The sequence below is a fragment of the Enterococcus sp. DIV1444a genome, from assembly GCF_051712125.1.
Taxonomy (GTDB): Bacteria; Bacillota; Bacilli; order Lactobacillales; family Enterococcaceae; genus Enterococcus; species Enterococcus faecalis.
The window spans coordinates 1,477,817-1,535,487 of sequence record NZ_JBIOOG010000001.1 but is presented as its reverse complement, the minus strand read 5'-3'; the positions used below and the strand labels follow the sequence as shown (position 1 = coordinate 1,535,487).

Sequence of the window (57,671 nt, the reverse complement as noted above, 5' to 3'; positions counted from 1 at the left end):
CGTGCAATGTGTATTGGGATCCCCAATGTTGGTAAGTCAACCTTAATGAATCGTTTAGTCGGAAAAAAAATTGCGCAAACTGGGAACAAACCAGGCGTGACGAAAGGACAACAATGGTTACGCTCTGGTTCCCAATTGGAATTACTGGATACACCAGGAATTCTTTGGCCAAAATTTGAAGATGAAGAAATTGGAAAAAAATTAGCTTTAACTGGCGCTATAAAAGATCAATTATTGCATTTAGATGATTTGGCGATTTATGGACTAGAATTTTTTGCACATTTTTATCCGCAACGTTTAACGGAACGATATGGTTTAACAGAGGAAGAGCTATTTTTACCTGCTCCAGAACAGTTGATGTTAATTAGCCAAAAACGTGGTTTTAGAGATGATTATAATCGAGCCAGCGAAATGATTATTTTAGAAATTCGCAGTGGAAAATTAGGTACGTATACTTTGGACCGCTGGGAAGAACTAGGAGACGAATAACATGGCAAAAGAGTCGATTCAGGCAATCAAAGAAGCGTTGTTAACGGTCACTGATGCAACCGATGAACGTTTGGCAAGCTGGCGAGAAGATGAACGTTCAGGAGTGCAACAAGCTATCAAACAATGGGAACGTCGCCAGTTAGCCAAAGAAAAAGAGTGGCAACTTTTTAAAGAAATGAGTCAATTTGAGGAAGCGGCCTATAAAAAAGGCCATCGTTTAATTGCGGGAATTGATGAAGTAGGCCGCGGACCATTAGCTGGTCCCGTTGTGACAGCTGCAGTTATTTTACCGAAGGATTGTCAATTATTAGGCTTAAATGATTCAAAAAAGTTATCTGCTAAAAAACGGGAAACGTTATATAACCAGATTCAAGAACAGGCTGTCGCTATCGGGTTAGGTATCGCTGATCAAGGAGTCATTGATCAAATTAATATTTATCAAGCAACTAAACAAGCGATGAAAATGGCAATTGATGATTTAGCTTTTACACCAGATTATTTATTAATTGATGCAATGCAGTTAGATGTTCCCCAACCACAAGAAAGTTTGATTAAAGGGGATGCACGCTCCATTTCGATTGCAGCAGCCAGTATTATTGCAAAAGTAACAAGAGATCGATTAATGGAAGAATATGATGAATTATATCCTGGATATGGATTTAAAAACAATGCAGGCTATGGAACAAAAGAACATCTTCTCGGGTTAGAAAAATACGGTGTAACACCCATTCATCGACGTACTTTTGCGCCAATAAAAGATATGATTTAAAAATAAAACACTTTTTTTACGTATTCTTATTTTAAGAAGATGTGAAAGAGGTGTTTTTTGTTGGAAATTTTACAACGACAATTATTATTTAAATTAGCGGTATGCCAAGGAATTGGCAATTTAGGTATCTTAAAAGTGTTACAAGAAGCTATCGCACAAAAGCGTGTTGATTTTTCCAGTACAGAAATTATTAGAATCGCTGAAATCAAGAAATATCGTGAATTATTTGAACAATCTTGGTTACACCATACGATTCATAGTGAAGCGTTATATATACGACAATGCCAACACCAATTTATGACAATTTTAGATGCCGTCTATCCTAAATTATTACGAGAAATTTATAATCCACCAGCAATTCTTTTTTATAGAGGAAATTTACAATTGTTAAACAGAAGGAAAATTGGCATCGTCGGCGCTCGCTATGCCACTTCATATGGGTTAAGAGTGACTGAAGCTCTGGTTCCTAAAATAGTCAAAGAAGGGTTCACAATCGTCAGCGGTCTTGCCAAAGGTATCGATAGTCGTAGCCATGAGATGGCCATCCAGAACGGGGGCCAGACAATTGGAATTTTAGGCACTGGTTTAGACGTATATTATCCGTACGAAAAGAAAGAATTACAGCAAACTATGAAGCAGAATCAGCTTGTTTTAACAGAATATGTGAATGGGAGTGGGCCGAAAAAATATCATTTTCCTGCACGTAATCGCATTATTGCTGGATTATCTTTAGGGGTCTGCGTGATGGAAGCTCGTAAGAATAGTGGCTCTTTAATTACTGCACAATCGGCGATGGATTACGGACGCGAGGTATTTGCCGTACCGGGAAGTATTTTCCAGTCTTTTTCAACGGGCTGCCATGAATTAATTCAGGACGGTGCTAAATGTGTTCAGACAATTGATGATATTTGTGAAGAATTGTGACTTTTACTAATTGTGAATTGACAACCTACGTTCACTTCGGTACTATTTAATCAGATTTTAATCTTTTGGTTGTTAGTTAGGAGTGTCTAAATGGAAACGGTTGTTAGAAAAAGATGGTTGTTTGGTATGCAGCTACTGGGCTTTTTGATTTTGGATCAAATTCCTTTGATGTTGGTCTTGATTGTTCAATATTCTACAGAAAAATTTTGGTTTCGCATTGTTAGTGGATTAGTGGCTGTTGGACTTGGTGCCTATTTCGTCTATCTATTTGTTGCTTTTTTGAAAAAGAAAAAGCTCATAACTTGGACTTTTTTAGGAATCAAAGAAACCTTGCCAGTGGTCTTGTTAGGTTTGGTGATAATCTTTTGTGTGGGAATACTTGGTGATTTCTTATTACGTCTGGAAGGACTAGAGACGACCTCTAACCAACAAAGTGTTGAAGAAATTGTTCAAGCCATTCCTAAAGGGCTTATACTTATTTTTGCAGGTGTGCTTGGGCCAATTTTTGAAGAGGGAATTTTTCGTGTCGGGATTCAAGCGTTTTTCAAGCCAGCTTCAAAAATAGGCATACTCGTTTCTTCTATTTTATTCGCACTTGTGCACACGCCCACGGATATAGGTAGTTTTGTTATTTATTGGGGCATGGGATTAGCTTTAAGTTGGGTCTATCTACGCACGGGTCGCTTTGAAGCTGCTGTCTTGACTCATTTTAGTTGGAATGTTTTGGGTATTTTAATGCTTTAGGATAAAATCTATAAATCATAGGCATTTTTTATTTATAAATTCGGACAGTCAAACAGAAATGACAGAAATGTTAGAAAGCCTAGTCTTGACAAACCTATTCTATATAGCATATGATGTATTACGATTTGTGCGTTTTTTACATATATTATATAGTAGGAAAGCGAACGCGAAAGGAGCTAATTGAATGGCCTATAAGTATCTCGTGATTGTAGAATCACCTGCCAAAGCCAAAACAATTGAAAAATATCTAGGAAGAAACTACAAGGTGGTTGCCAGTGTTGGTCACATTCGCGATTTACCAAAAAGTAAAATGGGGATTGATATTGAAAATAATTATGAACCTCATTATATTTCGATTCGTGGAAAAGGCGATGTCATCAAAAGTTTAAAAGCGGCTGCAAAAAAAGCTGAAAAAGTCTATCTCGCAGCCGATCCGGACCGAGAAGGTGAAGCCATCGCTTGGCATTTAGCTTATCTTCTTGGCCTTGATTTAAAAGATAAAAACCGCGTGGTATTCAACGAGATAACTAAAGAAGCGGTAAAAGCAGCATTTAAAGAGCCTAGAACCATTAACGTTGATTTAGTTGATGCACAACAAGCACGGCGCATTTTAGACCGTTTAGTCGGATACTCGATTAGTCCTATTTTATGGCGTAAAGTCAAAAAAGGCTTGAGTGCTGGTCGTGTGCAATCTGTTGCTTTAAAAATGATTATTGATCGGGAAAATGAAATTCGAGAATTTAAACCTGAAGAATATTGGAGCATTGATGGGAATTTCCAAAAAGGTCGCAAGAAATTCAAAGCAAATTTCTGGGGCGTAGATGGTAAAAAGAAAAAATTACCAAATGCAGAAGCGGTGAAAGAAATCACTTCTCGGATTGACGGTAAAGATTACGATGTTACAAAAGTTGAGAAAAAAGAACGGAAACGTAATCCTGCATTACCTTTTACAACCAGTAGTTTACAACAAGAAGCGGCACGTAAATTAAATTTCCGAACCCGTAAAACCATGATGGTTGCGCAACAATTGTATGAGGGAATTGCTTTAGGAAGACAAGGCACTGTGGGGCTGATTACCTACATGCGTACAGACTCAACCAGAATTGCTGATTCCGCCAAAGCAGAAGCTGCTGAATTCATTGAAAAGACCTACGGAGATGAGTTCTCAGCACATGGCGGCCGCAAAGCAAAAAATACGCAAGGTGCACAAGATGCCCATGAAGCGGTTCGTCCGTCAAGCGTTTTAAGAACACCCGATGAAATGAAGAAGTATTTAGATAAAGATCAATTAAAATTATATACTCTTATTTGGTCGCGCTTTGTAGCTAGTCAAATGACACCAGCGATTTTAGATACCATGAAGGTCACGCTTCAACAAAACGGCGTAACGTTTATTGCCAATGGCTCCAAAGTGAAATTTAAAGGGTTTATGCAAGTATATGTTGAAGGACGCGATGATGGTAAAGAAGACAAGGAAAATATTTTACCTGAATTAGTGGAAGGTGACGTTGTTAAATCTGTCGATATCGAACCGAAACAACACTTTACTCAACCACCGGCTCGTTTTAGTGAAGCCACGTTAATCCGGACTTTAGAGGAAAATGGCGTGGGACGACCATCTACGTATGCGCCCACACTAGAAACCATTCAACGGCGTTATTACGTGAAGCTAACGAATAAACGGTTTGAACCAACGGAATTAGGTGAAATTGTGAATTCATTAGTTTCAGAGTTTTTCCCACAAATTGTCGATACACATTTTACAGCGACAATGGAAACGGACTTAGATAAAGTCGGTGAAGGGCAAGAAAAATGGGTCGAAGTCGTGGATCGCTTCTACAAACCATTTGAAAAAGAATTAACCAACGCCGAAGAAAAAATAGAAAAAATCCAAATTAAAGATGAGCCAGCAGGCTTTGACTGCGAACTATGTGGGCATCCAATGGTGATTAAACTGGGTCGCTACGGAAAATTTTATGCATGTAGTAATTTCCCAGATTGCCGAAATACAAAAGCGATTGTCAAAGAAATTGGTGTGACGTGTCCTGTGTGTCACGAAGGACAAGTTATTGAACGGAAATCAAAGAAAAATCGGATTTTCTATGGCTGTAGTCGGTACCCAGAGTGTGACTTCACTTCTTGGGACAAACCAGTAGGCCGACCATGTCCAAAATGTGGGCAATATCTAGTAGAGAAAAAAGTTAAAGGCGGCAAACAAGTCGTTTGTATCAATGGCGATTATGAAGAAAACGTCCAAAAATAAGAAAAATTGAGACCGAAGAATTTACTTCGGTCTTCTCTTTTAGTAAAATGAATTGAGTTTGTAAGAGATAGCTCTTAACTTCTTGACATAGAAAGGAATTTTTATACATGACAAAAAAAGTCACAATTATTGGTGCCGGTTTAGCCGGAAGTGAAGCGGCATGGCAAGTAGCCAATGCTGGCGTACCAGTTGATTTATATGAAATGCGCCCTGTCAAAAAGACACCAGCGCATCAAACAGAAAATTTTGCAGAGTTAGTTTGTTCTAATTCATTACGTGGAAATAGTTTAACCAATGCGGTAGGTGTTTTGAAAGAAGAAATGCGCCGTTTAAATTCAATCATTATTGGTAGTGCGGATCAAACCGCTGTACCAGCTGGCGGCGCCTTAGCAGTTGACCGTGATTCTTTTTCTGAAACAATCACTGAAAAAATTAAAAGTCATCCATTAATTACAATCAAAAATGAAGAGATCACTGATATTCCGGAAGGGATTGTAATTATTGCAACGGGTCCCTTAACCTCTGAAAGCTTATCTCAAAAAATTCAAGAATTTAATGGTTCTGAAGGTTTTTATTTTTACGATGCAGCAGCACCAATTATTGATAAATCAACAATTGACATGGATAAAGTTTATTTAAAATCTCGTTATAACAAGGGTGAAGCGGCTTACTTAAACTGTCCGATGACTGAAGAAGAATTTAATGCATTTCATGAAGCGTTAGTCAATGCAGAAGTGGTTCCTTTACGCACGTTTGAAAAAGAAAAGTTTTTCGAAGGCTGTATGCCCATCGAAGTAATGGCGCAACGTGGCATTAAAACCATGTTGTTTGGTCCAATGAAACCGGTCGGACTGGAAGATCCTAAAACAGGCAAACGGCCTTATGCTGTAATTCAATTACGTCAAGATAATGCCGCAGCTTCTTTATACAATATTGTTGGTTTCCAAACGCATTTAAAATGGGGCGAACAAAAACGAGTATTCCGCATGATTCCGGGATTAGAAAATGCTGAATTTGTGCGCTATGGCGTCATGCACCGTAATAGTTTTATGAATTCTCCAGAATTGCTGAAGCCAACCTATCAATCAAAAAAACGTGACGACCTGTTTTTTGCTGGACAAATGACTGGTGTTGAAGGGTATGTTGAAAGTGCGGCAAGTGGTTTACTCGCAGGTATTAATGCAGCTCGTCTTGCCAAAGGGGAAGAGCCAATTGAATTTCCTCGCGAAACGACTTTAGGAAGCATGGCTTATTATATTACGCATGCAGAAGGTAAACATTTCCAACCAATGAATGCAAACTTTGGGCTTTTCCCAGAGTTACCTGAACGAATTCGTGACAAAAAAGAACGCTACGAAGCGATTGCTAATCGGGCCTTAGATGTTCAAGCTCAAGTTATCCAATCTTTAGACTAAATTAGAAGAAATATGAGAAAAGACCGAGTTTCATTGCTAAGAAATGCGATGATACTCAGTCTTTTAATTTTTAGAAAAAAATAACAAAAGCTAAAGAATAGTTAAAATTGTGAACATATTTAGAAATATTGATTAAATTCTGACAACTTAATTGTCTTTTGAAAAAGGTTATGCTAAAGTTACTTTGTAATCGAATGAGGAGGGCTATCACATGGAAGAAAAGAATTGGCCTGAGTTATTTGCTCGTTATCTTATTGTCGAAAGAGGCTATTCAGAAAAAACAAAAAAAGCATATCAAGAAGATATACAACATTTTTTTTCGTTTTTAAAAACTTCAGGTAACGACAATTATTTGACTGTAGAGCATTTGGATGTTCGGGCTTATTTGAGCGAATTATACGATCAGGAATATAGCCGCAATTCGATTAGTCGAAAAATTGCCAGTTTGCGTTCTTTTTATCAATTCTTATTAAAAAATGAAGCAATCCAAGAAAATCCTTTTTCCTATGTTCATATGAAAAAGAAACAGTTGCGATTGCCCCGTTTTTTTTATGAAAAAGAAATGGATGCTTTATTTGAGAGCGCTCAAGGCGAGCAACCGCTTGATTTGAGAAATCAAGCATTACTAGAAGTTCTGTATGGGACTGGTATTCGGGTCAGTGAATGTGCGAACTTAACGGTGGACGCAGTTGACTTTCAAGCTTCTGTTTTATTGGTTCACGGAAAAGGAAATAAAGACCGTTATGTGCCTTTTGGTTCATTTGCACAAGACGCCTTAAAGGATTACTTAGAGAATGGCCGCGCGCTATTAATGACAAAATATCAAAAAAAACATCCGTATGTCTTTGTTAATCATCATGGTGAACAAATCACGCCAACAGGGATTGAATATGTCTTAAACCAACTAATTAAAAAAAGTTCATTAAATGCGGAAATTCATCCCCACATGTTACGCCATACATTTGCGACACACTTATTAAATAATGGCGCCGATATGCGGACAGTTCAAGAATTATTAGGACATGCTAATTTATCAACAACTCAGATATATGCGCATGTGACAAAAGAAAGTTTACAAAAAAATTATCGAACGTTTCATCCTCGTGCATAATGGAGGGAAACGTCTAGGAGGAACAATAATGGTTGAATCACAATTTCACTCTACAACAATTTGTGCAGTCGAAAAAGATGGAAAATTTGCAATGGCTGGTGACGGTCAAGTAACAATGGGCGAATCTGTCGTTATGAAAGGTACGGCCAAAAAAGTGCGCCGTATTTACAATGATGAAGTCGTTGTCGGTTTTGCAGGAAGTGTGGCAGATGCCTTTACATTAGAAGAAAAGTTTGAAGGAAAATTAAATGAATACAACGGAAACTTAACCAGAGCTGCGGTTGAGTTAGCCCAAGAGTGGCGGACACAACAGTCCATGCAAAAGTTAGAAGCCATGCTGATTGTGATGAATAAGGAAGAAATGCTCTTAGTTTCAGGGACTGGGGAAGTCATTACACCAGACGATGGCATTTTAGCAATTGGTTCTGGCGGTAATTTTGCTTTGTCTGCTGCAAGAGCCATGAAAAACTTTGGCGATAAAGAAATGCCAGCGAAAGAGATTGCTAAAAATGCCTTAAATATTGCTGCAGATATCTGTGTATTTACGAATCATAATATCATTGTAGAAGAATTATAAGCGAGGGAAAATCCATGAATGAATTAAACAAAACACCAAAAGAAATAGTCAAAGAACTAGATCAATATATTGTTGGTCAGCAAGCTGCCAAAAAATCAGTGGCGGTAGCTTTACGTAACCGTTATCGTCGCTTGCAATTAGAAGAAAATATGCAACAAGATATTACGCCTAAAAACTTACTAATGATTGGACCAACAGGTGTTGGTAAAACTGAGATTGCTCGTCGTCTCGCAAAAATTGTCAATGCGCCTTTTGTAAAAGTTGAAGCAACCAAATTCACAGAAGTCGGCTATGTTGGTCGGGATGTCGAATCAATGGTGCGGGATTTAGTAGAAAATGCGATCCAAATTGTTGAAAAACAACAATACAGCCGCGTGTATGCGCAAGCGCTGAAAAAGGCCAATCAACGTTTAGTCAAAGTATTAGTGCCTGGAATTAAAAAAGAACAAAAACAGACTGGCGGTAATCAATTTGAACAAATGATGAACATGTTTAACATGGCTCAGCAACAGCAAGAAGCACAAGAAGAAGTAACGGAAGATATTCGAACGAATCGCCGAACAATCTTGGAACAGCTAGAAAAAGGTCTATTAAATAATCGTGAAGTAACAATTGAAATTGAAGAACCGAAGAAAACGATGCCAGCTATGAACAATGGCCTAGAACAAATGGGCATCGATTTAAATGAAACGTTAGGCGCTCTGTCACCAAAGAAAAAAATTGAACGTACTGTGACGGTGAAAGAAGCACAAGAATTATTAGTGAAAGAAGAATCAGCAAAAATTGTTAATGATGCTGACATTCATAGCGAAGCGATTCGTTTAGCAGAATCAAGCGGAATTATTTTTATCGATGAGATTGATAAAATCACCTCCAAAAGCCAACAAAATTCGGGCGAAGTCTCTCGTGAAGGAGTACAAAGAGACATTTTGCCGATTGTTGAAGGCTCCCAAGTTAACACGAAGTATGGTCCTTTACAAACGGATCACATTTTATTTATCGCTTCAGGCGCTTTCCACTTGTCAAAACCAAGTGACTTGATTCCAGAATTACAAGGCCGCTTCCCAATTCGAGTTGAATTAGATGATTTAACGGCTGATGATTTCGTAAGTATCTTAACTGAGCCAAACAATGCTTTAATTAAACAATATGTAGCATTAATCGGTACAGAAAATGTTTCAGTTATCTTTACAAAAGAAGCAATTGAACGGTTAGCACACATCGCTTATGATGTAAACCGTGATACAGATAATATTGGGGCGCGTCGTTTACACACAATTTTAGAACGTTTATTAGAAGATTTATTATATGAAGCACCAGATATGCAAATGGGTGAAATTACGATTACCGAAGCATATGTCAATGAAAAATTGAATGACATTGTTCAAAATGAAGATTTAAGTCGTTACATCTTATAAAAAAGGCTGGAGGAGAAAAGATGGCTACATTATTAGAAAAAACACGTCAAGTGAACGAGCTTTTGCAAAAAAACAATCTGTTTGACGTACAAGCAGAACTTCCGTACAACAAAATGGCGATGATTTTAGGGGATATTTTAGAAAGTAATGCGTATATTATTAGCAGTTCAGGGGATTTGTTGGGGTATACTGAAAAATTAGATGTTAATAATGCCCGTATCAAAAATATGTTTAAAGAGAAAAAATTTCCTCAAGGATACACCGAGGCCGTGGATATGCTCAAAGTAACCGAAGCTAATATTCCGATAGATAGTGATTTAACTGCATTTCCTTTTGAATCACGAGAGCTGTATCCGTTTGGTTTAACCACTATTGTGCCTTTGTACGGTGCTGGCAAACGCTTGGGTACGATTATTTTAGCGCGTGTTGAAAAATCCTTTAACGAGGATGATTTAGTGTTAGCTGAATATAGTGCGACCGTTGTCGGCATGCAAATTTTGTATCATCAATCCAGAACAATTGAAGCAGAAGTTCGCAGTGCGACTGCCGTGCAAATGGCCATCAACACTCTTTCCTATAGTGAATTAAAAGCCGTCCATGCTATTTTTGAAGCCTTAGATGGCGAAGAAGGTCGTTTAACTGCTTCAAGTATTGCAGATGAAATAGGCATTACTCGTTCCGTAATTGTGAATGCCTTAAGAAAATTAGAATCAGCTGGCATTATTGAATCACGTTCTCTTGGTATGAAAGGGACTTATTTAAAAGTGTTAAATCAACAATTTATTAAAGAGTTGGAAAAATAAGCAATTGCTCGTATCAACTAGGAGGACAACGCAATGACTGTACAAATTGAAAATGAATTTCTAATCGCAACATTTGCTGAAGAAGGAGCAGAATTAGTAAGTTTACAATCAAAAGAAACCGGCATTGAATATATTTGGCAAGGAAATCCTGAATTTTGGGCCCGCCATGCGCCCGTACTTTTTCCGATTGTCGGTCGTCTAAAAGAAGATACGTATATGTACCAAAATCAAGCGTATCATTTAACTCAACATGGTTTTGTTCGTGATCAAGTATTTGATGTGATTGAAAAAGGTGGAGAAGAAGTTTCTTTTTCACTAAAATCAACAAAAGAAACCAAGAAGAAGTATCCTTTTGATTTTGAACTAGTGATTACTTATACATTAGAACATCAAGAATTGACTGTAAACTACCAAGTAGAAAATACAGGGAAAGAAGAGATGTATTTTGGGATTGGTGGTCATCCAGCCTTTAATGTACCTTTAGAATCTTCACTAACGTTTGAAGATTATTATCTAAGTTTTTCACCTAAAAAATCACGGACACAAATTCCCTTAGCAGGCCCGTTTATTGATTTAGCGAATAAAACGCTAGCCCAAACGAATACCAGCTTTGACTTAACGCATCAATTATTTGAAAATGATGCAATGATTTTTGAAACAAAAGGTCAAACAGCGATTACGATTGCCACAGACGAAAGTGACCATCAAGTCACTTTGAGTTATCCAGAAATGCCTTTTGTGGGAATTTGGTCACCGACACCGAAAGAAGCGCCCTTTGTCTGTATCGAACCTTGGTGCGGGATTGCTGATGCTGTCGACACAACTGGCCAACTTGCTGAAAAATTTGGCATCAATAAGTTACCAGCTAACGAACTATTTAAAACACAGTATATGATTAGTGTAAAATAAAGAAAAAGGCTGTGAACATTATTTGTTCACAGCCTTTTTCTTTATTTTTTTGCACGTAAGCCAAAAGAAAGACGACTTTCTGTTCCATTTTTAATTCGCTGAATGTTTTCACGATGACGGACAAAGATAAAAGTAGTCAAAGCAATCGCAATCACGGTTAATAACCAGTTAAATGTTGGTAAAATAGCTGGGACAGTGAAAGGCAAAATAATAGTAGAAAGTGTAATTAGTACAGCGCTAATCATACTTGTTAAACTCACCATACTGGTTAGATACAGACAAATCACAAAAATAAGAGCAGAATAAATAAAAAATGTGGGGCTGTATGCTAATAACATGCCGGCGCTAGTGGCTACGGCTTTACCACCTTTGAAATTGGCAAAAATAGGGAAGGTATGCCCCAAAACAGCGGCTACCCCAAAGAAGAGCGGGTTCACGCCTTGTAAACCAAACAAATAGGGTAATGAAGTGGCTAACGTTCCTTTCAAGATATCCATTAATAATACCGTAATTCCGGCAGGTTTCCCTAAGACCCGAAATGTATTGGTTGTTCCTGTATTCCCGCTACCAAATTGGCGTATATCTTTTTTAAAGAAAAGTTTGCCAATCCAAACACCTGAGGGAATCGAACCTAATAAATAGGCAACAAGTAACAAAATGACGATTTTCATCAAGTTAACCTCTTTCTTATTCAAACTAGGATTTATTTTATCATGAATAGAAAAACGGAACAATGTCTAATAACTAAAACAAGAAAAGTTTTTCTTTTGCTTGAGGAAGCGTTGACAAATGGTTGATAACCGTTATAATAAATGTGTGTCATTAGACAAGGACGTCTAATCACTGGTTTGAAAATTAGTTATCAACGAAGATACAATATATATGTACTTATGAAGTGTCAGGGAAAGAGGTGTGAATCCTCTACAGACCTACCTACTGTATGGCGGATGAAACCAATAAGACCACAGATTATTCTGGAAGGATTGGGAGTAAGAAGAAGCTAAGTCAGGATACCGGCTTGATAAGTCTAATCATTCTTTTGTAGGAAAAAGAAGGGGCTTTGAAGATAACTGGCTGAGTATATCATTAGCATAGTTAAGTAACTGCTTTTTTTCTATTGGAGAAAAAAGTGGTTTTTTTGTATTGTTTTGACGTTGAGACAAAGGAGGTTCATTTCAGAAAATTTTCCCCAAAATAAAATAGACGAATGCGAGGATGAAAAAATGAAAAAATTTACTTTAACAATGATGACTTTAGGTTTAGTAGCGACACTTGGCTTAGCAGGGTGTGGCAAACAGGAAAAGAAAGCAACTGCCTCTTCTGAAAAAACAGAAGTAACGTTACCAACCAAAGACCGTAGCGGTAAAGAAATTACTTTACCTAAAGAAGCAAACAAAATTATTTCCCTAGTGCCATCAACAACAGAAGTGATTGAAGACTTAGGTAAAACCGACCAATTAATCGCAGTTGATACTCAAAGTAGCACAATGATGACTGATTTAAAAAAATTACCACAAATGGATATGATGGCTGTCGATGCCGAAAAATTGATTGCCTTGAAACCACAAATTGTTTATGTGAATGACATCAATTTAGCTAGCTCAGAAAGTGTTTGGAAACAAGTGGAAGATGCTGGAATTACAGTCGTTAATATCCCCACTAGTACAAGCATCAAAGCAATCAAAGAAGACGTCCAATTCATCGCGGATAGCTTATCTGAACATGAAAAAGGACAAAAGTTAATCAAAACAATGGATCAAGAAATCGACGAAGTAACCAAAATTGGTAAAACCATAAAAAAACCAAAAACTGTTTTGTTTGAAGTGGCTGCCTTACCAGACATTTATAGTTTTGGTAATGGGACATTTTTAAATGAAATGATTGAAACAATTGGGGCAAAAAATGTTTTGGCAAATGAAAAAGGCTGGTTACCAGTGACAGAAGAAGCGGCCATTGCTGCAAAACCAGAAGTCATTTTAACCAATGTTAACTATATGAAAGATCCCGCCAAAGAAATTTTAGCTCGTAAAAACTGGGAAAACGTTCCTGCAGTTCAAAACAAAGAAGTTTTCGAAATTGACAACATGTCTAGCTCTTTACCAAATAACCACATTACCAAAGCATTAAAACAAATGGCAAAAGCTGTTTATCCAGAGGAATATAAGGATTTAAAAGATGAGTAAAAAAACGTGTCTCATACTGATGCTTTTGATCAGTATGAGCATGCTCTTTTTGGGTATTAAAATTGGAAGTGTTCAGATTTCGTTAACGGATTTGCTTCAAATTTTAGTGAAAAAGACGGTTTCAGAAGATGGCATTTTAGAAGGAATCATCTGGAATGTTCGGTTACCGCGTGTCGTGATGGCCTATCTCGTTGGCGCAGGCTTAGCAGTAAGTGGCACGGTGATGCAATCACTCTTAGGTAACCCTTTAGCTTCTTCGTATACTTTGGGCGTATCAGCAGGAGCATCCTTAGGCGCTGCGTTAATCATGGTAACCGGTGTAACTGCTTCGATCTTAGGTGCGTTTTTATTACCTTTAACTGGTTTTATCTTTGGCTTAGCAACGGTCTTTTTAGTTTTGTTATTTACGCAAACAATAGATAGTCAAATGTCCAATCAAACAGTTGTTTTAGTGGGGATGATTATGACCTTGTTTGTCGGTGCTATTTTGACGTTGATTACAGCACTTTTCCAAGATTATTTGAAACAATTAGTCTTTTGGCAAATGGGTAGTTTTTCTGGCAGTAATTGGCAAAAAATTGCGATTTATTGTCCAATCTTGCTTATCAGCAGTCTGTTTCTTTGGTTTGATGCCAGCGCATTGGATGTTCTTGGCTTAGGAGAAGAACATGCAATGTTAGCGGGAGTAGAAGTCAAAACAGCAAAACTACGCATTATTCTTTTGGCTAGTTTACTAGCAGGAAGTGCGGTTTCATTTGTCGGTGTGATTGGTTTTGTTGATTTAATAGCGCCACATATTATCCGTCGCTATTTAGGGGCGACTCATCGCTGGCTGATTCCCGGTTCGGCAATCTTAGGTGGGACCATCATGGTAATAGGGGACACAATTGCTCGCACGATTTTATCACCAAGAGAAATTCCCATCGGGGCAGTAACAGCCTTGATTGGAGCACCGTTCTTCTTGTATATTTACTTTAAAAAAAGGAGCGTTGCAGTATGATTGAATTAAAAAAAACAGCTGTAACACTCCAACAAAGCCCCATTTTAAAAGATATCTCCCTCTGTTTTCCGACAGGTAGTAAAACTTGTATTTTAGGGCCAAATGGTTGCGGCAAAACGACACTTTTAAAAACGATTGCCGGACTTATCCCTTATAGTGGTTCTGTTTTAATTGATGGTCAAGAAGTTCATGGACAAAAGCGGAAAGAATTGGCAACGAAAGTAGCAATGATGAGTCAATTCACGACAGTTGCTTTTGATTATACGGTCTACGAAACAGTTTTGATGGGGGCGTATCGACAGCAAGCACAACGTTTTTTACCTATTGTTTCTAAACAAGAAAAAGAACAAGTCCTTTATTATTTAGAACGCACGGGTTTATTGCCTTTAAAAGATAAAGTTGTCAATCAGCTTTCCGGAGGACAACAACAACGAGTATTTTTGGCTAAATTATTTGTACAAGATCCAGAAATTATTTTATTGGATGAACCCAATAATCATCTGGATATTCGGTATCAACAAGAATTGATTCAGCAGTTAAATGAGTGGAGTGCGCAAGAAGGCAAAACGCTAATCGGTGTGTTTCATGATATCCGTTTAGCTTTAACGCTCAGTGAAAAAACTGTGTTTATGAAGCAAGGGAAAGTGGCTGCGCAAGGTGATTTCCAAACGTTGGCTTCAAAAGAATTTCTACAAACGATTTTTGAAACAGATATTGTTTCCTATTTTCAGAAACAACATAGAGTTTGGGAAACTATTCAATAACTTTGACAAGTTTTTTGGAAACAGGTAAGATAAAGGTAAAGAAGCGGAAACACAATGGCGTGTTTTAACAAATCGGCAAAGGAGCCCCAAGACTAAGTACGTAATGGTACTTGCTTTGGGCTCCTTTTTTATGGAGGTAGCGATGAAACGGATCATTTTAATGGGAGCAATCGGTTGTGGCAAAACCACGTTATGTCAAGCTCTGCAAGGCAAAGAATTAATTTATGATAAAACACAGGCGGTGGAATTTCATGCAGAAATGATTGATACACCAGGCGAGTTTATTTTGCATCGACAATATTATAATGCGTTAAACGTGACAGCGGCAGAAGCAGATGTGATCGGTTTGGTTCAAAGTGCTGTGGAAACACAACAAGTTTTTTCACCAGGATTTGGTAGTATTTTCCCGAAAGAAATCATTGGTATTTTAACCAAGATTGATTTAGCACAAGATTCTCAGCAGTTAGAGATTGTTCGGCAACAATTAAAAAGTGCGGGTGCAACAAGAATTTTTGAAATTTCTTCTGTTGAAAAAATTGGCTTGCAAGAATTAGTAGATTATTTAGAGGAGGATGAAGCAGAATGAAAATTTATACAAAAACTGGCGATAAGGGAATGACGAAATTAGTCGGCAGCTCAACCGTCGCTAAGGATTCTGATCGAGTGGAAAGTTATGGAACGATTGATGAATTGAATTCTTGGGTCGGCTACATTATCAGCCAACTTCCACAAGAAAATCAAGAAATTAAAGAAGAACTAGAAGCTTTACAACATTTACTTTTTGATGCAGGAACAGATTTGTCAACACCGATTGAAGCACAACGACCATTTAAATTACAAAAGGAAAGTGTCCATTGGTTGGAGCAACGGATTGATGTGTACACCGCACAATCACCAGATATTGATCGTTTTATTTTACCTGGCGGAACCCCAGCAGCCAGTATGGTTCATGTGGCTCGGACGATTGCACGGCGCGCAGAACGCATCATTGTTCGTTTAAATTGGACAGCTAAAATTAACGAAGAGGTATTAATTTTTACCAATCGTTTATCAGATTATTTTTATGCGTTGGCTCGCTATTTAAATGTTCAAGCACAACGACCTGATGTTTTTTATGAACGAAGCGAAAAGGTTTTCCATAAAATTAAAGAAGATGGATTGTAAACAGTTGCTTTTCTAAAAAACTTATGGTAAATTTCAGATAGATTAAACGAATATTTTATGAAAAATATGAATGGAAGCCAGTGAGAATCTGGCACGGTCCCGCCACTGTGAAGAAGCAAGGTTGCTTTTAAGTCAGGTCTTTTCATTTTTTCATTATTGGGCATGCTGTTTCGAGGCAAAACAGGATGTTTCTTAACAACGCTTGTGTTGAAAATCCAGCCCAAGATATTTGTATTAATCCAATTAATGGCACGAGGAAGTGCTTTCGGGAATTTTGGGCTGGTCTTTCAATGTTGAAGGAGATTTCAGGTACAATGACGTACTGCTATATTCCCTTTTTTTATTGACAATTAATTAAAGGCGTTGTACTCTATGGATAAGGTTTCGTGTACAATGGCGTATACATAAGGAAGCAAAGACGCTTCAGACAGATGATTTTTCGTTTGTTTGAAGTGTCTTTTTGTATTTTATTAAGGAGGAATTGAGATGAAAACAATTCATTTCCCTACCGAACTATGGGTAGGAGAAGGCGCATTAGCCAATTTGGAAACACTTCATGATAGACGTGTTTTCATTGTCACAGATCCATTCATGGTTGACTCTGGATTTGTGAATGAAGTGACAAAGCATTTAACAAAAAGTGAATGGCAAATTTTTAGTGACATCATCCCCGATCCACCAATTGATAAGATTGCTGCGGGAATTAAGCAGTTAGCGACATTTCAAGGAGATACGATATTAGCTTTAGGTGGGGGATCCGCTATTGATGCGGCCAAAGCAATGAAATTTTTTGGCAAACGTACTTTGCAAACTCAGATTGCTGAGTTTATTGCGGTTCCTACAACTAGTAAGACTGGTTCAGAAGTTACGAATTTTTCAGTGATTACGGTTGCTGAAACTGGCACCAAAATCCCGCTTGTAACGGATGAAATTCAACCAGAAATTGCGATTTTAGATACAAATTTAGTGATGAGTGTGCCACCAAAAATCACAGCGGATACAGGAATGGACGTCTTAACGCATGTTATTGAAGCGTATGTTTCAACAGAAGCAAATCCGATTTCAGATGCGTTGTGCGAAAAAGTCGTTCGCTTAGTATTCGACAATTTAGAAATAGCCTTTAATGAGGGTAGCAACCAACAAGCCCGTGAAAATATGCATTTAGCTTCATGTATGGCAGGGATGGCGTTTAATGTTACTTCGTTAGGCTTGAATCACGGTATTGCTCATGCGGCCGGTGCGCGTTTACATGTGCCACATGGACGAATGAATGCGATGCTTTTGCCGGAAGTCATTGCATATAACAGTGGCTTAGCGAATGGTAAAGTCACCAACGAACTAACAGCCAAACGTTATGCGCAGTTAGCAAATTGTCTGAATGATACACAGACAACCAATGCACGGATTGGTGTTCAACAATTTATTCGACAAATCAAGCAACTCCGTCAAAAATTAAACATGCCTGCCACTTTTAGTGACTATGGTTTACCAAAAGAAGAAGTCCAAGCTGCGATCCAAAAAATAGCTGAAGGCGCATTGATGGATGGCTGCACCAAAACAAATCCTGTCCAACCAACAGCAGAAGAAGTGACAAAAATTTTAAATTCTATCTTATAAGCGATTGACAGGATGAAATCGATAACATATAATGTGGGTAGCACAACGGCGTGCTTCAAAATTTAAGAGCAAAGAAGCTCCTTAGTAGAAAGCGAAAGTGGAACCTTTACGTTTTTTATTGAGGATTTTTTATTTGCTAAATTAAAGGAGCGAGTCTGGTTGGAAGAAAAACAACGAATGATTCAAGAATATGTTCCTGGGAAACAAGTAACGTTAGCGCACATCATTGCTAGTCCTAATAAAGAAATTTATACAAAATTAGGGTTGCCAGAAGGCACCAGCAATGCACTAGGTATTTTGACAATCACTCCGAGCGAAGCGGCAATTATCGCTGTTGATATTGCGACTAAAAGCGGAGATATCCAAATCGGTTTTATTGATCGTTTTTCTGGATCGGTGGTCATTTCTGGTGACGTAAGCTCAGTGGAAGCAGCCTTACAAGCGGTGATTGAAGGTTTACAACAGATTTTAAACTTTTCTGTAACTTGTAAAATTACCAGAACATAGCGTTGAAAGGACAAGGGCGTGAAGAGAATGGATGGACGAATTGTAATAGTCGATGATGAACCTATTACGAGACTCGATATTCGTGATATTGTGATAGAAGCAGGGTACGAAGTAGTCGGTGAAGCGGCCGATGGTTTTGAAGCAATTGAAGTATGTAAAAAAACACAACCTGACCTAGTATTAATGGACATTCAAATGCCGATTTTAGATGGGCTAAAAGCAGGTAAAAAAATTGTTCAAGACCAACTAGCCAGTAGTATTGTCTTTTTATCCGCATATAGTGACGTACAAAATACGGACAAAGCAAAAAAATTAGGCGCACTGGGTTATTTAGTTAAACCTCTAGACGAAAAATCATTAATACCTACAATTGAAATGAGCATTGAACGAGGCAAACAAACGCAGCTGTTACTAAGTCAAATCGATAAATTAAGTTTAAAATTAGAAGAACGTAAAATTATCGAAAAAGCCAAAGGTATTCTTGTAAAAGAAAATCATATATCGGAAGAAGAAGCCTACCAAATGTTGCGTACGTTAAGTATGAACAAACGCGCACGTATGAGTGAAATTGCAGAATTGATTGTAATGGATGATGAATAAATGAAACGATTAGAGCAATTATGTCACCAATATACCAATCTTTCAGACTCAGACATTAAAGAATTACAACGTACAGCACGCTATCTTTCTTCGACGACACTCTATCAAAGTGCAGATGTTTTTATTGATGTGTATAAGGAAATTTCACAGCAAGCGCTAGTCGTTTATCATAAGCCGCCTGCGAAGACAGCTTCGTTATATAGCGGAGATGTCGTTGGGATGGAAGCTTTATTAAAAAATGAGCCTGGTGTCCTACGTACCATGCAGACTAGCTTAAATAGCATTGGCTTGCTAGCAGTGACTCAGGAAAATCGTTTGATCAAGCAAAATATCTATCCCATTCGCAATGAACATCGAACGATTGGTGTCATTATCGTCGAGATTGCGGCAGATGAAGAGATTCAAGCGGACTTACAAAAAGAGGAGCTAAATAACTGCCAATTAGCAAAAGTAGCGAAATCAACTAGTCAAGTCGATGCGTTATTTATTGATCAATTGGCAGAAGCAGTTTTGATTTTTGATGCGGCGGGTCACTTATTAATTACCAATCACAATGCACAAGAGCTTTATCGCAAACTTGGTTATCGGGACAATATTATTGGCATGAGTTATGACAATTTGTCCATTGATTATACAACTTTTGAATATGTGTTGTATCAAATGAAATATAAAATGAGTAATCAACCAATTGAAAGTAAAACGACCTACCTTAATTATTATTTTAAGGTTCGGAAAGTGTGGTTGGCATCAGAAGAACAATTGATTATGATTATTCAAGACAATACAGAATTTAAAGAAAAAGAAGCGGAAATTATTTCCAAATCTGTTGCGATTCGTGAAATTCATCATCGTGTTAAAAATAACTTGCAATCGGTGGTTTCCTTATTGCGTATTCAAGAACGGCGAACGCAAAGCCCCGAAGCAAAAAAAGTCCTTCATGAAAGTGTCAATCGAATTATGGCGATTGCAGCCACCCATGAATTGCTGTCAAAACAAGTCAAAGATGACGTTGCTTTACGGCAAACATTGGAAGCAGTGATGTATAATTTTAGACATCTTTTTCAAGGCGCACAACCCATTGAGATGATGATGGATGTTGATCCAGCCATTATGGTTTCTAGCGAACAAATGGTCACCATTTCCCTTGTTGTCAACGAACTATTACAAAACATTTTTGATCATGCATTTGAGCCACAAACTAGTGGCGTTGTTAAACTTAGTGGAACATTAGATAATAAAATGATTACCATTACTGTTACAGATAATGGTAAAGGTTATGACGTTCATCAAAGTAACGAGACCAGTTTAGGTTTGATGATTGTCAAAAGCTACGTAAAAGATAAATTAAAAGGAAAAATTACAATTGAATCCAATAAACAGGGAACTAAAACCTGTTTCTATTTCGAACAGAACACCAGTGATGTTGTTCATTGATTAAGCAAAGGCGCTTAAAGAAAAGTAGAAAGAAATTTTCTAACGAATCTTTAAGTGCCTTTTTGTATGCAAAAGGAGGCGAGTCAGGCGATGTCGAAGGAAACACTTTTAACCGTAGGGATTGATTTAGGGACGTCTACAACCCAATTAGTCTTGTCAGAATTAACTGTTGAAAATTTTGCCTCTGCGTTTACAGTACCACGGATCAGCATTTCTGATAAAAAAGTCATTTATCGAAGTGACATTATCTTTACACCCTTACTTAACCAATCGGAAATTGATGCTGAACCTATCAAAGCGTTTGTAGCGGAGCAATATCGCCAAGCAGGCATTCAGAAACAAGATATTCAAATGGGTGCGGTAATTATCACAGGTGAAACTGCTCGAAAAAGCAATGCCAACAATGTACTACGAGCACTTAGTGGCTATGCAGGTGATTTTGTCGTTGCTACCGCTGGTCCCGATTTAGAAAGTATCATTGCCGGAAAAGGCGCTGGCGCTCAAACCTATTCTGAGACGAAACGCAAACCAGTGGTTAATTTAGACATTGGTGGTGGAACGACAAATTTAGCTGTCTTTAAAGATGGTGAAGTGATTGATACGGCTTGTTTCGACATTGGCGGACGCTTAATTAAATTAGATCAACAACAAAAAATCACCTATATAGCTCCGAAGATTCAAGAAATTATAAATAAAAAAGGGCTAACCTTGCACCTTGGTGACCAAGCCACCGAACAAAACTTACTGCCAATTATTTCGGAATTAGTTGCCGTGTTAGAAAATAGCATTGGCTTGGGAACACAAAGCCCGTTCTACCAGTTATTAGTAACCAATCATCCACTACGAAAAGGTGGGGAATTACCAATTGTAACATTTTCTGGTGGTGTGGCTGATTGCTTAAATACGACAAGTACGAATCTCTTTAAATATGGGGACATCGGCTTGCTTTTAGGAAAATATCTGAGAAAGTCACTGATTTTTTCGGTAAAAGAAGTCTTAGAAAGCGCAGAAACAATCCGAGCGACGGTCGTCGGAGCAGGTTCACATACTGCTGAAATTAGCGGAAGCACGATCGCTTACCGTGAGCAAATTTTGCCGGTAAAAAACATCCCAATTCTAAAATTAGCGCAAGAGGATGAAACCCTTACTGTGACAGAATTAGGCCAGCGAATCCAAGAAAAACTCAATTGGCATCGTATTGAAGAGACACCTCAGATTGCCTTAGCAATTAGAGGCATGAGTAATCCAACATTTGCTGATATTCAGCGCTATGGTCAAGGGATTGTGGAAGGATTAGCTAGTTTAATTGCTGAACAAATGCCCATTATTGTTATGGTGGATGAAGACATGGCAAAAGCTTTAGGGCATGCCTTAAGTGCCCATCTGCCAAAAGACTATCCGTTTATCTGTCTTGATTCGGTCAAAGTAGAAAACGGTGATTATGTAGATATCGGTTTACCAGTGGCAGAAGGAGCCGTCCTTCCAGTCATTGTTAAGACCTTAGTATTTAATTAAAAAGGAGCGACACAAAGATGATTTTAAAAACCAAACTATTTGGCAAAGTCTATCAATTTACATCCGTTAAAGAAGTCTTAGCCAAAGCCAATGAAGAAAAGTCTGGCGACAAGTTAGCTGGCGTAGCTGCTAATTCAGCCGAAGAACGCGTGGCAGCGAAAGTCGTTTTATCGGAATTGTCCTTAAATGACTTGTTTAACAATCCCGTTGTTGATTATGACGAAGACGAAGTGACACGCATTATTATTGACCAAGTCAATATGCGAATTTTTGAAAGTATTAAACATTGGACAGTCGCAGAATTACGCGAATTTATCTTATCTTCGGAAACAACCGATTTTGATATCAAACGAATTTCCCGTGGACTCACTTCTGAAATGATTGCTGCTGTCTGTAAATTAATGTCCAACATGGATCTAATTGTTGGCGCAAAAAAAATCAATATTGAAAAAACCGCCAACACAACAATTGGCCGTCCCGGAACTTTTTCAAATCGTTTACAGCCGAACCATCCAACCGATAATGTCGATGGCATTATGGCATCAGTTATGGAAGGTCTTTCTTATGGCGCCGGTGACGCGTTAATTGGTTTGAATCCTGTTGATGATTCTACAGAAAGTGTTAAACGGATCTTAAACAAATTTGAAGAGTTCCGCAGCGAATGGGAAATTCCAACACAAACTTGCGTGCTTGCTCACGTAACGACACAAATGGAAGCCATGCGTCAAGGCGCGCCAACTGGCTTAGTCTTTCAATCCATCGCTGGTTCAGAAAAAGGGAACACAGCATTTGGTTTAAATGCAGAAATTTTAGCTGAAGCACAAGATTTAGCGCTTCACAGTGGTCAAGCAGCTGGTCCTAATGTGATGTATTTTGAAACAGGTCAAGGCTCAGAACTTTCTTCTGAAGCGAACTTTGGCGCAGACCAAGTCACAATGGAAGCGCGTTGTTATGGCTTAGCCAAAAAATTTGATCCGTATATTGTAAATACCGTTGTCGGCTTTATTGGACCAGAATATCTTTACGATTCAAAACAAGTCATCCGCGCTGGTTTAGAAGATCATTTCATGGGCAAATTAACTGGAATTTCAATGGGCTGTGATGTCTGCTACACCAACCATATGAAAGCTGATCAAAATGATATGGAAAACTTAGCAATGTTATTAGCAACAGCTGGTTGTACGTATATCATGGGGATTCCTCATGGCGATGATGTCATGTTAAATTATCAAACAACTGGGTTCCATGAAACTGCGACGATTCGTGAAACATTAGGCTTACGTCCAATTAAAGAATTTGAAGAATGGATGGAAAAAATGGGCTTAATGGAAAACGGAAAATTAACAAGTCGCGCTGGCGATGCATCTGTATTTATTAAATAAACGAGGTGAGAATACAAATGAACGAAAAAGAATTAAAAGAAATGATTGCCGGAATTTTAACAGAAATGGTCGCTGACAACCAAGCGGTTTCGACTGCCACTGTGACTGCTGAAGAAAAACTAGTCACAACACACGTCACTGAAACGACAGAAATTGAAGAAGGCCTAATTCCTGACATTACTGAAGTAGATTTACGTAAACAATTACTATTGAAAAATGCCGTAAATCCTGAAGCACTATTAAAAATGAAAGCTTTCTCGCCAGCTCGTTTAGGCGTTGGTCGTGCAGGGACGCGTTATATGACTAGTTCAACATTACGTTTCCGAGCGGACCATGCGGCAGCACAAGATGCGGTCTTTTCAGACGTAAGCGAAGACTTGATAAAAGAAATGAATTTTATTTCTACAAAAACAATCTGTAATAGTAAAGATGAATATTTAACACGTCCAGATTATGGTCGTCAATTTGATGAAGAAAATAGTGAAATCATTCGGAAAAATACGACACCAAAAGCCAAAATCCAAATGGTCGTAGGGGATGGCCTTAGTTCAGCTGCTATCGAAGCGAATATTAAAGAAGTCCTACCAGCAATTAAACAAGGATTAAACATGTACAACTTAGATTTCGACAATGTTGTTTTTGTTAAATATTGTCGCGTGCCAGCAATGGATAAAATTGGTGAAATCACTGACGCTGATGTTGTTTGCTTGCTAGTTGGCGAACGTCCTGGTTTAGTAACAGCTGAATCTATGAGTGCCTACATTGCTTACAAACCAACTGTCGGTATGCCAGAAGCACGGCGGACAGTTATTTCAAATATTCACAAAGGTGGGACACCGGCTGTTGAAGCAGGGGCCTACATTGCCGAAATTATCAAAAAAATGTTAGACAAGAAAAAATCTGGTATTGATTTAAAAGAAGCTGAATAAAGGAGGATTTCTCATGAAAAATGATCGTCTAGGTGCAAATGTCCTAAGTATGAAAGTCATTCCCAATGTCGATCCGGCATTAGCAAAAGAATTATCATTGAAACCAGAACATCGCTCATTAGGAATTGTTACTTCCGATTGTGATGATGTCACTTACGTTGCATTAGATGAAGCAACCAAAGCCGCCGATGTTACTGTAGTTTACGGTAAAAGTATGTATGCCGGCGCAGCAAATGCTTCAACCAAATTAGCCGGTGAAGTGATTGGCATTATTGCTGGTCCGAGTCCTGCCGAAGTCAATAGTGGCTTGAGTGTCATTACGCAAGTCATTGAAGAAGAAGCCAGCTTCTATAGTGCTAACGAAGATGACAGTATTGTTTATTTTGCACATGTAGTGTCAAGAACGGGTAGCTTTTTGTCTGAACAAGCGAATATTCCTGAAGGTGAAGCGATTGCTTATCTGATTGCTCCACCGCTAGAAGCGATGGTTGGCTTAGATGCAGCAATGAAAGCTGCCGATGTTCAAATGGGTGTCTTTTATGGCCCGCCTTCTGAAACGAACTTTGGCGGCGCCTTATTGACAGGTAGTCAATCTGCATGTAAAGCTGCTTGCAGTGCGTTTGAACAAGTCATTCAAAATATCGCTGACAATCCGTTGAGTTATTAAGGATGTGACCTGAATGAAAGCATTAGGAATGGTCGAAGTCAAAGGGTTTTTAGGTGCCATTAGTGTGGCCGATGCGGCATTGAAAGCCGCCGACGTTACTTTGTTAAAAGCTGAAATTATTAATGGCGGTTTAACAACTGTGGAACTGATTGGTGACGTTGCCGCGGTCCAAGCTGCCGTTGAAGTAGGCACGGAAGTAGCTAAAGAATTAAATTGTTTAATTGCTCATCATGTGATTTCACGGGTTGATGCTCAAACGGAAGTGATTTTATCAGATCCAGAACCCAAGTCAGCACCTGAACCGATGGAACAAGTAGAAGTAATTGAAGAAGAGATTGAAACGCCAGATTTGGAAGAACACACGGGCACACGCCAAAAATTAGAAACACAACGCGTGGTTGATTTACGCAAACAAGCCTACAAAATGAACCTAAGTAGTTTAAAGAAAAGTGAGATTAAATTTGCCAATAAAGAAGCTTTAATTCAAGCAATCATGGCTGAAATAGAAAGAAGTGAAGACGAGTGGAATTAGTAGATAAAGACTTACGTTCCATCCAAGAAACAAGAAATTTAATCAGAAAAGCCAAAGAGGCACAGCAAGTATTAGCAACATTTTCGCAAAAACAAATCGATGCGATTGTCCAAGCAGTTTCAGAGGCTACGTTTAACCAACGAGAAAAGTTAGCGAAAATGGCCAATGAAGAAACAGGATTTGGTATCTATGAAGATAAAATCATCAAAAATGCTTTCGCTTCAAAAGTAGTATATGACGAAATGAAGGACAAAGCTACAGTTGGTGTGATCCATGATGATGCTGCCAAAAAAGTCACTGAAATTGCTGTCCCAGTTGGTGTGATTGCAGGATTAATTCCTTCTACCAACCCGACATCAACAGTCATTTACAAAGCATTAATTTCATTAAAAGCTGCCAACAGCATTGTTTTTTCACCACATCCCAATGCGTTGAAATCGATTATTGAAACAGTGGAAATTATCCAAAAAGCGGCTATTGCTGCAGGGGCACCAGAAGGTTGTGTCTCGGTCATCAAAACGCCAACTATGCAAGCGACCAGCGAATTAATGAAAAATAAAGAAACAAATTTAATTTTAGCTACTGGTGGAAACGCAATGGTTAAAGCCGCGTACTCTTCTGGGACACCAGCAATCGGTGTTGGGCCTGGTAATGGACCAGCCTACATCGAACGAAGCGCAAATGTTCCTCATGCAGTGAAACAAATAATGGATTCAAAAACTTTCGATAACGGTACAATTTGTGCATCGGAACAATCAATTATTGTTGAAACTGTCAACCGTGAAGCGGTCAAAGAAGAGTTAATTAAGCAGGGAGCGTATTTCTTAAGTCCAGCCGAAGCCGACAAATTAGCTAAATTTATTTTACGACCAAACGGTACAATGAACCCGCAAATCGTGGGTCGTTCCGTTCAACATATTGCTTCATTAGTTGGTTTATCTATTCCAAAAGATCGCCGCTTAATTGTTGCCGAGGAAACACATGTAGGCTTGAAATATCCATTTTCAAGAGAAAAATTGGCACCGATTATTGCTTTCTATACAGTTGAAAACTGGGAAGCAGCTTGCGCGTTATCAATTGAAATCTTGAAAGGTGAAGGTGCGGGTCATACGATGGGTATTCACACAGAAAACAAAGAAGTCATTCGTGAATTTGGCTTAAGAAAACCCGTCTCTCGTTTGCTTGTTAACACCTCTGGTACACTTGGCGGCATTGGTGCTTCAACTAACTTAGTGCCAGCATTAACACTTGGCTGTGGTGCAGTTGGTGGCAGCTCAACTTCTGATAATATTGGGGTTGAAAATCTGTTCAATTTACGTCGTGTTGCTTATGGCGTGCGTGATTTAGAAGAGATTCGTCAAGAATTTGGTCAAACATCAACCACATCTGTGGCTACTTCTTGCGAAACAACCAATCAAGAAGAACTAGTAAATGCCGTGGTGGCTCAAGTTTTAGCTCGCTTAAACTAACAAGAAACTAGCGAGCAAGAGTGCAACAAATGAATTATTGGATTTAGGGTTTGGGACCTAAGTCAAATTGATAATTGTCCCAAATTTTTAAAAATAAAACATACATCTTAGGAGGAAATTATAATGTCAAGTACAAATGCTTTAGGAATGATCGAAACTCGTGGTTTAGTAGGTGCTGTCGAAGCAGCCGATGCAATGGTGAAAGCGGCAAACGTTACTTTAATTGGAAAAGAACAAGTCGGTGGCGGTTTAGTTACAGTAATGGTTCGCGGTGACGTTGGTGCCGTGAAAGCAGCAACAGATGCTGGTGCTGCTGCAGCAGAACGTGTTGGTGAATTATTATCTGTCCATGTAATTCCACGTCCACATACAGAAGTAGACGCTATTTTACCACACGCAACAACTGAATTATAATTTTGATTTTTTGGGGCAGAGGTAGGTTCATTACTTCTGTCCTAAACTTTCATTGAGGAGGGGTGTTATGACAGTTATTACAGAAGATATGCTTCGCATCAAAAGGCTAAAAAAAGAACTAGAAGATGGCACGGATTTTGTGTTTCCTGTAGGCAGTTTTCTGACGCCAGCCGCCAAAAGCTATCTACGCGAGCATCGGATTAATAGCAGCTTCTCTTCAACAAACCCATTGCTTTCTGAGGTTCATTCAGTGAAGGCCTCCTCACAAAAACAAGAACATTTATCGAAAGAAACAATTTATGAGATTCGGCACTTAAGCCATCTATTGTATTTGCCTTTCTTAACGAATGAAGCGTTATCAACAGAAGGTTGGTTATATTTCGAACAACAACAACAGTGGTTAGAGAAATTTATTTTAGAACAGTCGCTTGTAATGGAACCAGTCATTTTGGAATCAAAGGTAACTATTCTAACTAACCAACAGAGACAATGGCGCTATTCCTCAAAAGAAATTCAATTACAACTAGATAAAATTATTCTCCAGTTAAAAGGAGAATCACAACTGTTCGGCCTTTTTCAATCTTGGGCTACAGAATTAATTAGCACCATGGCTGAAATATCACGAAACTAGGAGATGAACAAATTGGATTCAATGAATGAAATTGTTGAAGAAGTTGTTAAACGAATTCAGCAACAACAACAAAATACTTTTGAAGTTGAAGCTTCTGGCCGACATGTTCATTTGTCTCGTCAAGAGATTGATGCATTATTTGGACCAGGATATCAACTAACAAAAGTGAAAGATTTATCACAACCTGGACAGTTCGTTTGTAAAGAACGAATTACGGTTGCTGGACCTAAAGGACTTTTTCAAAATGTGGTTATTTTAGGCCCTGAACGTAGCGAATCACAAGTTGAAGTTTCTATGACGGATACACGTATTTTAGGAATTAACGCCCCAGTTAGAGAGAGTGGCAAGACAGAAGGGACACCAGGTGTCACGCTGATGAACGGATCAGCAGTTGTGACATTAAGTCACGGCTTAATTGTTGCCAAACGTCATATTCACATGACACCCGAAGACGCCTTGAAAAATAAAGTAAGCAATAGCCAAATTGTGCAAGTCAAAGTGGAAGGCACACGTCCGTTAATCTTTGATGATGTAGTTGTGCGAATCAGTCCGCGATTTGCAACGTACATGCACATTGACTATGATGAAGCCAACGCTTGCGGCTTAACCAAAGGAGCTCGTGGCTATATTCTTAAGTAAAAGGAGGAAGGACAATGAACGTTTCTGAAATGGAAAATTTGATTCAACAGATTACTGATCGAATTTGCCAACAATTGCTGTCGTCGTCTTATTCAGTGGCTTTAGCAGAAGCAAAAGAAGCATTTCCTGAAGAAATGTTTGTTCGTTTTCCTGATGTAAATTGGGTAACCAAGGAGCAGAAGCTAGCACGAGGTTTGGTTGTAAAGAGGCTAACGCTTTCCCAAGTAAATGCGATTGCGCATTTACAGGAAACGGATGAATTAGTCAAAAACATCTTAGCATTCTTATTTGAAGGTAAGCCGGTATTGGTTTTAACCCCAATACCTTCAGTGACTAAAAATTCACGATTGAAATATCGTTTGAAACAAACGATTCAGGAAAACGTGGACATGTGCCAACAGTTTGGGCTGATTTTTTATCATGATTCAGAAAATTACGCTGTGTTTCAGGCGGCCTGTCAAAAACAACTTCGTTCTTTGGCTGAGACCAAACGAACCTACATTACTGAAAAACAATTGATAAGAATGACAGAATCAGGTGTTTCTTTAAGTAAAAACGCCTATTTAACCCCGTTAGCGAAAGATTATGCTAGGAAACATCAATTGCTGACGTAAGGAGGAAAAACGATGCTTTTAGGAAAAGTGACTGGTAGCCTTTGGTCAACAAGAAAAGATGAAAAATTAAATGGCTGGAAATTTATGATGGTTGATATTTTGAATCAAGAGGACGAAAAGCAAGGATTTTTAATTGCTGCTGACAACGCTGGAGCTGGTGTCGGGGACAAAGTGTTAATTAGTCAAGGCAATGCTGCCCGTATTTCGGCAGAAGATCCGAATGTCCCAATTGATGCAATGATTGTTGGTGTCATTGATTCTACAGAGGACGAATAGGGAGGACGAGACATGAGCATTAATGAAATTATTATGTATATTATGGTTCTTTTCATGATTATTGGAGGAATCGATAAATGTATTGGCAACAAACTAGGTTTAGGGGAGCAATTTGAGAAAGGGATTATGGCTATGGGTTCTCTAGCGCTTTCTATGGTAGGGATTATCACTTTAGCGCCTGTCTTAGCCAATCTTTTAAGTCCGATTGTCGTTCCTGTCTATGAATTACTAGGGGCTGATCCAGCAATGTTTGCCACAACCTTATTGGCTAATGATATGGGGGGCTTTGCGTTAGCGCAACAATTAGCCAATGATCCACAAGCTGGTTTATTTGCGGGGGCAATCTTAGGTGCAATGATGGGGCCAACGTTAGTCTTTACAATTCCAGTAGCGCTGGGCATTATCCAAAAAGATGACCAACAATTCTTAGCAACAGGTGTTTTGAGCGGGATTATTACAATTCCTTTTGGTTTATTAGCAGGCGGTTTAACAGCTGGCATGCCATTGTCATTGATTATTCCTAACTTAATTCCAATTATTATTGTTGCCGCTTTAATTATTTTAGGTTTATGGTTAGCGCCAAAAGGCATGATTAAAGGCTTCCAAATTTTTGGTCAAGGCGTAGTGATTGTCGCTATCTTTGGTTTAGTTGTGGGGGCGATTCAACTATTATTAGGAATTACAGTGATTCCTGGTATTGCACCAGTTACTGAAGGTATTGAAGTCGTTGGCGGGATTGCTTTAACTTTAGCTGGCGCTTTCTGTTTAGTAGCAGTGATTACGAAAGTCTTTAATAAACCATTGATGAAACTAGGCAAAGTTTTAGGAATGAATGAAGTAGCGGCTGCCGGAATGGTTGCTACATTAGCTAACAATATTCCCATGTTCCAAATGTTAAAAGACATGGATAATCGAGGAAAAATTATTAATATCGCTTTTGCTGTTTCGGCTTCTTTCGTTTTAGGTGACCACCTTGGTTTTACTGCAGGCGTAGCAAAAGAAATGATTTTTCCAATGATTGTTGGAAAATTAGTCGGAGGGATTACTGCAATTTTTGTGGCTATCTTTATGGCCAATCGAATGCTAGGGAAACCCGAAACAGAAGTGAAATAATGAGGTGTAAATATGAAAGAATTAAATCGTGAAATGATCGAAACGCTTGTTCGACAAATTGTCACAGAAAAATTAATGCCGACTAAACAAGTGGATCCGAGTGGAATTATGTCCATCAAATTGCCCGAAATTGACGTAACAGAAGATGATCGCTTAGATACAGGCAACCCAGCGGACATTGTTTACACAAAAGATCTTTTTTCTTTAGAAGAAAGCCCACGCCTTGGTTGCGGTTTAATGGTGATGAAAGATACCACCTTCGATTGGACACTAGAATACGATGAAATTGATTATATTATTTCAGGACAACTGGATATACTGATTGACGGGCGTAAAATTTCTGCAACAGCCGGCGAAATTATTTTAATCCCAAAAAGTAGCAAAATTCAATTTTCAGTGACGGGTGATGCACGCTTTGTCTACGTGACCTATCCAGCAGATTGGCAAAGCCAATAATTATTTTACTGGCAGTCAGAGAATAATTTTGCCAAAACCCTTTACTCAGCGTTATAATAAACGAGAACGAAAAAAGGGGTTGAGTGAATGACATTTGAGAATCCAAGTCAAAATCAAATTTTTGATATTCTAAAACAAGCAAAAAATATTGCGGTAGTTGGTTTGAGTAACAAGCCCGACCGCACGAGTTACAAAATTGCGGAAATTTTACAGCAACATGGCTATCGTGTATTGCCAGTCAATCCAGTTTTAAAAGGTGAAACGGTGCTTGGCGAAACGGTTTATGGGGCATTAACAGAGATCCCTGAAAAGATTGATATTGTTGACGTCTTTCGGCGGAGTGAATTTTTGCCAGAAGTGGCCGCAGAAACATTGAAAACAGAAGCGCCTGTCTTTTGGGCCCAACTAGGTTTGGAAAATGAAGACGCAGCGAACTTGTTATTAAATGAAGGTCGTCAAGTTATTATGGACCGTTGTATTAAAATTGAATTGGCAAAAATGGCAGATGCTGAGTAAACACGTGTAATTTTATAAAGAAAGAGCGTCCTGAACGGAAAGCTCTTTTTTTTTTGACCCAGATAGAGTATTATTGTAATGATGGTTTTAGAAGGAGCGAACGGTAAACGCAAGAAACCCGCTCACTCTTCTTCTAATTCTTTAAGAAATAGTTAATGTACGATTATTAACTAAACGAGAATCTAAGTATAAGGAGTTTTTTCTTTGGCTAAAAAAATTAACAATGAGTACAATGATGCCTCTATCCAAGTCCTAGAAGGATTGGAAGCAGTGAGGAAAAGACCTGGTATGTATATCGGTTCAACCGATAGCCGTGGACTCCATCACTTAGTCTATGAAATAGTCGATAACGCAGTCGATGAAGCGTTATCTGGCTACGGGAATGAAATCAACGTGACTATCCAAAAAGATAATAGTATTTGTGTTGCAGACTCTGGCCGCGGAATGCCAACAGGGATGCATGCTTCTGGTATCCCAACAGTAGAAGTCATTTTTACTGTCTTACATGCGGGTGGTAAGTTTGGCCAAGGTGGCTATAAAACTTCAGGCGGACTCCATGGGGTGGGTGCCAGTGTTGTTAATGCCTTATCTAAGTGGTTAGAAGTTCATATTGTTCGTGATGGCGTAGAATACATGGAACGATTTGAGGACGGCGGTAAACCAGTTGGTACCTTAAAAAAAATCGGCAAAACAAAAAAACGCAACGGCACCTCCGTTACTTTTTTACCTGACGATCGTATTTTTTCAACAACGAATTTTTCTTACGAAATCTTAGCTGAACGTTTACGAGAATCGGCCTTTCTGTTAAAAGGGGTCAAAATCACGTTACGCGATGAACGCGGCGAAGAACCAAAAGAAGAAATTTTCCATTATGAAGAAGGAATTAAAGAATTTGTTGCCTATCTAAATGAAGAAAAAGATACCTTAACACCCGTTGTTTATTTTTCAGGAGCCAAAGAAGGTATTGAAGTTGAATTAGCCTACCAATACAACGATGGCTATTCTGAAAATGTTTTATCGTTCGTGAACAATGTCCGCACAAAAGATGGCGGTACCCACGAAGTCGGTATGAAAACGTCAATGACAAAGGCGTACAATGAATATGCACGTAAAGTGGGACTATTAAAAGAAAAAGATAAAAATTTAGAAGGTAGCGACTTCCGTGAAGGCTTAGCAGCCGTCCTTTCTATTCGAGTACCAGAAAACTTACTACAGTTTGAGGGCCAAACCAAAGGGAAATTAGGTACGCCTTTAGCAAGAACCGTTGTCGACAACGTCGTAGGCGAACAAATGGGCTTCTATTTACAAGAAAACAGTGAAATGAGTCAGTCATTAATTCGGAAAGCGATTAAAGCCCGTGAAGCCCGTGAAGCAGCTCGTAAAGCCCGTGAAGAAAGCCGTAACGGTAAAAAACGGAAAAAAGGTGAATCATTACTTTCTGGAAAATTAACACCGGCTCAATCCAGAAATCCTAAGAAAAATGAATTATATCTTGTCGAAGGAGACTCGGCTGGAGGCTCAGCAAAACAAGGACGCGACCGGAAGTTCCAAGCCATTTTACCGCTACGAGGAAAAGTCATTAATACGGAAAAAGCGAAAATGCAAGACATCTTGAAAAATGAAGAAATAAATACTATGATCTATACGATCGGCGCAGGCGTTGGTCCTGAATTTTCAATTGAAGATTGTAATTATGATAAAATCATCATCATGACCGATGCGGATACCGATGGTGCCCATATTCAAGTGTTGCTATTAACGTTCTTTTATCGTTATATGAAACCATTAATCGAAGCCGGCAAAGTCTACATTGCCTTACCACCTCTTTATAAAGTCTCTAAAGGAACTGGGAAAAAATCAGTCATTGAGTATGCTTGGACCGATGGTGAATTGGCAGAAGTGATTGATAAAGTTGGTAAAGGCTATATGCTCCAACGCTATAAAGGTCTGGGTGAAATGAATGCAGAACAACTTTGGGAAACAACGATGGATCCTGAGACCAGAACGTTAATTCGTGTTCGGATTGATGATGCAGCGCAAGCAGAACGCCGTGTGACCACACTAATGGGCGACAAAGTCGAACCTCGTCGAAAATGGATTGAGCAACATGTTCAATTTACGTTGGAAGAAGATGGCAGTATTTTAGATCGTTCAGAAGAAGACAATTCTGCACCAACAGGAGAAAGTCTTTTAGATGCGGAAAAAACAAAAGAAGCAGAACAAACCGATGACACTGAAATCAGTTTGTTTGACATAGAGTAGGGAGTGACAATTTTGGAAAAACGCCAAGAAGTTCAAGAATTAACCCTTGAAGAAGTAATGGGCGATCGTTTTGGAAGATATTCCAAATACATCATTCAAGAACGGGCCCTACCAGATATTCGAGATGGGCTAAAACCAGTACAACGCCGCATTCTCTTTTCAATGAATAAAGACGGCAACACCTTTGATAAAGGCTTTCGTAAATCAGCAAAATCTGTCGGAAACATTATGGGGAATTATCATCCCCATGGTGACAGTAGTATTTATGAAGCGATGGTCCGTCTAAGTCAAGACTGGAAATTACGGGAAGTACTAATTGAAATGCACGGAAACAACGGAAGTATGGATGGCGACCCACCAGCGGCGATGCGTTATACCGAAGCTCGTTTATCACAGTTAAGTGGTGAGTTGTTAAAAGATATCGACAAAAACACCGTCGATTTCGTCTGGAACTTTGACGATACAGAAAAAGAACCCACTGTTTTACCAGCCAAATATCCTAATTTATTGGTAAACGGCTCAACGGGGATTTCAGCGGGCTATGCAACAGAAATTCCTACGCATAATTTAGCGGAAATTATTGATGGGACCGTGTATTTAATTGATCATCCTAATGCAAGTTTAGAGAAATTAATGGAATACATTCCAGGACCAGATTTTCCAACAGGTGGGATTCTACAAGGAAAAGCAGAAATTAAAAAAGCTTACGAAACCGGCCGTGGTAAAGTAATTTTACGTGCGAAGACAAAGATTGAGCCCTTAAAAGGCGGCAAACAACAAATTGTCATTTCTGAAATTCCTTATGAAGTCAATAAAGCAACGCTAGTGAAAAAGATGGATGAAATCCGTTTAAATAAAAAAGTCGACGGCATTGCTGAAGTTCGTGACGAAAGTGACAGAACTGGCTTGCAAATTGTTGTTGAACTAAAAAAAGATGTCAATGCAGAAGGTATTTTAAATTATCTATTTAAAAATACTGAGTTACAGATTAACTATAATTTTAATATGGTTGCGATTGACAACATGACCCCGCAACAAGTAGGCTTAAAACGGATTTTAGAAAGTTACATTACGCACCGTAAATCAGTTATCATTAATCGTTGTCAATTTGAGCTGGATAAAGCTCGCAAACGTGAGCACATTGTTGCCGGTTTAATTAAAGCACTGTCTATCTTAGATAAAGTGATTGCAACAATTCGTGGCAGTAAAGATAAAAAAGATGCGAAGAAGAACTTGGTATCCGACTACGCGTTTACTGAAGAACAAGCTGAAGCAATCGTTACTTTACAGCTATACCGTTTAACCAATACGGATATTACTGATTTACAAGAAGAAGCGAAAACCTTAGAGCAACAAATTGCTGAGTTATTGAACATTTTAAACAATGAAAAAGAACTATTCTCAGTCATGAAAAAAGAACTTCGCGAAGTTAAAAAGCAATATGGCAATCCTCGCTTAACTCAAATTGAAGAGGAAATCCAAGAAATCAAGATTGAAACAGCCGTGTTAGTTGCACAGGAAGACGTGGTCGTAACCGTAACGCACGAAGGCTATATCAAGCGGAGTAGTATTCGTTCTTATACAGCATCAAAACCAGAAGAAATCGGCATGAAAGAAGGCGACTTTTTACTATATGCTGGCGAAGTCAATACATTAGATCATCTTTTACTAGTAACAAATAAAGGGAATATGATCTATCGCCCCGTCCATGAGTTGCCAGATTTACGCTGGAAAGAAATTGGCGAACATATTTCTCAAACCATTTTAAATCTTGCTATCGATGAATCGATTATTGCTGTATATCCTTATAAAGAGTTAAGTCCGACAAAAACCTTTGTTTTCATTACAAAAGCTGGCATGATTAAACAAACCAAAATGGCTGATTTTGAACCTTGGCGTACTTATAAGAGCCGCCCGACATCTTGTATGAAATTAAAATCAGACCAAGATGAAATTACCAATGTTTATTTAACAAATGATCAAGACTTATTGGATGTTTTCCTCGTTAGCAATCGCGGTTTTGGCTTACGTTATCCATTATATGAAGTACCAGTCGTGGGTAGTAAAGCGGCTGGAGTTAAATCAATGAACCTCAAAGAAGACGATTATGTCGTTAATGGTTTACTGGTTCATTCTGAAGGGGATACACCGATTGTCATCGTTACCCAACGTGGCGGTGTTAAACGTATGTTAGCCCAAGAATTAACACAATTAGGACGAGCAAAACGTGGATTAATGGTCTTACGGGAATTGAAGAAAAATCCACATCGTGTTGTCTTTATGTCTGAAAGTACCGATTTAGATTTATTAGTTACTACACAAAAAGGTACACAAGAAGTTATTCAGTCGAAAAACTATCCAATCAGTGAACGAACATCCAACGGTTCCTTTGTCATTGATGAACAAAAAGATGGCCAAGTAATGGAAGTCCACGAGATGCATTCTGCAGTGATTGAAGAAGAACAAACAAACTAAACTGTGTTATAAATATCTCCACAGCAGCCATCTGTATTAATACAGATGGCTGCTATTTTTAATACAGAAGTACATTTTTCACAAGTGATAACGACTATAAATCGTTCTTATTTTCACAAGTATAAATGTTTATATATCAGCCTTTATAATCTTTTCTCCCCGTTTATTTATTAAGAAAGTGCAATAAATAATAAAAAAACGCTTGCATCTAAAAGGTTATGTGTTATACTAATCACATAAAGCTGTTACATACAATCAAGTAGCAGTTAACTAAGGAGGCAAACACTTCATGAAACAATGGGAAGGCTTTAAAGGCGACAAATGGAGAACAAGCGTTGACACTCGTGATTTTATTCAAAACAACTACACAGAGTACAAAGGCGACGACAGTTTCTTAGAACCAATCGCTCCGAGCACTGACAAATTATGGACAAAACTACAAGAATTATTTGAAATCCAACATGAAAAAAATGGCGTTTATGACATGGATAGCGATATCCCAGCAACTATTACGTCACATGAACCTGGTTACTTAATCAAAGAAGAAGAAAAAATTGTCGGTTTACAAACAGATGTACCATTAAAACAAGCATTTATGCCATTTGGTGGTATTAAAATGGCGAACAATGCCTTAGTTTCAAATGGTTATGAAACTGACGAAGAAATGACAAAAATCTTCACAGAATACAGAAAAACACATAACCAAGGTGTTTTTGATGCCTACACAGCTGAAATGCGTTTAGCACGTAAAAACAAAATCATTACTGGTCTTCCAGATGCTTATGGCCGTGGCCGTATTATCGGTGACTATCGTCGTATCGCATTATACGGTATCGACTACTTAATGGAACAAAAGAAAAAAGATCATGATAACACTGGTAACAAAGAAATGACAGACGATGTTATTCGCTTACGTGAAGAAATTTCTGAACAATACCGTGCGTTAAATGACTTAAAACAAATGGCTGCTTCTTATGGTTTCGATATTTCTCGTCCTGCTGCAAATGCGCAAGAAGCAATCCAATGGTTATACTTTGGTTACCTAGGTGCCATTAAATCTCAAAATGGTGCGGCAATGTCAATTGGTCGTATCTCAGCATTCTTAGATATCTATATCCAACGTGACTTAGAAGCTGGTTTAATCACTGAATTTGAAGCACAAGAAATGATTGACCATTTAATCATGAAATTACGTATGGTTAAATTTGCACGGACACCAGAATACAACCAATTATTCTCTGGTTATCCAATTTGGGCAACATTATCTATTGCTGGAATGGGTATTGACGGTCGTTCATTAGTTACCAAAAATGACTTCCGTATCTTACACACCTTAACAAACATGGGACCATCTCCAGAACCGAACTTAACTGTATTGTATTCTTCTCACTTACCAGAAGGCTTCAGAACATATGCAGCTAAAATTGCGAAAGAAAGCTCATCTATCCAATTTGAAAACGATGACTTATTACGTGAAAACTGGGGCTCTGACGACTGTGCAATCGCATGTTGTGTTTCTGCAACAGTTATGGGTAAAGATATGCAATTCTTCGGCGCTCGTGCGAATTTAGCGAAAGCTGTTCTTTATGCAATTAACGGCGGGGTCGACGAAAAAACTAAAATGCAAGTAGCACCAAAATATCGTCCAATGACTGGTGACAAATTAGATTACCACGAATTCATGGAACGCTATAAAGACATCTTAGACTGGTTAGCTGAATTGTATGTTAACACATTAAACATTATTCATTACATGCATGATAAATATGCCTATGAAGCACCACAATTAGCATTAATGGATACTGACTTACAACGGACATTCGCAACTGGTATTGCCGGAATCTCTCATGCGACTGATAGTATCATGGCAATTAAACACGGTGAAGTAGAAGTAATCCGTGACGAAGATGGGATGGCCATTGATTATGTACCAACAAAAGAATTCCCAACATACGGAAACGATAACGAAGAAGCTGATGCAATGGCTAACTGGATTTTAGATTACTTTATGACACAAATTAAACGTCAACACACATACCGTAACTCTAAACCAACGACTTCATTATTAACAATCACTTCAAACGTTGTTTATGGTAAAGCAACAGGGAATACACCTGACGGACGTCGTGCCGGCAAACCTCTTGCACCAGGTGCGAACCCAAGTTATCAAGACGGTAAATTCTTAGGTGAGAAAAATGGCTTGTTAGCTTCATTAAACTCAACGGCTCGTTTAGAATATACAATCGCTTTAGATGGTATTTCTAATACACAAACCATCAACCCTAATGGTTTAGGTAAAGACGACGACACAAGAATTAACAACTTACGTAACGTATTAGATGGCTACTTTGATAAAGGTGGTTACCACTTAAACGTAAACGTATTTACAAACGAATTATTATTAGATGCACAAGCACATCCAGAAAAATATCCAAACTTAACTATCCGTGTATCTGGATATGCCGTGAAATTCCGTGACTTAACTCCTGAACAACAAGCAGACGTTATTTCAAGAACTTCACACGACAGACTATAAAAAACATTTACATTATTTAACTGAAAGGGTGACATTTAACGTGTCATCCTTTTCGTTTGAAAGAAGAGGGATCATTATGACAATACCAGTTACAGGTAGAATTCATTCAACAGAAAATTTTGGTACCGTTGATGGCCCAGGTGTCCGTTTTATCGTATTTACACAAGGGTGTCGCATGAGATGTCAATTCTGTCATAATCCAGATACTTGGAAAATTGGTTCTGGCGGTCGTGTTGTGACGACTGACGAAGTATTAGAGGAAGCATTACGCTTTCGCTCTTATTGGGGCGAAAAAGGTGGTATCACTGTCAGTGGTGGTGAACCGCTATTGCAAATGGACTTTTTAATCGATTTATTTAAAAAAGCCAAAGCACAAGGCATTCATACAACCTTAGATACATGTGGCAAGCCTTTTACTCGGGAAGAACCCTTCATTAGTCAATTTGATGAATTGATGAAGTATACAGATTTACTCTTATTTGACATCAAACATATTGATAACGAGCAACATAAACTATTAACAACGCAATCAAATGATAATATTTTGGAAATGGCTACCTATTTATCTGAAATTGACAAACCTGTTTGGATTCGCCACGTATTGGTGCCTCAACGTAGTGATTACGACGAATATTTAATCCGTCTGGATGCCTTCATAAAAACATTAAACAATGTAGATAAAGTTGAAGTGCTTCCTTACCATACGATGGGCAAGTACAAATGGGAAGAACTAGGTATTCCTTATCCATTAGAAGGAATTGAGCCTCCTAAAAATGATCGTGTTGAAAATGCGAAAAAACTACTACATGTCGAGGACTATCAAGGTTATCTAGCACGTTAACCAACGAAAAATAGAAAAGAAGACAATTTTTTTGTTGTTTCTTTTCTATTTTTTGTTATCATTAAGAGTGAATCAAAACCAAGGAGTGTGTATTATGTCAAAAATTTTAGTTTTTGGACACCAAAATCCTGATACAGATGCTATCGGAGCAGCAATTAGTTTTGCTTACTTACAAAAAGAATTAGGAAAAGAGATAGAAGCTGTCGCTTTAGGAACACCAAGCGAAGAAACACAATATGCCTTAGATTACTTCAATATTGAAGCACCACGTGTTGTCACTGAAGCAGCTAGCGAAACAAACCAAGTCATGTTAGTGGATCATAACGAATTCCAACAAAGCATTTCAGATATCGCTGAAGTAAACATTTTAGCAGTAGTGGATCATCACCGTATTGCCAACTTCGAAACAGCAGATCCATTGTATTATCGTGCAGAACCAGTAGGGTGTACCAGTACAATCATCTATAAAATGTTTAAAGAAAATAACGTGACAATTCCAGCGCAAATTGCTGGTATGATGGTCTCAGCGATTATTTCTGATACATTATTATTTAAATCACCCACTTGTACACAAGAAGACATCGATGCAGCGCACGCCCTAGCTGATATTGCTGAAATTAATTTAGAAGGCTATGGTCTTGACTTATTAAAAGCGGGGACAAATTTAAGCGATAAATCAGCTGAAGTCCTTTTAGATTTAGATGCTAAAAGCTTCCCAATGAACGGCAAAACAGTTCGCGTTGCCCAAGTAAATACCGTCGATTTAGCAGAAGTTTTAGATCGTCAAGCTGAATTAGAAGCAGCTATGGCCGCAGAAAATGCAGCCAATAATTATGACTTGTTTGTCTTAATTATTACGAATATCCTAGACAGTGATTCTGAATTATTAGTGATTGGGGCGGAACAAGCCAAAATTGAAGCAGCATTCAATGTAACATTAGTTAACAATCGTGCGTTCTTACCAGGCGTTGTTTCTCGTAAAAAACAAGTAGTACCACAATTAACAGAAGTCTTTAACTAAAACCGTAAGCGCCTAAGCAACGCGATAAATTCCTTGTTGCTTAGGCGCTTCAATAGTAAAGGGGCGTTAACATGAATGATTTAGCAATTTACTATCATTCTCCGCAACAAACGAAACAATACAATCATTTGCTCAACCAATCACTTTTTTTCCCTCTTGTTACTTTTATGTATGAACATCGGGAAGAAAGAATCATTTTAAGACAATTAAAAGCGGCCTTTGCAACAGAAGCCAAGTTAGAACAATTTTTATCAGAAATGATTGATTGTCAGTTAATCATTCGGGAAAATCGTCAATATCGTTTGAATTTTCCTATTTATACGGCAGCTGAAGTTGCGAGTTTGACCATGGCTGAAGACGAACTTCCTAAGTTTAAAGGAACTGTAACAGAGCAATTATTTTGGCTAGCTGAATCTTTTTGGCCACAAGTGTTTCCAGAAGAGGAAGACTATTTTTTTGGCGTGAGCGGTGGCCCCTCATTTTATCAAAAACAAAAATTGGCCTCGGCACAACTATCTATAATTACGCTTGAAAAAGAAAAGACAGAGGTTCCAACAATGCCTCGTTATTTTGATTATTTGGGCAAAGAGGAAGCCTTGCCAGAAGCCTTCAGCGCTTTATATGACTTGCTAGGGGACGTAAATCCTGAATACTATCTTTCGCAAGCGAGAAGAGTCATTAAACAAGCTCTGCGAGGCCGCAAAGTCAGTACTGTGCCTAATATTTTTCAAGAAAGTTTGCACTTGACCCAAGTGATTACGATTGACCAGGACCACTTAAAACTCCTTTTACCAGTAGCAACGGAACAAGCCGAGCCTTTAGAAGCACAGTCGGATATTCTAGCATTTTATTATGAAAAAATTGCTAACCGGTCAGCCATCGAACACATAGTTTTTATGCAACAATTGTTTGAGCAACTAGGTATGAACTCTCTAAGTTATCTTAGAATAAATTAAAGTTACGATAATTTTATTATGTAAACTAGAAATCAATAAAAAGAAATGACGCCCTTTCTTAGTGAGAAATGGCGTCATTTCTTTTGCGAACTTTTTTCGTCCAAAAACCACCAGAAATGAACTTAGGCTCATAGGAGATGATAAATGCTCTCGGCTCTAATTGATTGATTAATTTATACAATGTACGTTCGTTTTTTCTTGGGGAAAGGATTTCTAAAACCATTCGCTCTCCTTCGCGTCCGTAGGCGACACTTTGCGTAACACCATAGCCGTGTTCACGAAGTGTTTCTGGTAAATGAAATTGTTCAGTAGTAGAAGGTAGGATAACCGATACCATAATATAACCCAAGGCCAGATAGTCTTCGATTTTGATTCCTACACTAATGCCAACAGCGTAACCAAGCGCATAGACAAGTAAATTTAACGGATTATCTAAACGATTCAGAACCATACTTAGTCCTAAGACATAGATTGTTATTTCAGCCATACTAACGAGGGGTGCAATGACTCGATAGCCTTTCATTGTTAGCATAAAACGAATAGTGTTTAAGGTAATATACGCAAAATTAATGATAAAAATCATGGCTAACATTTTTAAATCAACGACCATAAATAAGTACCTCTTTTCAAAATCTTTACATCTAGCCCTCATTATAGTACAGAAAAACTGAGAATCAAAGGCGAAACACTTATAGAAATAAATTCTTTTTTGAATACTCGCTCATATCATTCGCCTAATTTAACTGTTATTTGATATAATCTTAGTATGAAGTCAGAAGGAGGTAAGCAATGAAAATTTTTGTTTGGATTTTGTTATTTTTATTAGTAATTAACGTTATTGCTGCCTTAATTACTGTTTTTAGAAAACCCCGTAGCATCTCCAGCGTTTTAGCTTGGATGATGACGTTGATTTTCTTGCCTGGTATCGGATTTATTATTTACTTATTCTGTGGGCGGGGTATCGATGGACAAGAAGTTTTTAAATTGTCTGATGATGAAAAACAAATGGTTCAACGAATCAAAGAAAAAGTGGACGTTGATAACAAAAAAGCCGGGCGCGATAAACGTTATGATTTGCTTTATGATGCGAAAGTTTTAAATCGTTATTTCCGGAATATGGACGCATCACCGCTGGCCAAAAGAAATAGCTTGCAATTATTTACAGATGGCCAAGAAAAATTCCAAGCATTATTTGAAGATATTCGTGCAGCGAAAGAAACCGTTCACGTCGAATATTATGCGTTTTTTAATGACACGATTGGCAATCAGTTTTTAGATGTATTAATCGAAAAGTTGCATGAAGGCGTGGAAGTTTACTTAATTTACGATCCTTGGGGTTCACCCGGGGCAAATAAAAAGTTTTTTGCACGTTACGTTGATGCTGGAGGAAAAGTAGCTCCCTTTATTACTTCTCGCGATATGATCCGGAAAACACGTCTAAACTATCACTTGCATCGAAAAATTGTTGTCATCGATGGGAAAATTGGCTGGACTGGCGGGTTCAATGTTGGGGATCAATATTTGAATGTCACCGAAAAATTTGGTTACTGGCGAGATACCCATATTCGTTTGGTCGGGACGGCCGTCTTTTCATTGCAAGAGATATTTATCATGGATTGGAATGCTTCAGTCAAATATCCTGAAGAACGTATGACGTATCATGAAAAATATTTTAAATTACCAGAAGATCATGAAGTGGAACATTTGTCCTTACAAGTTGTTTCAGATGGTCCTGATTCAGAAGAAGAAATTTTGAAAAGCGGGTTCGTTCGGATGATTTTCTCTGCAGAAAAGAGCGTCTGGATTCAAACACCGTATTTAATCCCTGACGATAGTATGATTAATGCGTTGTTAGTGGCGGTTCGTTCGGGTGTCGACGTGCGAATTATGATTCCTTGCATGCCTGACCATCCCTTTATTTACCGCGCGACACAATATTACGCAAATTACTTACACAAACGTGGCATTAAAATTTATATCTATGATAGTGGGTTTATTCATGCAAAAACAATGGTGATTGATGATGAATTAGCTATGGTGGGGACAACAAACCAAGATATTCGCAGTTATTCATTGAATTTTGAGGTAAGTACGTTTATTTACAATCCCGACATTGCGTGGATGTTAGCGCAAGTCTTTGAAGAAGATATAGAAAAAAGTGTCTTACTAACCGACGAAATAATTAAAAAACAAGGGTACTGGCTACGCTTCAAGCAAAACTTTTCACGCTTATTGTCCCCAGTCTTGTAATCAAATAAATCAGCAGTGAATGTAGTAAACTACTATTTTCACTGCTGATTTTAGTAACAAAACACTGAAGTGATCTACCTAATTCATTGATAATCCCTCTAAATAATGGTAAATTAAAAATAAATTCAATCAGCTATTCTATCGTGAGAAACATAGTTATTACGTAGATCAGATCAAGGGGACATTCACGACGAGCAAATATTGAGTGTGTTTGCTGAAACGTGCATGTGTGATTTGGTCTTTTTTATTGAGCTGTTATTTTATAGATAAGGAGTGGTCACCATGGACTACCAAGCAATAGCAAAAGAAATTTTGAAAGACGTAGGTGGCAAAGACAATATCGTGGATGTCACACATTGTTATACACGATTGCGTTTCGTATTGAAAGACACGAAACAAGCGAACAAAGAAGCTTTACTACAAACAGAAGGTGTCATTTCTGTTGTTGAAAGTGGCGGTCAGTATCAAGTGGTTTTAGGCAATAAAGTCGCGCATGTCTACAATGCTCTGGAACCTTTGTTAGCTCAGCAACTTACGACCAAAACATCCACAAAAGAAAAAAATTCATTAGGCAATCGAATTTTAAATACTGTTGCTGCAATTTTCACGCCTGTCGTACCAGCAATTGCCGCTTCTGGCATGTTAAAAGGAATTCTAGCGATTGCTGTGATGGTCGCGAACAATTTTTACCAAGTCGATTTAAAACCTTTGAATACGTATATTATTTTAAGCGCCGCTTCCGATGCACTTTTTTATTTTATGCCAGTTATTTTAGGTTATTCAGCTGCCAAGGTTTTCAAAACAAACGAATATATCGCCATGGTAATTGGTGCTACCTTATGTTATCCGACCATCGTTTCATTAATGACTGAAAAATCAGCGGTTACCTTGTTTGGATTACATGTGACCAAAGCCAATTATGTTTCCACGGTAATTCCAATTATTCTTGCAATTTTTATGTTAGCTTATGTGCAACGCTTTTTGGAAAAAGTTATTCCAGAAGTTCTAAAAATCATTATGGTTCCTACGCTGTCATTACTTTTAATGATTCCAGCCACTTTATTATTATTTGGACCAATAGGGATTTATTTAGGTGACGGCGTGAATTGGTTGTATTATTATATAATGAATTTTAGTCCCATCTTGTTAGGCGGTTTTATCGGCGGAATTTGGTGTGTCTTAGTCATTTTTGGGGCTCACCGTGGGCTTGTGCCAATTGGGATTAATGATGTCGCTCGAACAGGACGGCAAAATTTGCTAGCGTTTGCTGGTGCAGCGAACTTTTCTCAAGCGGGCGCCGCATTTGGCGTGTTTGTCCGCACAAAAAATAAAGGCTTGAAAGCCGTTGCTGCCTCTGCAACAGTGACTGCGTTATTTGGTATCACAGAACCGGCCATTTATGGTGCAAACTTGCGGCTAAAAAAACCGATGATTTATGCGGTGGCTAGCGGAGCAGCGGGTGGGGCCTTAATGGGCTGGGGCGGCTCCTACGGGACAGCCTTCGCTAATCAAGGACTCTTGACCATCCCGGTTTACGCAGAAGCAGGGACCAAAGCCTTTATTTGTTACTTATTAGGTTGTGGCATTGCTTTTTTTGGTGCATTTCTATTAACGATTTTTCTAGGCTTTAATGATTTACCGCTTGACGAGTCACGTCAAGAACCAGTCCTAAAGACAGAGACAGGGACAGTCAAAGAAAAGCAACGGATTCAAGCACCGGTTCAAGGACAACTCGTATCTTTAGACCAAATCAACGATGAAGTTTTTGCTTCTCAACAAATGGGAAAAACGCTGGCTATTGATCCGAAAGATGAACAAATTGTTTCACCAGGAAATGGGCAAGTGACGGCTTTATATCCAACTCATCATGCAATTGGTTTAAAGTTAGACAATGGCGCTGAAATCCTCCTTCACATTGGAATCAATACAGTCGAATTAAAGGGGCGGGGATTTGAAACGTTCGTAAAAGCAGGAGAACGGGTCAGACTAGGACAAAAACTGCTCTCTTTTGATAAACAAATCATCCAAGCTGCTGGTTATGATCCAACCGTCTTAGTCATCGTAACAAATACTGCGGAAATGACTATAATTGAGACAACCAAACAAACAGAGATTACACCACAAACAAATTTATTTTTCATGCAAGTAAAGGAGCAAAACTAATGATCAAACAATTTAAAAACGATTTTTTATGGGGGGCTTCTTCCTCCGCTTTTCAAATTGAAGGCGCTTGGAATGAGGACGGCAAAGGCCTAACAGTCGCTGATTACAATTCTTTTAAAAAGTCAACTGTTCAAGCAGATACAAAAGTCGCCAGCGATTTTTACCATCGTTTCAAAGAGGACATTGCATTAATGAAAGAATTAGGCTTAAAAACGTATCGTTTTTCTCTTTCATGGGCACGAATCATTCCGACAGGTGATGGCGAAATTAATCAAGCCGGCATCGATTTTTATAATGCTGTCATTGATACACTTTTAGAAAACGATATTTTGCCGTTTATCACACTGTATCATTTTGATTTACCTTTTGCGTTGGTGGAAAAATACAATGGCTGGGCGGATCGTCGCTGCGTTTCTGCATTTCAACGCTATGCGCAAGTCTGTTATCAAGCGTTTGGTGATCGAGTCAAAAATTGGCAAGTTACAAACGAACAAAACTTAATGATTCGTGTCAATGAACGAATGAATATGTACGATGTTGCACCAGAAAATGCTGAAAAAATTCGTGCACAAATGGATTACCATATGTTTGTTGCCCATGCGTTAGCTACGAATGATTGTCACCAATTGGTTGCTGGGGGAAAAGTCGGTCCCTCTGTTTCCTCAACGATGACTTATCCTAGTTCCAATCAGCCTGAAGATGTTTGGGCGGCTCGTATGAATGATAACTTTAAAACGAATTACGCTCTAGAAATGTATTGTTTTGGCGAATACCCTGGTTACTATCAAGAGTATTTAACCAAATGCGGTATTTATCCCGAAACACAGCCAGAAGATCAAGCTATTTTGAAAGCCGCTAAACCAGATTTTATCGCCCTTAACTATTATCGGACGTTAGTCGCTAGCTATTTACCGACAGATGAGCAACACCCATTGGGTACGAAAGAAAAGGATATTGATTTTGATCTATACGGTTATTTTAAAATCGAAAAAAATCGACATCTAAAAACCTCTAAGTACGGTGCCCAAATTGATCCAACTGGTCTACGTTTAGTTTTAAATGATTATTATCGTCAATACCGTTTGCCTTTAATCATTACAGAAAACGGCTTAGGCACACCAGATCACCTAACAGAAGACGGAATAGTTCATGATGACTATCGAATTGCGTATTTACATGACCATATTGCTGCTTGTCATGCGGCCATTTCTGACGGTGTTGAGTTGTTTGGCTATTGCCCGTGGTCGGTCATGGATATTTTAAGTTCCCATCAAGGATTCAAAAAACGCTACGGTTTTATTTACGTTAATCGTGAAGACCATGAGTTAAAAGATTTACGACGTATTAAAAAAGATAGTTTTTATTGGTACCAATCAGTGATTAAAAATAACGGTTTACCAGAAGAATAATGACCAAAAAGGATCATCCGTTGGCATAAGCGGGTGATCCTTTTGTTTCCAAGTTTTGTCGTTCCGTGTTAGGCTTACTAATAAACCCGTTAAAGGTGGTGAGAGAGATGAATAATTACGATTTATGGAAATGGGTTGCAGGTAAACGAACCGAAAAAAATAAAAATGAAACCTATAGCGCCAAAAATTGGTGGTATGTTTTACTAATGTTCGGTGTATTTGTAGGGATCATGTTGTTGTATTATTTAATCTCTGTGCTTTGGAATTAAGGGGAATTGATAAAACAGACAAAAAGATGTTGTAATTTCGAGTAAAAATTGTTACTATAAGGATAAGAAGAAAACGATTGCAACAAGGGGTTGCAAGAAAAGAGTATGTCACTGGTTCGACCAGGCAGAACTCAACAGACAACTGTTATAAATCTTTACATGGGTTAAGGATGACAGTTTGTTTGTTGAGTTTTTTTCGCGGTTTTTTATAGGAAGAAGGGGTTATATGAAAGTCAAACAAATACTAAATAACAATGTAGCGATTTTAACAAAAGGAACCAATGAGGTAATCGTCTATTCTAAAGGAATTGCTTTTCGAAAAAAAGTAGGCCAATCAGTTTCTAAAGAAGAAGTAGACAAAGTCTTTGTGTTAGACTCGGCAGATGTTTTAGAGCATTTTAGTTATTTGTTAGCGAATACAGAAGAATCATTATTTGAAATTGTTCGTAGCATTATTTTACGAGCGGAGGAACTTTTTCAAAAAAAAGCAACTGATTACCTGTATTTAACGCTTTTAGATCATATTGATTACGCCCTGAAACGTGGTAAGAAAGGCCAATATATTTCCAATCCTCTTCTTTGGGAAGTACGGCGCTATTATCCGAAGTCCTATCAATTAGGAGTAGGAGTAGTGGAACGATTAAACAAAGAATACAACGTTTCATTTCCAGAAGACGAAGCAGCCTCAATTGCGCTACATTTAGTAAATATCCAAGAAGCTGTTCAAAACAGCCAAGAGAATGAAAAAGTCACAGAAATTATGAAAGATATTGTGTCCATCGTTCAATACCATCTTGGTACACCAATCAACCATGAATCCATTAATTACACGCGTTTTATGCAGCATTTACAATACTTCGTCCAACGGATTTTAACCAATGATACGTATAGTGAAAACGATTCTGAGTTATATCAACAAATTTCACAGCTCTACCCAGAAGCTTATGGTGCGGTGAAAAAAATCGAATTGTATGTCATTGGCACTTTTGAAAAACTGATTTCTGAAGATGAAAAAACATACTTAATGATGCACATTCACCGCATGACTGAACGAACAGAAAAGCGAAAAGAAAGCGATGTGTAGAAAATGAAATACGAAACATTTTTAAAAGAATTAATTGCCTTAGTTGGCGGGCCAGCAAATATTGATAGTGTGGCACATTGTGTCACGCGCTTGAGATTTCAATTAAAAGATCGTAGTAAAGCCAAAACAGCCGAAATCCAAGAAATGAAACAGGTGATTGACGTTATCGATAATAATGTGGCTTATCAGGTAGTTGTTGGCACACAAGTGAAAGATATTTATCAAGAATTATTACCGATGTTAGGAATAGGGGAAATAACTACAGACGCACCAAAGAAAAAGACTAATCCATTTAAAGCAATTGTCGATGTCGTGAGTGAAACAATGACACCCTTAATTGAACCGATTTTTGTTGCAGGGATTTTGGCAGGCTTTTTATCATTATTTAAATTACTTGGAATTATCCAAGAAGACAGCTCAACGTTTATTGTGTTAAACACAATTAGTACCGCTGCTTTTCAATTTTTACCAGTATTTATTGCAGCATCGGCAGCTAAACGTCTCAAAGCAAGTCCCTATTTAGCCGTTTTGTTAGCAGTTACGTTGTTATCTGATTCAATTGATGGCGTCAAAGGTCTGAGTATTTTTGGCTTAGGACTACCACAAATCACGTATTCAAACAGTTTTGTGCCAATCTTTTTAGGTGTTTGGTTTATGGGAATTTTAACTGAACGCTTTAAAAAATGGATACCTGATGCTTTGCAATATTTTTTAAATCCATTACTAATTATGCTGATTACCTTACCAGTAACATTATTGATTTTTGGACCATTAGGTACATGGATTGGCGATGCATTGTTCTTCGTTTGTGATATTTTACAAAATACTGTTGGTTCATGGGCTGTAACAGCCTTGTATGCCGCTTGCCAACCATTCTTAATTTTATTGGGTGCTGGTAATTTTGTTATGCCTGTTATTATGCAAATGTTAAGTGAGCAAGGTTATGATAGCATCTTTTTACATGCTTCAACAATTTCAGATATTGCTGTTGCGGGAGCCATGTTTGGTTACTTTTTGCGTGCTCGTCAAGCAAAACAACGTGAATTGTTTGGCTCAGTTAGTTTTACTGCATTGATGGGAGTGACGGAACCTGCTGTCTATGGTGTATTCGTAAAATTCCGTCGGCCATTTATCGCTGTAATGATTGGCGGTGGTTTAGGAGGCCTAATTGCTGGACTGCTGAAAGTCAAAACTTATGGCTATGTGTGGGGCCTAACTAGTTTACCTTCTTATTTAGGTAAAACAAATGATACGAAGAACTTTATGGCTATGCTAATCGCAGTAATTGTCGGTTTTGTTGGTGCAGCGGTTGCTTCGTTTATCCTAGGGATTCCATCAGAAGAAAATGAACAACCTAAAGAAACAAAGACGAACAAAACAACACAAAAAGAACGACTACTAACCAAAAATCCTGTTTTTGCAGCAATGAAAGGAACCGTCATCCCTCTAAGTGAAGTAGAAGATGCGGCTTTTTCAACAGAAGCATTAGGTAAAGGTGTTGGAATCGTTCCAACTGATACCGAAGTGGTTGCACCTTTTTCTGGCGAGGTTGTTTCGGTTTTCCCGACAAAGCATGCCATCGGACTTAAAAATGCAGACGGTGTAGAACTATTGATTCATATCGGTATTGATACTGTTTCTTTAAATGGTAAAGGTTTCACTGTCCATGTGACAGAAGGCGAGCACGTTCAACAAGGACAATCATTAGTCACCGTTGATTTTGATTACATTCGCCAACAGGGACTTTCAGATACTGTTATTTGTGTAATTACCAATACGAATGAATTTTTAGATGTTATCGGAACGACAGGAGAATGTACTTCGTATGATCAAGAAATGCTAAATATCGTGGTATAAAAAGGAGACACTTATCATGAAAAAAGAAAAATTTTTATGGGGCGGCAGTATCGCCGCTCATCAATTAGAAGGCGCTTATCAAGAAGGCGGCAAAGGCTTAGCAATCATGGATCTGGTTACGGTGGGTGCCGTAGATCAGCCGCGAGAAATCACCCAGACCATTGAGGCAGACAAGTATTATCCTTCGCATACTGGCATTGATTTTTACCATCGCTATCGGGAAGATATCGCCTTATTTGCAGAAATGGGTTTTACGTCACTCCGTATTTCCATCGATTGGTCACGAATTTTTCCAAAAGGAGATGAAGCCGAACCGAATGAAGAAGGGTTGTTTTTCTATCATCAAATCATTGATGAATTACTCAGTCAGGGAATCGAACCAATTGTCACTTTGTATCATTTTGAAATGCCAGTTCATTTAGTCAAACAATATGGTTCATGGAAAAATCGGAAAGTTATTGATTATTATTTGCATTACTGTCAGACTGTTTTTGAAGCGTTTAAAGAGAAGGTTACTTATTGGTCTACTTTTAACGAAATGAATCATCTTGATCCCTCGTCAAACGCTTCTGAACCTTTCACCTATATTTTGACAGGTTTAGAATACGATAAAATCCAAAATCGACCACAAGTGTTAGCTGAAATTGGCTATAATATGACACTTGCCGGAGTTAAAGCCGTTCAATTAGGCCATGCAATTAATCCTGATTTCCAAATTGGTTGTGTTTTTGGGTTGACACCAGCCTATGCGAAAGATTGCCATCCAACGAATGCGTTAAACTCATTAAAACAAACAACTCGTGATTTTTATCAGATAGATGCAATGTGCAATGGAGCCTTTCCACTTTATAAACAAAAGGAATACAAGAAACTTGGACTCCACATTACTATTTCGCCCGAAGATCAGCAAGCATTTTCTGAAGGTAAAATTGATTGGATTGGTTTAAACTATTATGCTAGCGAAGTTGCGAAATTTGAAGGAGACGACGACGCTGAAGGTTCTCTATGGGGTGGCACTCAAAATCCTCACTTGGAAGTTTCTAAATGGGGTTGGGCAATAGATCCTATGGGTATTCGTTATTTATTAAATATGCTTTACCAACGTTATGGGTTACCAATTATGATAACGGAAAATGGCTTAGGAGCTGTTGATGTTTTTGAAGATGGAACTGTGCACGACACCTATCGTATTCATTATTTGCAACAACATATTGAGCAAGTCCAAAAAGCCATGACAGAAGATTTTATTGAGGTAATTGGTTATTTAACTTGGGCACCGATTGATTTAGTCAGTGCCACAACAGGTGAAATGAAAAAACGTTATGGCTTTATTTACGTGGATAAACATGACGATGGTACAGGAACATTAGACCGTTATCGGAAAGATTCTTTTTATTGGTATCAACAATTAATTAGAGATTATCCGCAAGGTTGTTAAAAAGAAGAAACAAATCATTTTAAACCTAAATATATCTAACTAAACAAAAGAACAGCAAGAAGTAGTTATCGCTTCTTGCTGTTCTTTTTCTTAATAAAAAACAAATGATTTCCTGTTGTATTTGTCTGTTCATTTGTAGTATGATTGAGTCAGTTTTAAAGGAAACATGCCAAGTATGGAAGACCATACTTGACACGCATTGACTAATTAAACATGGGGAACGTTGCCATAAGTTGATGTTCCAGTCAATAATGCAAGTAAATCAAACATAGCATGTACCTCCTTTAATTGATAATCAAAGTATAACATCTTTTAATGAATTTACATAATAATACAAGTGGAGGTCTGTTCGTGAAGGTAGCAGGAGACAAAATAAAACAAGCGAGAAAACTTAAAAAAATCACACAAACAGAGCTGGCTAATGGCATCTGTACACAAGCAACAATTAGTAATATTGAAAATCGTAATCTATGTGACAGTTTAGATATTTTCTCATCTATTTGCCTCCGATTAGATTTAGAAGTAGAAGAATGCATGATGATTTCTGAAGAAAAGAAAATTGAAAATCTACTAAACAAAATTGAGGATTTATCTTTACGCTTATTTCACTTAGAGGCCTACAATTTATTACAAGAAGTGCCTGAAGGTCTTATGTTATCTAATAATGAACTAACGACTAAATTGTTATATTATAAGGGGATTACTTGTTTATTAGGAAAAAAAGATAAAGCAGAGGCCTTGTTTTATCTATACCGCGGGGCGGAAATTGACCGTAAAGTCAATATTTACAACATTTTAAGCCTGAATGCGCTAGGTACGCTATATGAACTGGAAAAAGATATGAGAAAAGCGCAAGTCTATTACGAAAAATCATTACAAGAATTGGAAGATTTTAAATTAGAATGTTCCTTAGAGCGTTGTAGAATTTATTATAATTCTGCTAAATTCTACTCGGAAATAAAAGACTACCAAAAAAGTGTCATTTTAAGCGAAAAAGGGATTCAGATTTGTCGGGATAAACACTCCATTTATTTGCTAGATTATCTTTTATATGAAAAAGCCTTTAACAAACAAATGCTCGGGGAAGACACAGCCGATGACTATCGCCAAGCCTATTATTTTACGCAATTTTTTGGCAATACAGAAGTCCTGCAATATATTGAGAAAGATATGAAAGCTTTTAATATTTCCTATTAATTTTAAGCAAAAAGCCGATAAAAGCTGAAAACTCAGTTTTTATCGGCTTTTTGAAAGTCTAGGCAAGTTGCTTTTAAAAATCAGTACTCACGGTTACGATAAGCAAGACGAAGTATTTAGGAGGATTTAAAAATGAAAACAGTAATGTGGTTTAGACGTGATTTACGATTACAGGATAATAAAGCATTAGCACATGCGTTACGAAATTCTGCAACTGATGAATTGATTTTATTATTCCAAATGAATCCTCAACAATTTATTCAAGAAAGTGCTAATCATAACGCTTTTTTTGCAAGTTTAGCCTCGTTTAAAGAACGAATCGATCAAGAGGCACATTTACAAATCATGGTCGGTGAACCGTTAGATTTATTTTCACGTTTGAAACGCAAATTACCCGATTGGCAAGCTATTTATTTTAATGAAGATACTTGTGGCTTTGGGGCAAAGCGGGACCAGCAAGCTATGCGCTTTTTTGAAGAAAATAATATTCAGTCTTTCTCTTTTCAAGATGCCTATTTGCATGGCTCTGAAGAAATTAAGAAGAACGATGGCAGCCAGTACCAAGTGTTTACGCCCTATTACAATAAATGGAAAGAGGCGCCTAAAGAAACACCGATTCCTGTGTTCTATACAGCTGAAAAAATTTTTAGTGCGTGCCTTTTTCCAGAAGAGGAAGCAATATATCATGAGCAGATTGCGAGGATTCCTTTAACACACTATAGTGTCGGCGAAGAAACGGCCAGAAGGCGCTTAAATACTTTTATTGATCAAAAACTTCAGTCCTATGAAAATAAGCGTGATTTTCCTTACCAGGATCAAACGAGTCATCTGTCTACTTTTTTAAGAACGGGAGAACTTTCGATTCGCACCATTTGGCAAGAACTTGCATCTGCACCACCTAGTTTAAGTAAAGAAACCTTCAAAAAAGAATTAGCTTGGCGCGACTTTTACAATATGATCTATAGTACGTTTCCACACCAAAAAGAGGAAGCTATTCAAGAAAAATTTCGTTATATTCAATGGGTAAATGATCCAGAGATGTTTGTCAAGTGGCAAAAAGGGGAGACTGGCTACCCTATAATTGATGCCGCAATGCGGCAGTTGAATCAAACTGGTTGGATGCACAACCGCTTGAGAATGATTACTGCCTCTTTTTTGGTTAAAAATTTACACATCGATTGGCGTTGGGGTGAAAAATACTTTCAAAAAATGTTGATTGACTATGATGCGGCCAATAATATTGGTGGCTGGCAATGGGCTGCTTCAACAGGAACGGACGCTGTCCCGTATTTTCGGATTTTTAATCCAATTATCCAATCAAAGAAATTTGATAATGACGGCCAGTTCATCAAAAAATATGTCCCAGAACTTAAACAAGTGCCACAAAAGTATATTCATCAACCAGATCTAATGAACGAAGCCTTACAAACGCAATATCATGTTCATTTAGGAGAAAATTATCCAAAACCCATTGTCGATTATGCATTAAGTAAAAAACAAACATTGTTTCTATATGAAGCGAGCAAAGAAATTCATCAAGAAATGAACAATACAACGTTTAAATAAACAGTAAACCCAACTAGCTCAGCAAACTAGTGTTGCGGTTAGTTGGGTGAATTGATTAGCCGAAAGAGAAGTGACAAGTTATCGGCTAAAGTTTTTCATTTTATTCTAGTTAACATAATATACATTATACAAAGTAGAGTAAAAAGCATTGAAAAGCAAACAAAACCAGTCTTTAATTTATCTAGACTGATTTTGTCATTTACGTTATAAAAAATTATGTTTGTTAATTAAATTTTCTTTGATTTTTTGCTGCAGTTTTTTATTCAAAAAAAAACTAGCATAATTTAGGCAGCAAGTTATACAAAGCATTCATACGCTAGGTCTTTCGTTACTTTTTTTGAGCGGCCGTTTTTATTGGTCATTCATCGTTATTGATTAATTGCAACAGTCGTGTCTTCAGTTGATAGACCTGTCATAGAGGTGCTATCGGAAAATATTTTTTCAACTTCTTGTTCTGATAAAATATTTTCTTTCTTAGGCATTGAAATCGTCGCTTTTTTGGCTTTTTGTGTAATGCTAATTTTACTAGATAATGATTCAAGTCCCATGTCAACGTTCTTGTCTTGTTGCGGTTTCACATTAATCAACATATTTGTTTTATTTTCTTTTGTATTAACAGAAACTTTAGCAGAAACATCTTTGACTTTTTCGAAAGGATCTTGTTCTTTACCTTTCTCAGATGTTTCTGTCGTAATTTTGATTAACTTTTGTAATTCTTTTTTTGTAAACGTATGGGTAATGGTGTCCCCTTTTTTCTCGAACGTATCCTTGTCTAATCCTTCTAAAAACTCTTTGTATTCCTTAGCAGACTGTTTTCGTTCTTTTTCCGATTCTTGATACTCTTTGATTGTATCTTGCCATTCTTTCGTACTTTCCTCGTTCATGGCTAAAAGATCAATGTATTTTCCTTTTAGTTTTTCTGTATCTAACTGAGAACTGTCAATAGCACCGTCAGTCATTGAGTCTGCGACAGCGACAATATATTCCATCATATCTGTTGCTAAATAGAGTTTTGGCTCTTTGCCCTCGTTATCTAATGATCCAATCAATGAAATCGGTACATCCATGCCCATCGCTTTTAATTTCATCTCTAAGCTGAATGCTTTTTCTTTTTTGGCATCTACTTGAATCTTCCCAGAAAGCGATGCGTCTTTGATTTGCGTGATGAGCATCCCAATCATAGGATTCGTTTGTGCACCATCTTCTTGTGAAAATTTCATGTCACTAATTGACATAGAGAAATCCCAAACCCCAGATTCTTGTGCGTTTTGATTGCCAATCCCTTGAATGAACTCGTCTTTCGCACTTTTGCCACAGCCTGTCAGTAACAAAGCTGAACAGAAAACGCCTGCGATAATCCCCACTTTTCTTTTTAACACACTTTTTCCCCCTCATTATATAAAAAATTAATTCCCTTTTATTAAGAATAGCAAACATTGCTTATAAATAGCAATGTTTAATTTTAGATTTCCTCTCTTTTAATAAGTGGGATTGATTTAATCTTTTAGGTTTGAATCATTAAGCTGTATTATTTTTAAAATAAAATTGCTTTTCGCCAAAAAATACTGGGAAAAGTTCTGCTAAACTGCCAGCTAAAGGACCTTCTCGCAATTCTTTTTCAGTGACCCAAAACAAGGGTTGTTCCGTTTCTTCTGGTAGTTCATCCGCTGTTTCTGCAATGAATAATGTGGCTAATTCGCGGGCACCCGAACAATCATTCAGCCATTCTGCAACACCTACTAATTGTGGCTTCAGCACTAATCCTGTTTCTTCAAGGAGTTCGCGAACTATGGCTGTTTCCATGCCCTCGTTTTTTTCAACATGTCCGCCAGGGAACGTCCAACCAGGCCAATCCTTTTTTTGTCGTTCTTGCACAAGAATTTCGTTTTTCTGATTTCTAATCATACATAATGTTGTTAATTCCACTTCAAAATTCCGATTCATTTGGCACCTCATCATTTTTTTCCTTTGTTAAGGTTACGATACAGAAAAACAGAGAAAGATTCAACTAAGAATTTTCTCTGTTTTATCATCTAGCTCTTTAATAAGTCGTATTGCGATTGATATAAATGATGATATAACGCATGTTTTGCCATTAGTTGATCATGAGATCCTTCTTCCACAATACGACCACCATCAATATAGAAAATTTTATCGCTATTTTTGATAGTAGAAAGCCGATGAGCAATAATAAACGATGTCCGGCCTTTCAGAAGTTGTTGTAGTCCTTCTTGTAACAATTCTTCTGTTTTTGTATCAATACTGGAGGTTGCTTCGTCTAAAATTAAAATTTTGGGATCTGCCAGTAAAGCACGAGCAAATGAAATTAATTGGCGTTGTCCTGCTGAAAGTGTACTACCCCGCTCTTCCACAACTGTTTCATAGCCATCTTTTAAATCCTTGATAAAGTCGTGCGCACGAACAATTTTTGCGGCTTGGATAACTTCTTCCTCTGTGGCTGCTAAATTTCCGTACCGAATGTTTTCAATGATCGTTCCTGAAA

Annotated in this window: 54 protein-coding genes and 2 riboswitches (2 of these 56 running past the window's edge); of the genes, 49 read left to right on the top strand and 5 right to left on the bottom strand. The window is 38.0% G+C overall.

All coding sequences use genetic code 11. From position 1 onward, the window contains the following. The 11 genes from ylqF to IGI87_RS07490 all read left to right on the top strand — a co-directional run. A protein-coding gene (gene ylqF, locus IGI87_RS07540) for a ribosome biogenesis GTPase YlqF (RefSeq protein WP_104853666.1) crosses the window boundary here: on the top strand, positions 1 to 489 show its 3' portion. Its footprint begins 363 nt before the window's first position; 489 of the gene's 852 nt are visible here — the last part of the coding sequence; its start codon lies beyond the left edge, outside the window; the stop codon is at positions 487 to 489. Between the two features lies 1 nt (position 490). Then, positions 491 to 1,258, top strand: coding sequence for a ribonuclease HII (locus IGI87_RS07535; RefSeq protein WP_002369352.1), 768 nt, complete (start codon positions 491 to 493; stop codon positions 1,256 to 1,258). Between the two features lie 60 nt (positions 1,259 to 1,318). Next, positions 1,319 to 2,182, top strand: a complete 864-nt coding sequence (gene dprA / locus IGI87_RS07530; RefSeq protein WP_104853695.1) for a DNA-processing protein DprA — start codon at positions 1,319 to 1,321, stop codon at positions 2,180 to 2,182. Positions 2,183 to 2,272: 90 nt separating this feature from the next. Then, complete coding sequence (locus IGI87_RS07525; protein ID WP_104853665.1) at positions 2,273 to 2,926, top strand: CPBP family intramembrane glutamic endopeptidase; 654 nt, start codon at positions 2,273 to 2,275, stop codon at positions 2,924 to 2,926. Between the two features lie 184 nt (positions 2,927 to 3,110). Next, the gene (topA, locus tag IGI87_RS07520) at positions 3,111 to 5,189 is read left to right on the top strand and encodes a type I DNA topoisomerase (protein ID WP_438736569.1); all 2,079 of its coding nucleotides are present in this window, start codon (positions 3,111 to 3,113) and stop codon (positions 5,187 to 5,189) included. Between the two features lie 107 nt (positions 5,190 to 5,296). Then, positions 5,297 to 6,604: an FADH(2)-oxidizing methylenetetrahydrofolate--tRNA-(uracil(54)-C(5))-methyltransferase TrmFO gene (gene trmFO, locus IGI87_RS07515; RefSeq protein WP_002357486.1), complete on the top strand. Its 1,308-nt coding sequence runs from the start codon at positions 5,297 to 5,299 to the stop codon at positions 6,602 to 6,604. Positions 6,605 to 6,815: 211 nt separating this feature from the next. Beyond that, entirely contained in the window at positions 6,816 to 7,715 is a 900-nt protein-coding gene (xerC, locus tag IGI87_RS07510; RefSeq protein WP_002357488.1) for a tyrosine recombinase XerC, read from the top strand. A 28-nt stretch (positions 7,716 to 7,743) separates the two neighbouring features. Continuing rightward, complete coding sequence (hslV, locus tag IGI87_RS07505; RefSeq protein ID WP_002357489.1) at positions 7,744 to 8,292, top strand: HslVU peptidase proteolytic subunit; 549 nt, start codon at positions 7,744 to 7,746, stop codon at positions 8,290 to 8,292. Between the two features lie 14 nt (positions 8,293 to 8,306). Beyond that, entirely contained in the window at positions 8,307 to 9,710 is a 1,404-nt protein-coding gene (gene hslU / locus IGI87_RS07500; protein WP_438736568.1) for an ATP-dependent protease ATPase subunit HslU, read from the top strand. A gap of 20 nt (positions 9,711 to 9,730) precedes the next feature. Beyond that, a complete protein-coding gene (gene codY / locus IGI87_RS07495) occupies positions 9,731 to 10,513 on the top strand; it encodes a GTP-sensing pleiotropic transcriptional regulator CodY (RefSeq protein WP_002357492.1) in 783 nt (260 codons plus the stop codon). Positions 10,514 to 10,546: 33 nt separating this feature from the next. Then, positions 10,547 to 11,422, top strand: a complete 876-nt coding sequence (locus IGI87_RS07490) for an aldose 1-epimerase family protein (protein WP_438736567.1) — start codon at positions 10,547 to 10,549, stop codon at positions 11,420 to 11,422. 41 nt (positions 11,423 to 11,463) lie between these two features. On the opposite strand, the gene plsY is transcribed toward IGI87_RS07490, so the two are convergent. After that, positions 11,464 to 12,093 (bottom strand): glycerol-3-phosphate 1-O-acyltransferase PlsY, encoded by a 630-nt coding sequence (gene plsY / locus IGI87_RS07485; protein WP_002360243.1) that lies wholly within the window; start codon positions 12,091 to 12,093, stop codon positions 11,464 to 11,466. 205 nt (positions 12,094 to 12,298) lie between these two features. After that, positions 12,299 to 12,458: riboswitch (cobalamin riboswitch) on the top strand. Positions 12,459 to 12,576: 118 nt separating this feature from the next. Between plsY and IGI87_RS07480 the strand changes: the two genes are divergently transcribed. From IGI87_RS07480 to IGI87_RS07340, 29 genes are all read left to right on the top strand, one after another. Continuing rightward, a complete protein-coding gene (locus tag IGI87_RS07480) occupies positions 12,577 to 13,605 on the top strand; it encodes an ABC transporter substrate-binding protein (RefSeq protein WP_438736566.1) in 1,029 nt (342 codons plus the stop codon). Further along, the gene (locus IGI87_RS07475; protein WP_438736565.1) at positions 13,598 to 14,605 is read left to right on the top strand and encodes a FecCD family ABC transporter permease; all 1,008 of its coding nucleotides are present in this window, start codon (positions 13,598 to 13,600) and stop codon (positions 14,603 to 14,605) included. Before IGI87_RS07480 ends, IGI87_RS07475 begins: the two co-directional genes overlap by 8 nt. Next, on the top strand, positions 14,602 to 15,369 hold the full coding sequence (locus IGI87_RS07470) for an ABC transporter ATP-binding protein (RefSeq protein WP_113794075.1): 768 nt from the start codon (positions 14,602 to 14,604) through the stop codon (positions 15,367 to 15,369). Before IGI87_RS07475 ends, IGI87_RS07470 begins: the two co-directional genes overlap by 4 nt. Positions 15,370 to 15,511: 142 nt before the next feature. After that, complete coding sequence (locus IGI87_RS07465) at positions 15,512 to 15,955, top strand: EutP/PduV family microcompartment system protein (protein ID WP_010707557.1); 444 nt, start codon at positions 15,512 to 15,514, stop codon at positions 15,953 to 15,955. Next, complete coding sequence (locus IGI87_RS07460; protein WP_104854865.1) at positions 15,952 to 16,533, top strand: cob(I)yrinic acid a,c-diamide adenosyltransferase; 582 nt, start codon at positions 15,952 to 15,954, stop codon at positions 16,531 to 16,533. The genes IGI87_RS07465 and IGI87_RS07460 overlap by 4 nt, the downstream gene beginning before the upstream one ends. Before the next feature lie 44 nt (positions 16,534 to 16,577). Then, a riboswitch (adenosylcobalamin (AdoCbl) riboswitch) is annotated at positions 16,578 to 16,727 on the top strand. A 292-nt stretch (positions 16,728 to 17,019) separates the two neighbouring features. Next, positions 17,020 to 18,150: a 1-propanol dehydrogenase PduQ gene (locus IGI87_RS07455; protein WP_438736564.1), complete on the top strand. Its 1,131-nt coding sequence runs from the start codon at positions 17,020 to 17,022 to the stop codon at positions 18,148 to 18,150. A gap of 159 nt (positions 18,151 to 18,309) precedes the next feature. Next, the gene (gene eutS, locus IGI87_RS07450; RefSeq protein ID WP_002345864.1) at positions 18,310 to 18,657 is read left to right on the top strand and encodes an ethanolamine utilization microcompartment protein EutS; all 348 of its coding nucleotides are present in this window, start codon (positions 18,310 to 18,312) and stop codon (positions 18,655 to 18,657) included. Positions 18,658 to 18,684: 27 nt separating this feature from the next. Continuing rightward, positions 18,685 to 19,257, top strand: a complete 573-nt coding sequence (locus IGI87_RS07445) for an ANTAR domain-containing response regulator (RefSeq protein WP_002384488.1) — start codon at positions 18,685 to 18,687, stop codon at positions 19,255 to 19,257. Beyond that, the gene (locus IGI87_RS07440) at positions 19,258 to 20,691 is read left to right on the top strand and encodes a sensor histidine kinase (RefSeq protein WP_113794069.1); all 1,434 of its coding nucleotides are present in this window, start codon (positions 19,258 to 19,260) and stop codon (positions 20,689 to 20,691) included. A gap of 66 nt (positions 20,692 to 20,757) precedes the next feature. Next, positions 20,758 to 22,206: an ethanolamine ammonia-lyase reactivating factor EutA gene (gene eutA / locus IGI87_RS07435; protein ID WP_438736563.1), complete on the top strand. Its 1,449-nt coding sequence runs from the start codon at positions 20,758 to 20,760 to the stop codon at positions 22,204 to 22,206. Positions 22,207 to 22,223: 17 nt separating this feature from the next. After that, a complete protein-coding gene (locus IGI87_RS07430; protein ID WP_002357506.1) occupies positions 22,224 to 23,588 on the top strand; it encodes an ethanolamine ammonia-lyase subunit EutB in 1,365 nt (454 codons plus the stop codon). A gap of 17 nt (positions 23,589 to 23,605) precedes the next feature. After that, positions 23,606 to 24,517 (top strand): ethanolamine ammonia-lyase subunit EutC, encoded by a 912-nt coding sequence (gene eutC, locus IGI87_RS07425; protein WP_438736562.1) that lies wholly within the window; start codon positions 23,606 to 23,608, stop codon positions 24,515 to 24,517. Between the two features lie 13 nt (positions 24,518 to 24,530). Beyond that, the gene (gene eutL, locus IGI87_RS07420; protein ID WP_002357509.1) at positions 24,531 to 25,184 is read left to right on the top strand and encodes an ethanolamine utilization microcompartment protein EutL; all 654 of its coding nucleotides are present in this window, start codon (positions 24,531 to 24,533) and stop codon (positions 25,182 to 25,184) included. A 13-nt stretch (positions 25,185 to 25,197) separates the two neighbouring features. Then, positions 25,198 to 25,716 (top strand): BMC domain-containing protein, encoded by a 519-nt coding sequence (locus IGI87_RS07415; RefSeq protein ID WP_002357510.1) that lies wholly within the window; start codon positions 25,198 to 25,200, stop codon positions 25,714 to 25,716. Next, positions 25,707 to 27,185 carry an acetaldehyde dehydrogenase (acetylating) gene (locus IGI87_RS07410; protein WP_002357511.1) on the top strand — a complete coding sequence of 493 codons (1,479 nt, stop codon included), beginning with the start codon at positions 25,707 to 25,709 and terminating at the stop codon, positions 27,183 to 27,185. The genes IGI87_RS07415 and IGI87_RS07410 overlap by 10 nt, the downstream gene beginning before the upstream one ends. A 123-nt stretch (positions 27,186 to 27,308) precedes the next feature. Beyond that, positions 27,309 to 27,599: a BMC domain-containing protein gene (locus IGI87_RS07405; RefSeq protein ID WP_002357513.1), complete on the top strand. Its 291-nt coding sequence runs from the start codon at positions 27,309 to 27,311 to the stop codon at positions 27,597 to 27,599. Positions 27,600 to 27,666: 67 nt separating this feature from the next. Continuing rightward, the gene (locus IGI87_RS07400) at positions 27,667 to 28,230 is read left to right on the top strand and encodes a hypothetical protein (RefSeq protein ID WP_002363983.1); all 564 of its coding nucleotides are present in this window, start codon (positions 27,667 to 27,669) and stop codon (positions 28,228 to 28,230) included. A gap of 3 nt (positions 28,231 to 28,233) precedes the next feature. Beyond that, positions 28,234 to 28,869, top strand: coding sequence for an ethanolamine utilization phosphate acetyltransferase EutD (eutD, locus tag IGI87_RS07395; protein ID WP_002357516.1), 636 nt, complete (start codon positions 28,234 to 28,236; stop codon positions 28,867 to 28,869). Positions 28,870 to 28,883: 14 nt separating this feature from the next. After that, positions 28,884 to 29,483, top strand: a complete 600-nt coding sequence (locus tag IGI87_RS07390) for a TIGR02536 family ethanolamine utilization protein (RefSeq protein ID WP_438736561.1) — start codon at positions 28,884 to 28,886, stop codon at positions 29,481 to 29,483. A gap of 12 nt (positions 29,484 to 29,495) precedes the next feature. After that, a complete protein-coding gene (locus IGI87_RS07385; RefSeq protein ID WP_002389016.1) occupies positions 29,496 to 29,759 on the top strand; it encodes a EutN/CcmL family microcompartment protein in 264 nt (87 codons plus the stop codon). 12 nt (positions 29,760 to 29,771) lie between these two features. Further along, complete coding sequence (eutH, locus tag IGI87_RS07380; RefSeq protein WP_438736560.1) at positions 29,772 to 30,872, top strand: ethanolamine utilization protein EutH; 1,101 nt, start codon at positions 29,772 to 29,774, stop codon at positions 30,870 to 30,872. Between the two features lie 12 nt (positions 30,873 to 30,884). Continuing rightward, entirely contained in the window at positions 30,885 to 31,328 is a 444-nt protein-coding gene (locus IGI87_RS07375; RefSeq protein ID WP_280210512.1) for an ethanolamine utilization protein EutQ, read from the top strand. 87 nt (positions 31,329 to 31,415) lie between these two features. Further along, positions 31,416 to 31,844, top strand: coding sequence for a CoA-binding protein (locus IGI87_RS07370; protein WP_104854859.1), 429 nt, complete (start codon positions 31,416 to 31,418; stop codon positions 31,842 to 31,844). A gap of 204 nt (positions 31,845 to 32,048) precedes the next feature. Then, positions 32,049 to 34,106, top strand: coding sequence for a DNA topoisomerase IV subunit B (parE, locus tag IGI87_RS07365; protein WP_113794059.1), 2,058 nt, complete (start codon positions 32,049 to 32,051; stop codon positions 34,104 to 34,106). A 12-nt stretch (positions 34,107 to 34,118) separates the two neighbouring features. Beyond that, entirely contained in the window at positions 34,119 to 36,581 is a 2,463-nt protein-coding gene (gene parC / locus IGI87_RS07360; RefSeq protein WP_002357527.1) for a DNA topoisomerase IV subunit A, read from the top strand. Positions 36,582 to 36,870: 289 nt separating this feature from the next. Continuing rightward, complete coding sequence (gene pflB / locus IGI87_RS07355) at positions 36,871 to 39,117, top strand: formate C-acetyltransferase (RefSeq protein WP_002357529.1); 2,247 nt, start codon at positions 36,871 to 36,873, stop codon at positions 39,115 to 39,117. Positions 39,118 to 39,193: 76 nt separating this feature from the next. Then, positions 39,194 to 39,958 (top strand): pyruvate formate-lyase-activating protein, encoded by a 765-nt coding sequence (pflA, locus tag IGI87_RS07350; RefSeq protein ID WP_438736559.1) that lies wholly within the window; start codon positions 39,194 to 39,196, stop codon positions 39,956 to 39,958. Between the two features lie 94 nt (positions 39,959 to 40,052). Continuing rightward, positions 40,053 to 40,979, top strand: coding sequence for a manganese-dependent inorganic pyrophosphatase (locus tag IGI87_RS07345; RefSeq protein ID WP_438736558.1), 927 nt, complete (start codon positions 40,053 to 40,055; stop codon positions 40,977 to 40,979). Positions 40,980 to 41,050: 71 nt separating this feature from the next. Next, the gene (locus IGI87_RS07340; protein WP_438736557.1) at positions 41,051 to 41,935 is read left to right on the top strand and encodes a DUF1803 domain-containing protein; all 885 of its coding nucleotides are present in this window, start codon (positions 41,051 to 41,053) and stop codon (positions 41,933 to 41,935) included. Between the two features lie 58 nt (positions 41,936 to 41,993). On the opposite strand, the gene IGI87_RS07335 is transcribed toward IGI87_RS07340, so the two are convergent. After that, complete coding sequence (locus tag IGI87_RS07335; protein WP_002361848.1) at positions 41,994 to 42,545, bottom strand: DUF2179 domain-containing protein; 552 nt, start codon at positions 42,543 to 42,545, stop codon at positions 41,994 to 41,996. Positions 42,546 to 42,724: 179 nt separating this feature from the next. Here IGI87_RS07335 and cls point away from each other — a divergent pair, with 179 nt between their 5' ends. The 9 genes from cls (at position 42,725) to IGI87_RS07290 (ending at position 55,168) form a co-directional block, all read left to right on the top strand. Continuing rightward, a complete protein-coding gene (gene cls / locus IGI87_RS07330; protein WP_002371124.1) occupies positions 42,725 to 44,185 on the top strand; it encodes a cardiolipin synthase in 1,461 nt (486 codons plus the stop codon). A 282-nt stretch (positions 44,186 to 44,467) separates the two neighbouring features. Beyond that, positions 44,468 to 46,348 (top strand): beta-glucoside-specific PTS transporter subunit IIABC, encoded by a 1,881-nt coding sequence (locus IGI87_RS07325; protein WP_438736556.1) that lies wholly within the window; start codon positions 44,468 to 44,470, stop codon positions 46,346 to 46,348. Next, positions 46,348 to 47,757, top strand: coding sequence for a glycoside hydrolase family 1 protein (locus tag IGI87_RS07320; RefSeq protein WP_438736555.1), 1,410 nt, complete (start codon positions 46,348 to 46,350; stop codon positions 47,755 to 47,757). The genes IGI87_RS07325 and IGI87_RS07320 overlap by 1 nt, the downstream gene beginning before the upstream one ends. Before the next feature lie 107 nt (positions 47,758 to 47,864). Further along, entirely contained in the window at positions 47,865 to 48,026 is a 162-nt protein-coding gene (locus tag IGI87_RS07315; RefSeq protein WP_438736554.1) for a hypothetical protein, read from the top strand. 226 nt (positions 48,027 to 48,252) lie between these two features. After that, positions 48,253 to 49,110 (top strand): PRD domain-containing protein, encoded by an 858-nt coding sequence (locus tag IGI87_RS07310; protein WP_438736553.1) that lies wholly within the window; start codon positions 48,253 to 48,255, stop codon positions 49,108 to 49,110. 3 nt (positions 49,111 to 49,113) lie between these two features. Then, positions 49,114 to 50,967 (top strand): beta-glucoside-specific PTS transporter subunit IIABC, encoded by a 1,854-nt coding sequence (locus tag IGI87_RS07305; protein ID WP_438736552.1) that lies wholly within the window; start codon positions 49,114 to 49,116, stop codon positions 50,965 to 50,967. Between the two features lie 16 nt (positions 50,968 to 50,983). After that, positions 50,984 to 52,405 carry a family 1 glycosylhydrolase gene (locus tag IGI87_RS07300; RefSeq protein WP_438736551.1) on the top strand — a complete coding sequence of 474 codons (1,422 nt, stop codon included), beginning with the start codon at positions 50,984 to 50,986 and terminating at the stop codon, positions 52,403 to 52,405. Between the two features lie 315 nt (positions 52,406 to 52,720). Beyond that, a complete protein-coding gene (locus IGI87_RS07295) occupies positions 52,721 to 53,602 on the top strand; it encodes a helix-turn-helix domain-containing protein (RefSeq protein WP_162782477.1) in 882 nt (293 codons plus the stop codon). Between the two features lie 132 nt (positions 53,603 to 53,734). Beyond that, complete coding sequence (locus IGI87_RS07290; protein WP_438736550.1) at positions 53,735 to 55,168, top strand: cryptochrome/photolyase family protein; 1,434 nt, start codon at positions 53,735 to 53,737, stop codon at positions 55,166 to 55,168. 368 nt (positions 55,169 to 55,536) lie between these two features. Here IGI87_RS07290 and IGI87_RS07285 read toward each other — a convergent pair whose 3' ends face one another. The 3 genes from IGI87_RS07285 to IGI87_RS07275 form a co-directional block, all read right to left on the bottom strand. Further along, positions 55,537 to 56,547: a hypothetical protein gene (locus IGI87_RS07285; RefSeq protein ID WP_113794045.1), complete on the bottom strand. Its 1,011-nt coding sequence runs from the start codon at positions 56,545 to 56,547 to the stop codon at positions 55,537 to 55,539. 139 nt (positions 56,548 to 56,686) lie between these two features. Further along, a complete protein-coding gene (locus IGI87_RS07280; RefSeq protein ID WP_104854846.1) occupies positions 56,687 to 57,112 on the bottom strand; it encodes an NUDIX domain-containing protein in 426 nt (141 codons plus the stop codon). Between the two features lie 89 nt (positions 57,113 to 57,201). Continuing rightward, a protein-coding gene (locus IGI87_RS07275; protein WP_104854845.1) for an ABC transporter ATP-binding protein crosses the window boundary here: on the bottom strand, positions 57,202 to 57,671 show its 3' portion. The gene runs 1,309 nt beyond the window's last position; the window shows 470 of its 1,779 coding nt (coding positions 1,310-1,779); its start codon lies off the right edge, out of view; its stop codon occupies positions 57,202 to 57,204.

Bases quoted from the DNA above. Each gene is read 5' to 3' on its own strand.
- trmFO (WP_002357486.1), top strand. From the start codon at position 5,297: ATGACAAAAAAAGTCACAATTATTGGTGCCGGTTTAGCCGGAAGTGAA.
- IGI87_RS07385 (WP_002389016.1), top strand. From the start codon at position 29,496: ATGCTTTTAGGAAAAGTGACTGGTAGCCTTTGGTCAACAAGAAAAGAT.
- IGI87_RS07430 (WP_002357506.1), top strand. From the start codon at position 22,224: ATGATTTTAAAAACCAAACTATTTGGCAAAGTCTATCAATTTACATCC.
- pflA (WP_438736559.1), top strand. From the start codon at position 39,194: ATGACAATACCAGTTACAGGTAGAATTCATTCAACAGAAAATTTTGGT.
- eutA (WP_438736563.1), top strand. From the start codon at position 20,758: ATGCAAAAGGAGGCGAGTCAGGCGATGTCGAAGGAAACACTTTTAACC.
- IGI87_RS07405 (WP_002357513.1), top strand. From the start codon at position 27,309: ATGTCAAGTACAAATGCTTTAGGAATGATCGAAACTCGTGGTTTAGTA.
- IGI87_RS07415 (WP_002357510.1), top strand. From the start codon at position 25,198: ATGAAAGCATTAGGAATGGTCGAAGTCAAAGGGTTTTTAGGTGCCATT.
- IGI87_RS07315 (WP_438736554.1), top strand. From the start codon at position 47,865: ATGAATAATTACGATTTATGGAAATGGGTTGCAGGTAAACGAACCGAA.
- hslU (WP_438736568.1), top strand. From the start codon at position 8,307: ATGAATGAATTAAACAAAACACCAAAAGAAATAGTCAAAGAACTAGAT.
- xerC (WP_002357488.1), top strand. From the start codon at position 6,816: ATGGAAGAAAAGAATTGGCCTGAGTTATTTGCTCGTTATCTTATTGTC.
- IGI87_RS07400 (WP_002363983.1), top strand. From the start codon at position 27,667: ATGACAGTTATTACAGAAGATATGCTTCGCATCAAAAGGCTAAAAAAA.
- IGI87_RS07300 (WP_438736551.1), top strand. From the start codon at position 50,984: ATGAAAAAAGAAAAATTTTTATGGGGCGGCAGTATCGCCGCTCATCAA.
- IGI87_RS07465 (WP_010707557.1), top strand. From the start codon at position 15,512: ATGAAACGGATCATTTTAATGGGAGCAATCGGTTGTGGCAAAACCACG.
- IGI87_RS07280 (WP_104854846.1), bottom strand. From the start codon at position 57,112: ATGAATCGGAATTTTGAAGTGGAATTAACAACATTATGTATGATTAGA.
- cls (WP_002371124.1), top strand. From the start codon at position 42,725: ATGAAAATTTTTGTTTGGATTTTGTTATTTTTATTAGTAATTAACGTT.
- IGI87_RS07455 (WP_438736564.1), top strand. From the start codon at position 17,020: ATGAAAACAATTCATTTCCCTACCGAACTATGGGTAGGAGAAGGCGCA.
- IGI87_RS07470 (WP_113794075.1), top strand. From the start codon at position 14,602: ATGATTGAATTAAAAAAAACAGCTGTAACACTCCAACAAAGCCCCATT.
- IGI87_RS07440 (WP_113794069.1), top strand. From the start codon at position 19,258: ATGAAACGATTAGAGCAATTATGTCACCAATATACCAATCTTTCAGAC.
- IGI87_RS07375 (WP_280210512.1), top strand. From the start codon at position 30,885: ATGAAAGAATTAAATCGTGAAATGATCGAAACGCTTGTTCGACAAATT.
- hslV (WP_002357489.1), top strand. From the start codon at position 7,744: ATGGTTGAATCACAATTTCACTCTACAACAATTTGTGCAGTCGAAAAA.
- eutD (WP_002357516.1), top strand. From the start codon at position 28,234: ATGAACAAATTGGATTCAATGAATGAAATTGTTGAAGAAGTTGTTAAA.
- IGI87_RS07345 (WP_438736558.1), top strand. From the start codon at position 40,053: ATGTCAAAAATTTTAGTTTTTGGACACCAAAATCCTGATACAGATGCT.
- IGI87_RS07490 (WP_438736567.1), top strand. From the start codon at position 10,547: ATGACTGTACAAATTGAAAATGAATTTCTAATCGCAACATTTGCTGAA.
- IGI87_RS07475 (WP_438736565.1), top strand. From the start codon at position 13,598: ATGAGTAAAAAAACGTGTCTCATACTGATGCTTTTGATCAGTATGAGC.
- IGI87_RS07295 (WP_162782477.1), top strand. From the start codon at position 52,721: ATGAATTTACATAATAATACAAGTGGAGGTCTGTTCGTGAAGGTAGCA.
- plsY (WP_002360243.1), bottom strand. From the start codon at position 12,093: ATGAAAATCGTCATTTTGTTACTTGTTGCCTATTTATTAGGTTCGATT.
- pflB (WP_002357529.1), top strand. From the start codon at position 36,871: ATGAAACAATGGGAAGGCTTTAAAGGCGACAAATGGAGAACAAGCGTT.
- IGI87_RS07310 (WP_438736553.1), top strand. From the start codon at position 48,253: ATGAAAGTCAAACAAATACTAAATAACAATGTAGCGATTTTAACAAAA.
- IGI87_RS07445 (WP_002384488.1), top strand. From the start codon at position 18,685: ATGGATGGACGAATTGTAATAGTCGATGATGAACCTATTACGAGACTC.
- IGI87_RS07290 (WP_438736550.1), top strand. From the start codon at position 53,735: ATGAAAACAGTAATGTGGTTTAGACGTGATTTACGATTACAGGATAAT.
- eutL (WP_002357509.1), top strand. From the start codon at position 24,531: ATGAAAAATGATCGTCTAGGTGCAAATGTCCTAAGTATGAAAGTCATT.
- topA (WP_438736569.1), top strand. From the start codon at position 3,111: ATGGCCTATAAGTATCTCGTGATTGTAGAATCACCTGCCAAAGCCAAA.
- eutC (WP_438736562.1), top strand. From the start codon at position 23,606: ATGAACGAAAAAGAATTAAAAGAAATGATTGCCGGAATTTTAACAGAA.
- IGI87_RS07320 (WP_438736555.1), top strand. From the start codon at position 46,348: ATGATCAAACAATTTAAAAACGATTTTTTATGGGGGGCTTCTTCCTCC.
- IGI87_RS07535 (WP_002369352.1), top strand. From the start codon at position 491: ATGGCAAAAGAGTCGATTCAGGCAATCAAAGAAGCGTTGTTAACGGTC.
- IGI87_RS07460 (WP_104854865.1), top strand. From the start codon at position 15,952: ATGAAAATTTATACAAAAACTGGCGATAAGGGAATGACGAAATTAGTC.
- IGI87_RS07325 (WP_438736556.1), top strand. From the start codon at position 44,468: ATGGACTACCAAGCAATAGCAAAAGAAATTTTGAAAGACGTAGGTGGC.
- codY (WP_002357492.1), top strand. From the start codon at position 9,731: ATGGCTACATTATTAGAAAAAACACGTCAAGTGAACGAGCTTTTGCAA.
- IGI87_RS07390 (WP_438736561.1), top strand. From the start codon at position 28,884: ATGAACGTTTCTGAAATGGAAAATTTGATTCAACAGATTACTGATCGA.
- IGI87_RS07335 (WP_002361848.1), bottom strand. From the start codon at position 42,545: ATGGTCGTTGATTTAAAAATGTTAGCCATGATTTTTATCATTAATTTT.
- eutH (WP_438736560.1), top strand. From the start codon at position 29,772: ATGAGCATTAATGAAATTATTATGTATATTATGGTTCTTTTCATGATT.
- IGI87_RS07525 (WP_104853665.1), top strand. From the start codon at position 2,273: ATGGAAACGGTTGTTAGAAAAAGATGGTTGTTTGGTATGCAGCTACTG.
- IGI87_RS07340 (WP_438736557.1), top strand. From the start codon at position 41,051: ATGAATGATTTAGCAATTTACTATCATTCTCCGCAACAAACGAAACAA.
- IGI87_RS07305 (WP_438736552.1), top strand. From the start codon at position 49,114: ATGAAATACGAAACATTTTTAAAAGAATTAATTGCCTTAGTTGGCGGG.
- IGI87_RS07370 (WP_104854859.1), top strand. From the start codon at position 31,416: ATGACATTTGAGAATCCAAGTCAAAATCAAATTTTTGATATTCTAAAA.